The sequence below is a fragment of the Streptomyces sp. NPDC005774 genome, from assembly GCF_042871645.1.
GTDB classification, from domain to species: Bacteria; Actinomycetota; Actinomycetes; order Streptomycetales; family Streptomycetaceae; genus Streptomyces; species Streptomyces pratens.
The window spans coordinates 1-56344 of sequence record NZ_JBIAIV010000048.1 but is presented as its reverse complement, the minus strand read 5'-3'; the positions used below and the strand labels follow the sequence as shown (position 1 = coordinate 56344).

Sequence of the window (56344 nt, the reverse complement as noted above, 5' to 3'; positions counted from 1 at the left end):
TCTCTCCGGGGCTGCGCGAAGGCAGCGTTTCGTTCACGATTCCTTCCTTCGGGAACCCAGACAGAGCAGAACACCTCTTACGGAAGTTGCGTAAGTGACACGAGAGCAACGATCTGTGAAACCGTAGCCGCGGCCGACGTCCGGGTAAACCCGAACCCGCGGACGGGTGACCCTCGCGATCGTGTGCGGTGGCGGTGCGGGAGGTCCCGTGCCCGCCGACGACGCGGGCGCCCACTTTCGGCCATTCCCGCCGGGTCGACACCGAGTGCACGCTTGCCCGGACATCGCCGATCTATGCTTCTACATGCCTGTAGAAGGCCTGTGCCGTGCGTCCGCGGGGATGTACGGCACTGCTCTTACGGAACACTCGCACGTGAAGGAGTGGACGCCGCGATGGTGTTCAAACGACTGCTCGGCTCGCTCGGCGTGGGCGGCCCCACGGTCGACACGGTCCTCGACCCCGGTGCGGCCCGGCCCGGAGCCGTACTGACCGGGCAGGTCCATCTCAAGGGCGGTGACACCGACTTCGACATCGAGCACATCACGCTGGAGCTGGTGGCCCGGGCCGAGGCCGAGCACGAGGAGGGGGAGAGCGAGGGCGTCGTCGCCTTCGAACGGTTCACCGTGGGCGGCGGCTTCCGGCTCGGCGCCGGCGAACCGCTGAGCGTTCCGTTCACCGTGGTGCTGCCCTGGGAGACCCCCGTCACCGAGCTCCACGGCCAGGAGCTGGGCATCGTCCTGGGCGTGCGGACCGAGCTCGCCGTGGCGGGCGCCAAGGACAAGGGCGACCTGGACCGGCTGAGCGTCGGGCCGCTGCCGGCACAGGAAGCGATCCTCGAGGCGTTCGGCGGGCTCGGGTTCGCCTTCCGGTCCGCCGATCTCGAGTACGGCCGTATCGGCGGCACCGGCCAGCAGCTGCCCTTCTACCAGGAGATCGAGCTGACCCCGGGGGCGCAGTACGCCCACCGGATCACCGAGATCGAGGTGACGTTCCTCGCGGGTCCCGGCGGCATGGAGGTCGTGCTGGAGGCGGACAAGCGCGGTGGGCTCCTCTCCTCCGGTCACGACGCGGTGAACCGGTTCACGGTCTCCCACGACGGTGTCGAGCACCAGGACTGGAACGCGATCGTCGACGAGTGGCTGCGCCGGCTCGTGGAGCACCGGGCTTCGTACCGCTCGTACGGCGATCACGGGTACGTCGGTCACCACGGGCACGACGAGCACCACCATGACGGGCAGCGCTCCGGCCCCGGCATGGGGACCGTCGTCGCGGCGGGCGCGGCAGGCCTGGCCGTGGGGGTCGTCGGCGGTATGGTCGCGGCCGAAGTCGTCGACGAGGTCGGGGACTTCTTCGAGGGCGAGGAGGAAGAGGCGGAGGACGAGGGCTGACCGCACGGGGGCGGGCCGGGCACGCCATGTGCTCGGCCCGCCCCGCCTCGTCCCGCCGTGACCATGGGCACCGGCAGGTGCCTGCCGGGACTTCTCGTCGTACGGCACCCCCACCCCGCAGCTTCTACAGAATTGTAGAGGTTAGGCTTGCCCCTGCACGGACGCCCGCTGTGCCGCACCGTCGGCACGGCAGGCGCGGCACGGCGACACGACTGGGAGGGGCGTCATGGGCGTCATCGCATGGCTGGTGCTGGGACTGCTCGCAGGAGTGGTGGCCAAGGCCATCCTGCCCGGGCGCGACCCGGGCGGGCTCATCGGTACGACGGTCATCGGCGTCGCGGGGGCCTTCCTGGGCGGCTGGCTGTCGTCGCAGTTCCTGGACCGGCCGGTGCAGCGGGAGCTCTTCGACGCCGCCACCTGGGGCTCGGCGATCGTGGGCGCGCTCGTCCTGCTCATCGCCTACCGCGTCCTCTTCGGCAACTCACGCAACTGAGCACCCGGCCCGGAACGTCCTGAGCATCGCAAACGTTCAACAACCACCGAGAACGACCGAGAAGGAGTACGCAGTGGGAGTTTCCCTTTCCAAGGGCGGCAACGTCTCTCTCAGTAAGGAGGCCCCGGGCCTGACCGCGGTCGTGATCGGCCTCGGCTGGGACGTACGCACCACCACCGGCACCGACTACGACCTCGACGCCTCCGCTCTGCTGCTCAACACCTCCGGCAGGGTGCCGTCCGACCAGCACTTCGTCTTCTACAACAACCTGAAGAGCCCGGACGGTTCGGTGGAGCACACCGGGGACAACCTCACCGGTGAGGGCGAGGGCGACGACGAGTCCGTCAAGGTGAACCTCGCCGGTGTGCCCGCCGACGTCGACAAGATCGTCTTCCCGGTCTCGATCCATGACGCGGAGAACCGCGGCCAGAGCTTCGGCCAGGTCCGCAACGCCTTCATCCGGGTCGTCAACCAGGCGAACAACCAGGAGATCGCCCGCTACGACCTCTCCGAGGACGCCTCCACCGAGACGGCGATGGTCTTCGGCGAGCTCTACCGCAACGGCGCCGAGTGGAAGTTCCGCGCCGTCGGCCAGGGGTACGCCTCCGGGCTCGCCGGAATCGCCGCCGACTTCGGCGTCGGGGTCTGAACACCGGCCGGACCAGTTGCCGGGCCGGCTCCTCCGTGGCCGGACCGGCGCCGGTCCGGCCGCTCACATCCTCAGGCGTCGAGACCGCCGCGCTTGACGAGCTGGCCCGCGAACACGTTGCGCTGGATCTCATTGGCGCCCTCCCCCACGATCATCGGGGGCGTCGCGGAAGTGGCGTTCGACGTCGGACTCGGCCGAGCGCGCGGGACTATCTCCCGGACTCGGTCGAGGGCACAGCCGGGTGAGCGGGCGCGGGCGGCATGCGGTAGACCGAGACGTGGGAACCCGACTCGGCCGTGAAGGGGGCGCCGGTCCAGTCCGCGTGCCTGGTCTCCAGGTCGAAGCCGGCCAGCTGAGCCATGAGGTCGAGTTCGGCCGGCCAGATGTAGCGGTGCGGGGTGCGGTCCAGCCGCGCCGTCCGGGTCCCGTCGAACCGGAAGTGGTGCGACACCACCTGCTGGTGCAGCACGTCGTACGTGTCCAGGAGGAGGTAGCCGGGTTCGGACCGCATGACCGTGGCCGCCTGGCCCGGTGGGAGCCTGCGCAGCTCCGGCACCCAGAGTTCGATCACGAACCGGCCGCCGGGGACGAGGTGGCGGGCCGCGTTGCGGAAGCACTCGACCTGCTCGGCCTGGGTGAGCAGGTTGGCGATCGTGTTGTAGACGAGGTAGACGAGGCGGTACTCCCCCGGCGCGACGGTGGTCGCCATGTCACCGATGACCACCGGGACCGTCGCCTCGTCCACCTTGGTGCGCAGCCGCTCCAGCATCGGACGCGACAACTCGATGCCGGTGACGGGAACACCTCGCTCGGCGAGGGGCACCGCCACCCGGCCGGTCCCGATGGCGAACTCGAGCGCCGCTCCGCCCCCGGCGAGCCGGGCGAGCCGGTCCACGGCCGGCCCCAGGATCTCGGGCGCGAACATGCCGGTCCCGGGCGTGTCGTAGCGTTGTGCGGCGTCGGCGTCCCAGATGTCCTGCTGCTGCATGCTGTCAACGCTCTATCGGATGCCGGTGGGTTGTCCAACGGATTTCAGGGGGTGGCGGGTCCGCCGTGCGGTGCGGGGATCGCGGGTGGGGCAGTCGCGGCGGCGGTTGTGTATCGGCGGCCCAAGTGGGCGAAGGCCGCCTTGAGTTCGGGCGGGCCGACGACCTCGATGTCGGCGTCGAAGAGGCCGACGGTGGCGGCGAGGCCCTGCCATGACCACGCGCCCAGGGTGAGTCGGCAACGGTCCGGTCCCAGTTCCTCGACGACTCCGTCCCGGGCGTAACGGGACACCTCGGCGGCGGGCAGATCGAGGATCACCTCGCCGCGGCAGGGCCACTCCCCCGAGCCGTCGGAGCCCCGGAACCTGGCGGCGACGAAGCGGGACACCTCGCCTCCGGGCAGTTCGCGCGGGGTGAAGCGGGGGCCCGTCGGGGGCCGTGGGGTGATCCGGTCCGCCCGGAAGGTGCGCCAGTCCTTGCGGTCCAGGTCCCAGGCGACGAGGTACCAGCGTCCGCCCCGGGTCACGAGGTGGTGCGGCTCCGTCCGGCGGGGCGGGGGCCCCGCCGGGTCCTGTGCCACGGTTTCGGGCGGGAAGGCGGGGGTGTAGTCGAAGCGCAGTACCTCGCGGGCGTGGACCGCGTCGCTGAGCGTCATGAGCACACCACTGTCGGCCTGAGGACCCGGGCGGACTCCCGGCCGTTCGACGGCGGTGACCTGGAGGGTGTCGACGCGGTGGCGCAGCCGGGCCGGCATCACCTGGCGGACGGTGTTCAGCGCGCGTACCGCGGCCTCCTCGATACCGGCGCCGGTGGTGGCGGCGATCCGGAGCGCGACCGCGAGGGCGACGGCCTGCTCGTCGTCGAACAGCAGCGGCGGGAGGTCCGTACCGGCGCCGAGCCGGTAGCCGCCGTCAGGACCCTTGACGGCCACGATGGGGTAGCCGAGCTCGCGCAACCGGTCGACGTCACGGCGCACGGTGCGCGGGCTGACGCTCAGCCGCTCGGCCAGCAGTGCCCCTGGCCAGTCCCGGCGCGCCTGGAGGAGGGAGAGCAGTGCCAGCAGTCGCGCTGATGTCTTCGGCATGACGTCCATGGTGCCTCGAGTGGAGGACACATCCTGACCTCTACGGCTGTCACGGTGGTCCCGTACCGCACGACGACAAGCACGACCCGGAAGGCTTCCTCATCATGAGCACCACCACGACGGACACCACCACCGCGACCGACGCCGGCACCGCCGCCACGACCACGAGCGCTCCCCGGTCCGCCGTCGACGAGGAGCGGGCCGATCTGCTCGCCTCGCTCGCGTCCGCCCGCTCCGCCCTGACCACCACGACGCGCGGGCTGAGCGACGAGCAGGCGGGTGAGCGGCCCACGGTCGGCGTGCTGTGCCTGGGCGGGCTGGTCAAGCACGTCGCGTCCATCGAGGAGGGTTGGATGCGTTTCGTTCTCGAGGGGCCCTCGGCGATGCGCCACGACCTGCCCGAGGGTGTCACCTGGGCCGATCTCGCAGCCGGTACCGCCCGCGAGATCCCGCAGTGGGCGATCGACCACCACAACGCCTTCCGGATGCTGCCCGGCGAGACCCTGGCCGGGATCGTCGCGCGCTACGAGCGGGTCGCCGCCCGGAGTGAGGAGATCATCGCCTCCGTGCCCGATCTGTCGGCGGCGCACCCGCTGCCCGAGGCGCCGTGGAACAAGCCGGGAGCGGTGCGCAGCGTGCGCCGGGTGCTGACGCACCTCATCGCGGAGACGTCGCAGCACGCCGGGCACGCGGACATCCTGCGCGAGGCGCTGGACGGGCAGACGTCGAGCTGACGGGCGGGCCGGCCTCTCCTCGGGGCCGGCCCCGCCCTTTGCACGGCCTGCCTCCCGTACGGAATCGAAGGAAGTCGAAAGGAGCGGTGTCATCGTGACTCATCAGATGCCGGCGTGCTGCGGGGTCGTCCAGTGACCGTGCTGGACGTCCGGGCGCTCAACCGTGCGACGCTCGCCCGGCAGTTGTTGCTCGACCGCGCCGTGGTGCCGGCGCTCGACGCCGTGGCACACCTCGGGGGTCTGCAGGCGCAGGAACCGCAGGAGCCGTTCGTCGGGCTCTGGTCTCGGCTGCGGGGGTTCGAGGCGTCGGAGCTGTCGGGTCTGCTGACGGGGCGGTGGGTGGTGCGGGCCCATCTGATGCGCCGGACGGTGCATCTCGTCACGGCCGACGACCTGCTGGCCTGGCGGTCCCGGCACGACGCCATGCTGCGCCAGCGGGTCCTCGGTGTCTACCGCCACGAGCTGGCCGGGATCGATCTCGGTGAACTCAAGTCAGCAGGTGAGGAGTTGATGTCCGACGGGGAGCCTCGTTCGATGGGTGCCCTGGCACGGGAGCTCGCCGGGCGCCTGCCGGAGCCGGGGCCGCGCGCGCTGGGAGAGATGCTGCTCGCCGCTCTGATCCCGGTGGTGCAATTGCCGCCGCGCGGGCTGTGGCGGACGAAGGGCGGGGCGCGCAACGCCTTGGTCACCTCGTGGCTGGGCCGTGACGTCGACCCGCTCCCCGCGGACGGCTCGGACCCGGTGGGCCGGGCGCTGGTACGGCGCTATCTGACGGCGTACGGCCCCGCGGCCACGGCCGATCTGCGCGCATGGTCCGGCCTGGCCGGGTTGCCGGCCGCGGTCGCCGCGATGCGCGGGGAGCTGGTGTCGTTCCGCGATGAACGGGGGCGGGAGCTGCTGGACCTGCCCGGCCTGCCGCGCCCCGACGCCACGACACCGGCCCCGGTGCGGTTCCTGCCCGCGTTCGACAACGCGGTCCTCGGCTACCACGACCGCGGGCGCGTCATCGACGACGCGCACCGCGGTCTGTCGGTCACCGGCGCCCGGGTGGTGCTGGTCGACGGGCGGGTCGCCGCGACCTGGGGGTTCGAGGACGGTGCCGTGGTGGTCGCCCCATTGCGCCGCTTTTCCCGGGCCGACCGGGCCGCCGTGGCCGAGGAGGGGAGTACTCTTGCGTCGTTCCTCTCCGACCGGGACAGTGACCGCGTACGGTTCGACGCGTCCTGATCGCCACACCCCTGACGGCCCGTCGGCGGGGTGGAACTGCGGTCGAACCGGGTTGGTATCATCCCGGCTCGGCCCGGAGTTCCTTCAAGGTTCCGGCCGGGTTCCCCGCTGGTTTCGGACCGGTTTCCTCCGGGTCCGGCAGTGCGCGTTCCGTGCCGGTGACATGCGGAAGGCACGCGTGTGAGGGTCTGGTGAGGGTCGCCGAGTGACGCATGAGGCATACGTTTTGCGCATATGTAACTGATAAGATCATCGGACTTTCAGCAGACTGACGGCGCGTCATGAACGCGTACGGGGGACAGTCTCTAAGGCCCCATTGCCAGGGAGTGAGGTGTGGTCCACCCGTGGGCCCGAGCCGTTCGACGGCCGGGTCGCCCTTTACGGATCGGTGGACCCTCCGCACTCCCGGCGCGATGCGACTTGAAGAGAGTCTCATGACGTCATTGATCCGGGATCCACTGTTGTGGATCTTGCTGGTAGTGCTCATCGCTGCGGTGTTCGCAGTGATGAGGGCGCGGAGAACCAATCTGGCTCTCCGCAGAACGAGGAAGGATCTGGAAGCAAGCCTGGGGCAGACCCAGGGGCAACTCGCCCAGCAGCAGGGGCAGACAGCCGCGCTCAACGCGCGGCACCAGGGCGACCTCGCCGACGTCCGCGCGGATGCCGAGTCGTCGACCAAGGCCGTACTGAAGTCGGCGATGGGAACGCTGCAGTCCCTCGCCGAGGAGCAGCAGCTGCTGCTCGACGAGCTGCTGAAGAAGTACGGCAACGACACCGAGGTCCTCGCCGACCTGATGGCGGTGGACCACACCGGCAGCCAGTTCAGCCGCCGGGCCAAGGGCATCTCGGTCCTGTGCGGCGGATGGCTGGGCCGGCGTGACGGCGCGGCGACCGTGTACGACGTGGCGCGCAGCGCCCAGGGACGGATCAAGGACTTCAACCGGGTCGGCATCCACGCCCAGGTCAGCGTCTCCGTCTCCACCAAGGCCGTCGAACCGGTGGCCGTCGTACTGGCCGAACTGCTGGACAACGCGACCACCTACAGTGCTCCGGGCACGCCGGTCGAGGTCAACATCCAGGCCGTTCCGACGGGTGTGTGCTTCATCGTCGACGATGCCGGGCTGGGCATGGACCAGGAGACCAAGGACCGGGCGGTGACGCTGTTGTCCCCCGAAGGCGCGGTCGACATCACGAGTCTGGGCGATCCGCCCCGGTTCGGATTCGCGGTGTGCGGCATGCTCGCGGCGCGGTACGGCTTCGCCGTCTCCGTAGGCTCGGTGTCCCCCTACGGCGGAGTGCGTGCAGTGATTCGTGTGCCGGAAAGCCTCCTTGCCGCCGAGGCGCCCGCACCTGCCGAGCCCGTCCGGGAAACCTCCGGGGAGGAGGCCGCCCCGCAGCGGCTCGCTCCCGTCCCGGTGGGCCCCTCCCATGTGGTGGGCAGGACCAACGGCGGGCTTCCCAAGCGGCGCCGGCGGCAGGGCCCCATCTCGGTGGTGCCCTCGCCGGACGCCACGGCCACCGCCGACGAGCCCACGCCCGAGCAGGCCAGCGAGGTGACCGCGTCGCGCCTCGGCGCGTTCGCCCGCGGCACCCAGCTCGGCCGGATCACGAACACCATGGAAGGACCTGATCAGCGGTGAACACCGACCTGTCGTGGGTGCTGAACGACGTGCTCGAGGTGCGCGGTGCCCGTCACGCCGTCCTCGTCTCGGGCGACGGCCTGCTGCTGCAGCGTTCGGACGACATCTCGCGCGACGACGCGGAGACGAACGCCGCGGCCATGAGTTCCATGCAGTCCCTCAGCCGCGCGGTCTCCAGTTTCGTCGGTTCGGGCAACGGCGTCTGGAAGCAGACGCTGCTGGAGTACGACGGCGGCTGGATCTTCCTGAGCGCCGCCGGTCAGGGCGCCTACCTGGCCGTCTCGGCGGCTCCCGACGTCGACATGGAAGCCGTGTCGTTCCGTATGCAGAAGACGGTGGTGGCGCTCAGCAAGGCGATGAGCGTCGCACCACGCTCGGCCCACGGTGGCGGCTCATGACGGCTCCCGGCGAGAAGGAATCCGTCTCCAGCGACTTCGTCCGCTCCTACGTCATCACCGGTGGCCGGAGCCTGCCGTCCTCGGACGATCTTGCACTGCACACCCTCGTCACCCTGGCTCCCGGGCGGACTCCTCCGCTCGGGGCCGGGCCCGAAGTGACGGCGATCTGGGACCTGTGCGCGGGGGGCTACCTGTCGGTGGCCGAGGTGGCCGGCCACCTCGGGCTGCCGGTCGGGGTGGCCCGCCTGCTGCTGACCGACCTGTCCGAACAGGGGCACCTGCTCCACCGCGCCGAGCCGCCCCGGGCCCAGAACGTTGACAGAGCGACCCTCGAGAAGGTTCTGCATGGACTCCAATCCCTCATCAGCTGAGACGGCCCAGGGCTCCATCTACGTCTCCAGCGCGGTGACCAACGCCGCCAAGATCCTCGTCGTCGGGCATTTCGCCGTGGGCAAGACGACGCTCATCGGTTCGCTGTCGGAGATCACTCCGCTGCGCACCGAGGAGAAGATGACCCAGGCCTCCGTGCACGTCGACGACCTGCGGGGCGTGACGGGCAAGACCACCACCACGGTCGCCCTGGACTTCGGCCGTCTCACGCTGAGCGAAGACCTGGTGCTGTACCTCTTCGGCACGCCGGGGCAGCAGCGCTTCATGCAACTGTGGGAGGACATGGCCCGCGGTGCGCTGGGAGCACTGCTGCTGGTCGACCCCGCGCGGCTGGAGGAGACGTTCCCCGTCATCGACCTCGTCGAGGGGTACGGCCTGGAGTACGCCATCGCCGTCAACACCTTCGACCCGTCCGCCGCCTACGGCGAGGCGGAGGTACGTGAGGCGCTCGACCTGCTCCCGGACACCCCCGTCGTCTACTGCGACGCCCGAGACCAGCAGTCCTCCGCGAAGGCGCTGATCGCGCTGGTCCGGCATCTGCTCGAGCGCGCGGCCTGACCGTCCCGCGCCCACTCCACCTGGGAACAGCGGTTCCCAGATCACCAAGGAAGACTTCGTGACTCCGCTCCCCCTCCCGAAGGAAGGGGGCTTCCAACCCGAGGGTTGCGGTCCAGCCCGAACCGATCCCTTGCGGGACACCGGAAACGTACACCAGGGATTCGATTCCCCCACCGGTTGAAGCCGGTGGTTCCCTCGAAAGAGGTCCGATGGACTCTCAGCCGACAGCTGCGCCCGCGGGCAGCAGATGCCCCATGCACGACGCCTCGTTCGCCGCCGATCCGCAGGCGCTCTACGACCGGCTGCGGGCCCACGCTCCGGCCGGTCCGGTCGAACTCGCCCCGGGCGCGGACGCCACGCTGGTCGTGGGGCACGAGATGGCGCTGCGCGTCCTGCAGAACACCGAGCTCTTCGCCCGCGACGCCCGCCACTGGAAGGCCCTGAACGAGGGGCGGATCGGGATGGACAACCCGGTGCTGCCGATGATGGCGTACCGGCCGAACTGCCTGTTCACCGATGGTGCGGTGCACCTGCGGCTGCGCAAGGCGGTCACCGACAGCCTGGCCAGACTCAACATCACCCGGGTCCGCCGCGACGTGGAGCCGATCGCCGACTACCTGCTCGACCAGTTCAGCGAGCGGGGCCGGGCCGACCTGCTCAACGACTACGCCAAGCTGCTGCCGCTGCTGCTGTTCAACAAGCTGTTCGGCTGCCCCGCGGACATCGGTGACACCCTCACCACCGCGATGTCGGCGATCTTCGACGGCAAGGACGCCCTGCGCGCCAACGAGGACCTCACCGCCTGCCTCATGGAGCTGATCGCCCTCAAGCGGCGCCGGCCGGGCGACGACGTCACCTCATGGCTGATCCAGCACCCGGCCGGGCTGACCGACGAGGAGCTCAAGGACCAGTTGGTGATGCTGATGGGCGCCGGGGTGGAACCCGAGCGCAACCTCATCGGCAACGCCCTGCTGCTGATGCTGTCCGGGGCGGGCGGCCGGCAGAGCGGCATGATGATCGAGGAGGCCCTCGACCACGTCCTGTGGAACGAGACGCCGATCGCCAACTACGCGACCCACTACCCGGTCCAGGACGTCGACCTGGGCGGCCATGTGGTGGAGGCGAACACCCCGGTCGTCATCTCCTTCGCGGGCGCCAACGGCGACCCCGCGCTCGCCGAGGCCCGCCGCGCCCACAGCAAGGGCGCGCACTTGGCGTGGGGGGCGGGACCGCACGCCTGCCCCGCCAAGGACCCGGCGACGGTGATCGCGACCACCGCGATCGAGCGGCTGCTCAACGCGCTGCCCGACCTGGCGCTGGCCGTGCCGCGGGAGGAACTGCAGTGGCGGCCGGGGCCGTTCCACCGGGCCCTGGTGACGCTGCCCGCGACCTTCAGTCCGTCACCGGCCACACGCATGGCGGCGGCTCTGCAGAGCCGTGCCTCGGTTCCGGGTGCGGAGCAGCCCATGACCGTGGCACCGTCCGTCCCGATGCGACAGGAACCGGGACGGAGGCGGGGATTCTGGAGCAGTTTCCTCGATGTCTTCCGTGTCTGATGCACTGCATGTGACAGGAGCAACACCCTGAGGCGCATGACGGAGGAGGGTGGAGGGGTAGGTTCCGGCGGAACCCGGCAGCATCCAGCCAAAGGAGCCCCGCGTGACCGCCGTTGGCGACATAGGTGACATCAGCACTATTCCCGGCACCACGTCCACCGACCGCCGAGCCGTCATCGCCCTCCTCCGTCGCCTGCGTTCCGACGAGGGCCAGACCGACCCCCTTCCCGTCTGGGAGAAAATGCGCTCCATGGGGGACGTGGTACGTGCCCCCTGGGGCGGCTACTTCGTCACCGGATTCGAGGCGTGCAGCCAGGTCCTGCGCGGCAGGAACTGGCTCGTCCCCGACTTCGCCTGGCAGGAGCGCCAGCCCGACCCGAAGCGCTGGGAGGCCCCGGCCACCCGCGAAATGACCAGGACCCTGCCCCGGCTCAACGCCCCCGCCCACACCTGCCAGCGGCGGGCCCTGGGCAATCCCTTCGACCGCTCCGCGATCGAGGAGCTGCGTCCCGTGATCGCCGCCCTGGCCTCGGGCCTCCTCGACGAGCTCGCGGACCGGCTGAAAGCCGACGGTGAGGCCGACTTCGGGACTCTCGTCGGTGAACAACTGCCCATCCGCACCGTCGGCCGCTGGCTCGGCCTCGCCCCCGAGGACCACGCGCGCATCCTGAGTTTCACCCACCGGCAGGTGTACGCCCAGGAGTTGCTCCCCACCAAGAGCGAACTCGCGATATCGGCCCAGGCCACCCTGGAGATGCGGGCCTATTTCACCGAACTGATCCGGCATCGTCGTGCGAACCCCGGCCACGACGCCCTCACCGGCTGGATCCACTACTGGGACGCCCGGTATCCGGACGACCGGGCCGCCGCGGACCGGATCATCTACGACCTGACGATGTTCATCACCATCGCCTCCCTGGAGACCAGCGCGGTGCTGATGACCAACGCCGTCTGGCTGCTGACCCAGGAGCCGTCGCGCGCGGCCTGGCTGCGCCGGCATCCGGAGCACATCGACGACGCGATCGAGGAGACGCTGCGCTACGACCCTCCCGTCTTCGTCAACTCCCGTATCGCCGCCGACGACACCGTCCTCGCGGGGGTGCCCGTCGCGAAGGACACCACCGTCCACGTCCTGTACGGTTCCGCCGCCCATGATCCCCGCCGCAACCCGGACCCCGGTGTCTTCGACCTCCGGCGCAACGGGGGGCATCTCACCTTCGGCGGCGGCGCGCACTACTGCCCGGGAGCGGGCCTCGCCCGGCTCGAGGCACGTGAGCTCCTCACTCAGCTGCTGGAACGATTCCCCACCTTGCGGCCCTCCGCTCCCCCGTCGTACGACACCTCCCGTGTCGTCTTCCGCCGCATCACCTCCCTGAAAGTGACCGTATGAACACCCCGCTCCTGTCCGACGACGCCCACGATCCCGACGATCCCGACGACCGGATACTGAAGACCCTGCGCACCCGCAGGCAGGGTCCTGTCCTCACAGTGGAGTTGAACGTTCCCGAGCAGGGCAACGTCGTCGGCGAGGCCATGCTGGACGACCTGCTCTCCGTGCTCGACGACCAGGACCCCTCGGTCCGCGTTCTGGTGCTGACCGCCGCCGGGCAGGACTTCTGCCTCGGCGGGGACCGCGACGAGTTCGCCGGACACCTCGCCCAGGATCCCACCGGCAACGGTATCCGTGTCTCCGGCGTCAAGGCCCGGCGAGTGTGCGACGCACTGATGTCCCACCCCGCCGTCACCATCGCACGCGTCCAGGGAAGGGCCATCGGGGCCGGCTTCGCCCTCGCCCTCGCCTGCGACCTGCGGGTGGGTGCCGACACGGCGACCTTCCGGCTGCCCGAACTCGCCCTCGGTCTGCCCACGGCGTGGGGCGGTCTGCTGCCACGGCTGGTCAGTGAGGCCGGAGCCGCGTCCGTGCGCGAGATCATCCTCACCGGACGCCCCCTCGCCGCCCAGGAGGCCTTCGGCCTGTCGATCCTGCAGCGGGTCGTGCCCGAGGACTCGCTCGACGCTGCGGTCGACGAGTGGACCAGGCCACTCCTGCGGCGCTCGTTGCCTGCTGTGCGGGTCACCAAGACGCTGCTGAACTCCCTGACCGCCTCGACCCGTCTCGCCGACGCGTCGGTCCTGGATCCCGAACTGATGGCGGCGGTCGCCAGCGAAGTGCACCATATGCGCACGACCCGCTGATCACGCTCTTCACAGCGTCATCAGCCCACCGGCCCCTGGAACACGCCGACTTCCGGGGGCCGTTACTGTTCCCGCCGCCCTGGGCGGGCCTCGGCCGAGGTCCGCGCCGGCACCTCAGTCGAGCACCGCGACGGCCTCGATCTCGACCAGGTGGTCGGGGATGTCCAGTGCCTGTACGCCCACCAGCGTGGCCGGAGCCGCCGGGGCGGTTCCCAGCTTCTGAGCCGCGCGGGTGGCGCCCTCCATGAACTGCGCCATCTTGTCGGGGGTCCAGTCGACGACGTAGGCCGTCAGTTTCGCGGCGTCGGCGAAGGTGGCGCCCGCCGCGGCCAGGGCGGTGGCGACGTTGAGGTAGCACTGCTCGACCTGGGCGGCGAGGTCGCCCGCGCCGACCGTGACGCCGTCGGCGTCCCATGCGACCTGCCCGGCGGTGAAGACCATCCTGGAACCGGACGCGATCGCCACCTGCCGGTAGACGTCGATCTTGGGAAGTCCCTCGGGGTCGACCAGGGTGATGGCCATGCCGCCTGCCTCCTTGTGCTGTGAGCCCGTGGGCTCGCTGTCGCCCGGACCGGTGACGGCCCGGGTGGTCGTGGTCACCTGCGGTTACTCGGAAACCGTAAGAGAGTGGCCGCTGACGTGGAAGAACGCACTTTTTGGTAACGGGGGAACCTGAAAGTGACCCAGGCACGGAAACCGCGTCATGCAGGAACGCGTCCTGGGGAGAAGGATCATGTGGGCGGGGCCACGGGACAGCGGGGAGGAACGGGTGGGCGGCGGACGGTGGGGCGCGCGCGGTGGGTCGGTCCTGACTCGGGGGCGGGTGATCGTGGCGGCCTCGGCGCTGACGGCGGGGCTGTTGTTGTTCCACCGTGCGGTGCCCGACTCCGTGGGCCGGGCGGGCAGTCTGCTGGAGTCGTTCCTGCCCTGGCTGGGGCTGGTGGTCGTCGTGCTGTTCGCGGCGGCGCTGGTGCGGCGTTCGGCGATCGCGCTGCCGGCCCTGCTGCTGCCGGTGACCGCCTGGACGTACCTCTTCGGCGGGCTGTTCCTGCCCGAACCGCGGGCCGGGGCTCAGGATCTGGTGGTGGTGCAGCACAACGTCAGTGACGAGAACACCGACCCGGCGGGTACCGCCCGTACCCTGGCCGTCGCCGGCCCCGACCTCATCGCACTGGAGGAGCTGGTGCCGGCGGCGCTGCCGGTCTACCGGCGGACGCTCGCCCCGGGTTACCCGTACCACGAGGTCCGGGGCACCGTCGGTCTCTGGTCGAGGCATCCGCTCACCGATGCCCGGCTGCTGGACATCAAGCCCCGGGGGATCACGGAGCCGTGGAGCCGCGGGCTGCGGGCCGTGGTCGGCAGCCCGCACGGGGACATCGCGGTGTACGTCGCGCACCTGCCCTCGATCCGGGTCGGGCCGGGCGGCCTCGCCTCGGCCCACCGGGACGAGAGCGCCCGCCTGCTGGGACGGGCCCTCGCCGCCGAGGAGCTGGAGACGGTGATCCTGCTGGGCGACCTCAACGGCACCGTCGACGACCGTGGCCTGGCCCCACTGACCTCCCGGATGAACGTGGCGGAACGCGGCTTCGCCCTCAGTTTCCCCGCCGGGCTTCCCCTGACCCGCATCGACCAGGTGATGGCCCGCTCGGCCGCCGTCCGCCACATCCGCACCCTGTCCGGCACCGGCAGCGACCATCTGCCGGTCGCCGCGCGGATCACCCTCGACCGAAGCACCCGGCCAAACCCGCGGTCCTGACGGCGGGTCCGGAACAGGCAGAGGGCCTGCCTGTCCTCCCGACGGCCGGCCGGGTGACGCCCGGTCACCATCTCCCCGGTGCCCGCCCACACCGGCCGGCGTGGCCGGCGTGGCCGGCGGGCATCTGCGGGGCCCTGCCGACCGCGCCCGGTTCCGCGTCGCCGGTGGAGTACCGGTCCGACAGCGGGCCGGCCGGGTTCGTCGGCCGGACGACACGAGGCCGGGTCACCGGAGCCGTCGCCGTCGCGCGGCCGGTCGTGCAACCGGTCTCCGGCGATGCCCAGCGGGTTGGTGTCGTCGCCCTCCGGACCGGCGATGAAGCCGTCGAGAGACATCGACATGTCCAACACGAGCGAGCCGCGTCATGACGTCCTCCGGGGAGGGTCCCGGGTCCCGGGGCCCGTATGAGGAGGACCGCCGCGGACGTACGGACTCATCGGTCGTGTGCGGCGGACGGGTGAGTGTGCACGCGGCGGCGGGTGCCGTGGGGCAGACTGATCCCATGGGCGACCTCAATGCCCCCGGGGCGCCGTCGCGGCGGTTCCCTCCGGAGCCGGAGAGTGTGGCGGAGGCTCGGCGGTTCGTGCGGGCCACGCTCGACGAGGCCGCACCGGAGACGTTGGACACCGCGCAGCTCCTGGTCAGCGAGCTGGTGACGAATGCGGTGCTGCACGCGCGCACCGAGATCGAGGTGACGGCCCGGGCCGGGGACGGCGGGATTCTGGTGCGGGTGAGCGATCGGCGGCCGGAGCGCGGGCTCGTGCCGTACGGGGGTCCCGCGTACACCGGTACGGGGCAGGGGCTGGTCCTGGTCGAGCGGCTGGCGTCCCGGCACGGCGTCGACACGGGCGACGCGGTCAAGACGGTGTGGTTCGAGTTGTGGCCCGAGGGATCGCCGTCGCCCCCTGCGTCGGACGGGTGGGTGGCCGCCCCGCCCCGTTCCGGGCAGGGCGAGACCGTGACGCTCCTGGACGTACCGGCGGCGCTCTGCCTGACCTGCACGCAGCACCGGCACACGCTGCTGAACGAGCTCGTTCTGGCCCTGGCCTCCGGGGACGTCCCGGGCATGACGGCGGAGGACCTCGCGGTCGCCCTGGCCATGAACGACGTGATCAGTGCGGGTGTTACGGCCACGCTGCAGCGGCAGCATGCCGAGGCGGAGTTCGGGTCCCTGCCCCTGTGGGTGTCGTCGGGCTCCGGACCGCCGATGGAGACCTTGCGCTCGGTTCTCGACGTGGCCGAGGAGGCTGCCCGTGACGAGCGTCTTCTGACACTGCCGGCGCTTCCGCGCGGGCGCGGCTTCCAGGAGTGGCTGTTCGAGCAGATCAGCGACCAGCTCGCCGGGGAACGACCCACGGCGTGGACGGTGATGCCCCGGGAGCCGGGCGCCGGTACCTCGGAGCCGGTGCTGTGGGACGCCGGGCAGGTGCAGGCCAGCAGGGTCGCGACGATCGCCGCCGACGAGTCGAATCGGATCATCGCGGTCAACGGGCCGGCGGCGGACCTGCTCGGCTGGCCCGCGGACGATCTCGTCGGGCAGCCGCTCACCGCGCTCATCCCGGAGCATCTCCACAGGCGTCACACCATGGCGTTCACGTCCCTGCTGCTCAGCGGGCAGCCCCGGATCCTGGGCCGGTCGCTACCGCTGCCCGCGTTGCGCCGCGACGGTGAGCTGGTCCCCGTCCGGCTGTTCGTCGAGAGCCAGGAGACCGGCGACGGCCACACCGTGTTCGTGGCCCGGTTCTCCCCAAGAGGATCCGCGCCCCCGGCTCGTCCGCCCGCCCGGCTCCGGCCCGGGGCCCCGCAGGAGGCGGGCGGCGCCCCCTGGTCCGCCTCCCCCGGAGGGGACCGGAGAACGGGCGTGGGCCGGGCCGGCGGCACGTCCGAGCTGGAACGGCTTTCCCTGCTGGCCGAGACGGGGGCCACGCTGAGCACCCTTCCGGACCTGAACGAGGGCCTGCGACGGGTGGGCCGGGTCCTGACCCGCTGGCTGGCCGACTGGTGCCTCGTGGACCTGTTCACGGCGCAGGACGAGGTGGAGCGGGTCTGCGTCATGCACCGGGCGCCCCAGGGGCCGTGGCCCGAGGAGTACGAGGGCCGGCTTCTGCCGCTGTCCGAGACCTCCCAGGGGCCGCTGGCCCGCGCGCTGCGCGGGGCGGGCCCCCTGCTGTTCACCGAACTCCCGCCCCCGGGCCGGGCCGCGAGCCCGCTGGACGCCCACTACGCGGAGCTGTTCCGGAAACTGGGCGCGAACAGCGCGGTGGTCGCCCCGCTCCGGTCGCCCCGGAAGGTGATCGGCGCGCTCACCCTCGCCCGGAAGGGGCGGGGAAGGCCGTTCACGGAGGAGGATCTGCCGCTGGTCAACGAGCTGGGGCGCGCGATCGGCCTTCGGGTGGACAACGCCCGCCTCCACCAGGAGACGCGGAAGATCGCCGAACGCCTCCAGCGTTCGCTCCTGCCGGCGCTGCCCCAGATCCCGCGTCTCCATCTGGCCGCCCGCTACGCGGCCTCCTCCGCCACGGCCGAGGTCGGCGGCGACTGGTACGACTGCTTCGCCCTGCCCGACGGGGACACGGCGCTGGTCATCGGTGACGTCGCCGGGCACGACCTCGACGCGGCCATCGCCATGAGCCAGCTGCGCAACATGCTGCGCGGTATCGCCGTGGACCGTCAGGAGCCGCCGGGGGAGGTTCTGCGTCGCCTGGACATGGCGAACCACACCCTGCACCAAGAGGCCACCGCGACCTGCGTCTACGGCCTGCTCAAGGAAGTCGGGAACGGCCTCTGGGAGTTCGCGCACTCCTCCGCGGGCCATCTGCCGCCGCTGCTCGTCAGCCCCAACGGCCGCACCCGCTACCTGGAGGACGGGGCGGGGCTGCTGCTCGGCGTCGACCCCGATCTGGTCCGGCCCCAGGCCAATGACGCGATCCCGGCGGACTCGACCTTGCTGCTGTACACCGACGGCCTCATCGAACGCCGCACCGAGTCCCTGGACCACGCCCTGGACCGGCTCCGCGGACACGCCGCCGGGCTGGCCCACGAGCCCCTCGACGTGTTCTGCGACGAGTTGCTCATCGGACTGGCCGCCGGCAGCGACGACGACATCGCGGTACTCGCGGTCCGCCCCGGGTCTCCGCCCTGACGGCGCGTGCGGCGAGGCCGTTCAGCCCGCCAGGGCGGTCAGTACCTTGTCCGGCGTCAGCGGGAGGTCACGCAAGCGGATGCCGGTGGCGTGGTGCACGGCGTTGCCGATGGCCGCCGCGGTGCCGACGATGCCGATCTCGCCGATTCCCTTGCTTCCCATGGGGTTGAGGTGGGCGTCCTCCTCGTCGATCCAGTGCGCCTCGATGCGGGGCACGTCGGCGTGCACGGGCACGTGGTAGGCCGCCAGGTCCGACTCGGTGAAGTCGCCGAAGGCGGTGTCCATCGTGCTGCCCTCGGTCAGCGCCATACCCAGGCCCATGGTCATGCCGCCGATGAACTGGGACCGCGCGGTGCGGGCGTTGAGGATTCGTCCCGCGGCGTAGACACTCAGCAGCCGGCGCACCCGGACCTCTCCGGTGACGCGGTCCACGGAGGTCTCCGCGAAGTGCGCGCCGAAGGCGTGGCGCGCGTAGGGGCTGTCGGCGTCGGCCTGTCCCGTGGTGTCCGCGTGGGCGGTGATCCCCTCGTCGGGCAGCGGCCCCGTGCGAGCGGCGAGGGTCCCCGCCAGCCGGGTGCACGCCTCGTGGACGGACCAGCCCCAGGAGGCGGTTCCGGAGGAGCCGCCGGCCAGCGGCGCGGAGGGCAGGTCGCTGTTGCCCACCTCGGTCCGCACCCGGTCGAGGGGCGCGCCGAGGGCGTCCGCCGCCACCTGGGTGAGCACCGTGCGGGCTCCCGTGCCGATGTCGGTGGCGTTGATCCGTACGACGAACGTTCCGTCCGGCAGCGCGCGTGCCTCGGCGGTGGACGGTGCCACGAGAACGGGGTAGGTGGCTGCCGCGACGCCCGTGCCGACGAGCAGGGGGCCCTCGCCGCGCGAGCGGGGACGCGGATCGCGCGCGGCCCAGCCGAACCGCCGCGCGCCGTCCCGCAGGCACTCCGTGAGGTGCCTGCTGCTGAACGGCTTGCCGCTGTCCGGTTCGCGTTCCGGTTCGTTGACGAGGCGCAGCTGTATCGGGTCCATGCCCAGTTCGCCCGCCAGCTCGTCCATCGCGGACTCCAGGGCGTACATCCCCGGCGCCTCGCCGGGGGCGCGCATCCACGAGGGGGTGGGCACGTCGAGCCGCACCAGCCGGTGGAGCGTACGGGAGTTGGGTACCTCGTACATCGTGCGGGCGGGGACCGCCGCCTGCTCCACGAACTCCCTGATGCGGGAACTGTGCGTGACGACCTCATGGGTCAGGCAGCTCAGCCGGCCGTCGGTCCCGGCGCCCAGGCGGAGCCGGTGCAGGGTGGGCGCCCGGTGTCCGACGGAGGTGGGCAGGTGACGGCGTGGCAGGGCGACGGTCACGGGCCTGCCCGTCCGGCGGGCGGCCATGACGGCGAGTACGACGTCGGGACGTGGGGTGCCCTTGGAGCCGAAGCCGCCTCCGACGTGGTCGGCGGTGACGGTGATCCGGTCCTCGGGCATCTCGAAGAGTGCGGCGAGCGTGGCGCGTACCGTGGTGGTCCCCTGACTGGAGGTGTGGACGACGAGGCGGTCCCTCCGCCAGTGCGCGGTGCTCGTGTGGGGTTCCATGGGGTGGTTGTGCAGGGGCGGCACCCGGTAGGCGACGTCGACCCGGACGGGTGCGGAGGCGAAGGCGCCCTCGGGATCGCCGTGCTCCCTGCGGGCCGGGTAGCCGCCGTTGGCGGTGTCCGGCTCGTACGCGTCGGGGTGGTCCGCCCTCAGGGCCACGTCGTGCTCCTCCACCGCGTACTCGACACGGACCGCCTCCGCGGCCAGGCGGGCCTCCTCCGGGGAGCGCGCCACGACGAGTGCAACGCACCAGCCCCGGTGCGGCACCCGGGGGTTCTGGAGCACGGCCAGCATGGGGTCGTCGGGTTCGGCGATCGTGGGGGCGTCCTCGTGGGTGAGCACGGCCAGGACCCCGGGCAGGTCCAGGGCCGCGGCCGTGTCGACGGCCGTCACCCGGCCGCGGGCGATCGTGGCGGGCACGGGCCAGGCGTGGGCACGGCCCGGCAGCGGGTGTTCGGCGGCGTAGCGGGCGCTGCCGGTGACCTTCTGGTGTCCTTCGCGGCGCTCGGCCGGAGCTCCCAGGGTGGAACCGGTGCCGCTCATGGTGTCCTCCTCGACGTGCCGGTTCAGGTGCTGGTGGGCCCGGCGAGCCGGGTCAGGACGTCCAGGGCGAGACCGCGGGCGAGGCCCACCTTGTAGCCGTTGTCCCGCAGGGGCCGGGCCGCTCGGAGTTCCAGGTCGATGCCCTGGGCGAACGCGTCCGCGGCCGCCGGTCCGCCCCGCAGCGCCTCTTCGGCGTGGGTCGCCCGCCACGGCCGGTGGGCCAGCGCGCCGAAGGCGAGGCCCACCTGTGCGACGGTGCCGTCGTCCGACAGGCGCAGGACGGCGGCGACGGACGCCAGGGCGAAGGCGTACGAGGCCCGGTCGCGGGCCTTGCGGTAGGCCGAGGGCAGCGAGGCCGTGGCGGCGGGGAGCACCACACCGGTGATGAGTTCACCGGGGCGGATCTCGGTGTCCCGTTCCGGACGGTCGCCGGGCAGCCGGTGGAATTCGGCGGCCGGGATGCTCCGGGAGCCCTCGGTGCCGTACAGCTCCACACGGGCGTCCAGGGCGGCGAGCGCGACGGCCATGTCCGAGGGGTGGGTGGCGATGCAGTGCTCGGAGTGGCCGAGCACCGCGTGATCGCGGTGTGTGCCGTCGCGGGCGCCGCAGCCGCTGCCCGGGTCCCGCTTGTTGCAGGGTTTGGACACGTCCTGGAAGTAGGGGCAGCGGGTCCGCTGCAGCAGGTTGCCGCCGGTGGTGGCGGCGTTGCGCAGCTGGCCGGAGGCGCCCGCGAGGAGCGCCTGGGACAGCGCGGGGTACCGGTCGCGGACCAGGGGGTGGGCCACGAGGTCGCTGTTGCGGACGGTCGCGCCGACGCGCAGGGATCCGTCCGGCAGCTCCGCGACCGTGTCCAGCGGCAGGCGGCTCACCTCGACGAGGAAGTCGGGCCGCTCCACACCCAGTTTCATCAGGTCGACGAGGTTGGTGCCGCCGCCGAGACAGCGGGCGCCCGGGTGCGTGGCGAGCGCTTGGGCGGCTTCCTGGACGGTCGTGGCCCGCAGGTGTCCGAAGGGCTTCACGGGGCCACGTCCCGCACGGCCTCGACGATGTGCGGATAGGCGCCGCAGCGGCACAGATTGCCGCTGAGCCGCTCGCGGATCTCGGCGGCGTCCAGTGCCACCGGCCGCCCCGGCGGCGTGGCGGGGTCGGTGGCGTGGGAGGGATGACCGGCCGCGGCCTCGGCCAGGACTCCGACGGCCGAGCAGATCTGCCCCGGTGTGCAGTACCCGCACTGGAAGGCGTCCCGGTCGAGGAACGCCCGTTGCAGAGGGTGCAACTGGTCACCGTCGGCGAGTCCTTCCACCGTCAGCACGTCGCAGCCGTCCAGCGAGACGGCCAGTTGCAGGCAGCTGTTGACCCGGCGCCCGTCGACCAGGACCGTGCAGGCGCCGCACTGGCCGTGGTCGCAGCCCTTCTTGGCCCCGGTGAGGTCCAGGTCCTCCCGCAGAAGGTCCAGCAGGACGCGCCGGTGGTCGATCAGGAGGGTGTGCGGCTTTCCGTTGACGCTCAGTGTCACTTCGGAGCGGTACGCGGCCGGCGGGGCGCTGCCCGTGCCGTCGGCACCGTGGTCGTGCGGGGAACTGTCCATGGCGTCGGGGAACCTTCCGGGCGGCCGTGGTGCGTTAGTGGTGTCACCGGCCGGCGCTGTCGGCCGGTGACGCCATACCCACCGCGTATCCAGGTCGTGGCACCTGACACGTGCCGCCTTCCTTCCGGGGAGGAGGGAGGGAGTTCCCGGAGCGACCTTGCCCTGCGGTGCGGGCCTGGCGCACGCTGGTGCCATGAGCACGGGCCCCACGCTCATGGCACCAGCGTGCAGCGCGCCTTCCGCCTGCTGGAGGCGGTGAGCGCGCACGAGACCGGTGCGCCGGCGAAGCGGCCGGCGCGCGAGGCGGGGCTGCCGCCGGCCGCCGTCGGCCCGTTCCATGCGGCCGTGTCCACTACAGTGCCGCCGCCGCGGAGGCCCGGATCGGCGGCGCCACTCCTGGGCCGACAGCTCGTACGACCGGACGCGGTCCCGGTGGTCGTGCGTAATCGTGGTGATCAGCAGTTCGTCGGCGCCGGTGGCTGCTGAGGCACGACAGTGGGCGCGGTGGCGGCGGGCGATGCCGTCGACGTCGAGGTGGCCGCCGAAGACGGGGTGGCCGGCCAGCCGGCGGGCGTAGGCCCACAGGGGACCCCCCTTCCCTGCTTTCCCTACTGATTTACTAGGGAAGTATTGACGGGGCTCAACCCGGGCGCACAGGATGAGGAGCGGAATCCAGGTCCCGCACCGCGTGCCCGTGCCGCGCCGAGCGGCCGACCTCGAGGAGACCACCGTCATGGGCGTTGCCCCCGCGCCTGCCGGCCCGGTCCAGGACCCCGATCGGCGCTTCTCCGGCCGGCAGGACTCCGACCGGACCGGGCAGGACCGTGCGTACTGGCTGCGCGTCGCCCGTGAGACGGCGGACGACCTGGCCACCGACGCGGCGGCCAGGGAACAGGCGGGCAAGGCCCCCGTCGACGAGGTGTCCCGGCTGCGTGAGGCGGGGCTGCTGGCCCTGCTGGTGCCGGCCCGGTCCGGCGGCGGAGGCGCGGACTGGCGTACGGCCTACGCCGTCGTCCGGGAGATAGCCGCGGCCGACGGCGCGATCGGCCAACTGCTCGGTTCGCACTACTTCCTGTCGGGGAGCGCCCGGTTCTTCAGCGATCCGGCCCGTGCCGCGCGGATCGAGCGGCGGTCGGCGGCGGAGCAGTGGTGCTGGGGAGGCGGTTTCGCCCACCAGGAGCCCCCGCTGACACTGACCGGGAAGGCCGGCGGGCACGTGCTGGACGGCCGGCAGAGCTTCGCCGCCGGGGTCCTGGTCGCCGACCGGCTCGCCGTGCGCGCCGTCCGGGCCGACACCGGTGAACCACTGGCCGTCGCGGTCGATCCGGCACTGCCCGGGGTGGGTGCCGACGGGGACGCGGACACCTTCGGCCAGCGGCTGGCGGCCGGCGGGTCCATGGAGTTCGACGCCGTGCCGGTCACCGCCGACGACGTCCTCGGTTCGCTGTCCGCGGACGAGGACGTCCTGTCGCCCCTGACGGCGTTGGCGTCCCCGGTCAGCCGCCTCCTCTCCGTGCAGCTCCGGCTCGGTCTGGCCGAGGGCGTGCTCGCCGAGGCCCGTGAGTACAGCAGGTCGGGGCAGTGGCCCTGGCACCCCGTCTGGCCCGCCGAACCGCCCCGGGATCCGCAGACGCTCACCGTGTTCGGGGAACTCACCGTCCTCACCCGTTCCGCGGCCGCGCTCGCGGACCAGGCGGTGGACGCCGTACTGGCGGGGCTGGAGCGCGGGGAAGGGCTCTCCTACGACGAGTACGCGGAGATCTCGGTCCTTGTGGCGATGGCGGAGGCCGCCGCGTCCGGGGCCGCGCAGGAGTCCACGTCCCGCGCCCTCGACGTCATCGGCGCCCGCTCCATGTCCGCACGGCTGGGCTTCAACCGGTTCTGGCGCAACGCCAGGGCCCACACCCTGCACGAGCCGGTCTCCCACCGGCTGCGCGACGTCGGCGACTACTTCCTCAACGGCGCGTACCCGCCGTTCGTCCTGCCGGCCTGATCATCCGGGGACCCGCGCCGGACACCGGCCGTGGCGTGCGGGATACTACGGATATGCGGATCTCAGCCAGGGCGGACTACGCGGTACGGGCCGCGTTGCAGCTCGCCGCACCACGGGACGACGCTCCCCTGAAGACCGAGGCCATCGCCGACGCCCAGGACATTCCACACAAGTTCCTCGAAGGCATCCTGAACGACATGCGTCGGGGCGGGCTCGTCCTCAGCCGGCGCGGCGGCAACGGCGGGTACCGGCTCGCCAGGCCGGCCGAGTCCATCAGCATCGCCGATGTCATACGTGTCGTGGACGGGCCGCTGGTCTCGGTGCGCGGGGTCCGCCCACCGGACCTGTCCTACTCCGGGCCGGCCCAGTCGCTGCTGCCCCTGTGGATCGCGCTGCGGTCCAATGTGCGCGAGATCCTCGAAGGCGTGTCGCTGGCCGATGTCGCCGCTGCCGAACTGCCCGCCGATGTCGCGGCGTTGACCGAGAATCCGGACGCCTGGGTGAACCCCTGACACACCGACCGATCAGCCGATTATCAGATCATGAGATGACTTTATCCAGCATATGAACACCCCCTTGGGGCGGGCGCCGCCTTCTGCCACGATCCCTATCAACCAGGTAGGAAAACTAGGGATCAGGGGACGGTCATGACCATGCGTACGCCCGACCGTACGGTTCGCCCCCTGCCCCACCTGACCTCGCGCCGCCACATCGACTTCGGCCGCACGTCGAGCGCCATCTGTCGTCACTCCGCGCCCCAGCAGTCCCCCTCCGGGCAGCCCGACCGCGGGCCGTCGGATTCCGGACGGTCCGTCAGCGGACCGTCCGCCTCCCGGCACGCCTGAAGCGGCCCGCTCACGGGGCGCACGGGCTTTGGGCAGCTCACCGCCGCGCTCCTGCCCACCCCGGTCCCGCCCGGCGGTCCTCCCGTCCGTCCGCGCCCTCCGTCCCGCCCGGCAGTGAGCCAGGGCCGGCGCCCGGCGCACCCGTCGATGCGCTCCGGCCGGCCCGCCGCCGCACCCCGCCGTTTTTGTCTCCTCACCATTCCCGAAAGGACACCTCCGTGTCTGCCGCCAGACCGCTCACTCTCCTGCGCGCCATTGCCGTCACCGCGACGCTGCCCCTTCTGCTCACCGCGTGCGGCTACGGCTCCGAGTCCACCGACGACGGCAAGCGGTCCGAGGTCGCGGCGGACGCCGAGAAGCTGTCCGTCGACGAGGTGAAGCTCGGCTACTTCCCCAACCTCACCCACGCCAACGCGCTGGTGGGCGTCGAGGAGGGCCTGCTGCAGAAGGAGCTCGGCGCCACCAGGATCAAGTCGGCGACCTTCAACGCCGGACCGTCCGAGATCGAGGCGCTGAACGCCGGTTCCATCGACATCGGCTGGATCGGCCCCTCCCCCTCCATCAACGGATTCACCAAGTCCCAGGGCAGGAACCTGCGCATCATCAGCGGTTCCGCCTCCGGCGGCGTGAAGCTGGTGGTGAACCCGGACAGGATCAAGTCCGAGGACGACCTCGAGGGCAAGAAGATCGCGACCCCGCAGCTCGGCAACACCCAGGACGTCGCGTTCCTCAACTGGATCGCGGAGAAGGGCTGGAAGGTCAACGCGCAGAGCGGCAAGGGTGATGTCTCCGTCGTCCGCACCGACAACAAGGTGGCGCCCGACGCCTACAGGTCCGGCTCGATCGACGGTGCCTGGGTGCCGGAGCCGACGGCGTCCAGGCTGGTCGCGGAGGGCGCCGAGGTGCTGCTCGACGAGGCCGACCTGTGGCCCGACAAGAAGTTCGTGATCACGAACATCATCGTGTCGCAGAAGTTCCTCAAGGAGCACCCGGACGTCGTCGAGGCCGTGCTGCGCGGCTCGGTGAGGACCAACGACTGGATCAAGGCCAACCCCGACGACGCCAAGGCGTCCGCGAACAAGGCCATCGAGGAACTGTCCGGCAAGGCCCTGCCCAAGGACGTCCTCGACCCGGCCTGGGAGTCCATCACCTTCCTCGACGACCCGCTGGCCTCCACACTCGACTCGCAGGCGCAGCACGCGGTGAAGGCCGGCCTGCTGGAGCAGCCCACCCTGGACGGCATCTACGACCTGGCACCTCTGAACAAGGTGCTCAAGGCCGAGGCCAAGGAAGAGGTGGACGACGCGGGTCTCGGCGTGAAGTAGAAACCGCCCCCCGGTCCTGGTGAGTTCGCGGGAGCGGCGGCCGTCACCACGGCCGCCGCTCCCGCGTGCGTCGTACGACGCACGCGGGAGCCGGTCGTGCGTCTCGAGCCCCCGGCAGCGTGCCCTTCCCAGGCACTTGGGACACTGCTGCGATGCCGCCGCCCCCTGGGTTCCCGGAACCCATAACCGCCGATCCGCCCAAGGCGATCGCACGTCCACTGCTCACCCAGTCGTGGCTCGACCTGACCTTCCTCCACTGGGCCGTGGACCCGGCCGACGTGGCTCCTCTACTGCCGCCCGGCACCGTGCCCGACACCCTGGACGGCGTCACCTACGTCGGGCTGGTCGCCTTCCGGATGCACCGGGTCGGATGGCTGCGCCTCCCCGGCATCCCCTACCTCGGCACCTTCCCCGAGACCAACGTCCGCCTCTACTCGGTGGACGAACACGGGCGCCGGGGCGTGGTGTTCCTCTCCCTGGACGCCTCCCGCCTGCTGCCCGTGACGGTCGCCCGGGTCGGCTTCCGGATGCCCTACCTCTGGTCCCGGATGGCCATCCGGCACAGCGGCGACACCGTCACGTACACCAGTTCCCGACGCTGGCCCGGCCCTCGCGGCGCCCACAGCCGCATCACCGTGCGGGTCGGCGAACGGATCGGGGAACCCACCGAGCTGGAGCACTTCCTGACCGCTCGCTGGGGCCTGCACGGCGCCTTCTTCGGCCGGTCGATGTACCTGCCCAACACCCATCCTCGCTGGTCCCTGCACCGTGCCGAGGTGGTCGAGTGCGAGGAGGACCTGGTGACGGCGGCGGGCCTGCCGAAGCCGGTGGGCGGCCCCGTGAGCGTCCTCTACTCGCCGGGCGTGCCCGCCCGCTTCGGACGTCCCGCCCGCCCGGCGGGCATCCGGACCCCTTGACGTGTCAATAGGCCGAAGCCCGGCGTACTGCGACGAGTTCCGGTGGTGCGGGGCCCTGGGAGCGGGGCCCCGCCCCCAGGGTCAGCCCTGCGGCTCCTGGGGCTTGGCGTCCGTCTCGTGCAGGTTCCGGTCCGTGAGTTCGGTGCGTGTCTCCGTACGGTGGCCGCGGGCGATGTAGTCCCGCACCACGACCTCGACGGCGTCCTGGGGCGACCCGACTCCGGCCAGGACCATGACTTCCACGACGAGTTCGGCGTCGAGGGTGACGGTGACCTTGGCCATGGCGCTCTCCTGACGGCGTCGGGCTCTGCGTGGCCCGGATCGCCGAACTCTACAAGGCGGGTTCGTCGCCGCACACGCGGACGCATGACTCCCTGTACGACTTCCCCGCTCTTCAGGGCATGCACGCGTCACTTCTCCCGGTGTTCATTTGCTCTTCCCCGAGGGCTTCCCTCCTGCGTACTGCGGGAGTTGAACTGTAGGCACGTGATCCGCAGTGGTCTCGGAAACCACACGGACAACGTTGTCACATCCACCGAGAGCAGAGGCAACCCCCGCCATGTGGAAGTCCGACAGGCCGAATCCACCGACGCCCCCGCCGGGGCGCCGCAGACTCCTGGCCACCCTTGTGGCCCTCGGCACGCTCGTGACCGGGCTGGTTCCCGCGTCCGGTGCCGCCGCCCAGGGCCGTGAGGTCGCCGCTTTCGACGCCGTCGACCTGTTCATCGGCACCGAGCTGGACCCCACGCAGAACAAGGGGAACAGCGCGTACGGGAACACCTGGCCGGGTGCCACGGTGCCGTTCGGCATGGTGCAGTCCTCCCCCACCACGTACCGCTCCTCGGACGGCGACCAGAAGGGGGGCTACGAGTACACCGCTGACAAGATCCGCGGCTTCGGCATGACCCGGCTCTCCGGAACGGGCTGCGAAGGACGGTACAGCGGCTTCGACTTCCCGGTGCTGCCCTACACCGGCGAACTCCCCGACGGCTCCCTGCCGTCCAGCCCGGCCGGGTCGATCACCGACTACTACGTGGGCTTCGACCACGACGGTGAGAAGGCAGACCCCGGCTCCTACTCGGTGGACCTCGCCAACGGTGTGGAGACCGAGCTGACCGCCACCACGCGCACCGCGGTGAGCCGGTACGACTTCCCCTCCGACGGTTCCTCGACGCTGCTGTTCGACGTGGCCGGTTCCAACAACCGGGTCTTCGGCAGCGAGGTGAACGTCGAGGGCAGGACCGTCAGCGGCTGGGTGGAGACCGCCTCGGTGTGCGACGAGGGCGGACGCTACCGGGCGTACTTCTCGACCACGTTCGACCGGCCCGTGAAGGACCACGGCACCTGGCAGGGCTCCGAGACGCGGCCGGGCGCGGACAGTGCCTCCGGTGGCGACACCAAGCACGGGGCGGGCGCCTACCTGGTCTTCGACCGCGGGGCGAAGGTCACCGCGAAGACCGGTCTCTCCTACGTCAGTGTCGCGAACGCGGCGCGGAACGCGGCCACCGAGACCCGCGGCAAGAGTTTCGACCAGGTGCGCGCGCAGTCCGCGCGGGTGTGGCGGGACGCGCTGGGCACGGTCGACGCCGCCGGGGGCAGCCGTGAGGAACGGGTGAAGTTCTACACCGCGCTCTACCACGCGCTGCTGCACCCGAACGTTTTCGACGATGTGAACGGCCAGTACCAGGGCTACGACGGAAAGGTGCACCGCGTCGCCAAGGGCCGTCACCACTACGTCACTTACGCGGGCTGGGACATCTACCGCAGCCAGGCCCAGCTGATCGCGCTGCTGTTCCCGAAGGTCGGCAGCGACATCAACCAGTCGATCACCGACATGGTGCGTCAGACCGGCAGCTGGCCCAACTGGCCGCACCTCAACCAGGCGCAGCAGAAGATGAGCGGCGACTCGCTGCAGTCCGTCGTCGCCTCCATCGACGCCTTCGGATCCACCGACTACGACCGGCGGGCCGCGCTCGGCCTGATGAAGTCCACGCAGGACCTGCCCGCCGACTCCACGCTGCGGCGGCACGCCTACCAGTACGCGACGGCCGGTTTCATCGAGAACCGCAAGGGCGACTCCGCAACGTCGAAGACGCTCGAGTACGCCGTCGACGACTTCGGTATCGCCCAGCTCGCCGGGCGTCTCGGCGACCGGGCGACGTACGACCGGTACATGGTGCGGGCGCAGAACTGGCAGAACGTGTTCGACGACGCCAGTGACCACATCCGACCCCGGGAGCGGACGGGATTCGACCGCGGCTTCGACCTGGGTGAGCGGGGCAACCAGTTCGAGCAGGCCACCGGCTACCAGTACGGCTGGATGGTGCCGCACAACGTGGGCGGGCTCATCGACAAGCGCGGCGGCATCGAGGCCACCACCAAGGCCCTGGACGACCACACCCGCGTTCTCGACGCGGGCGTGTACAACACCTCCGGCGCCTATCTGAGCAACCAGCCCAGCTTCACGATGCCGTTCGTCTACAACTGGCTGCGGCAGCCGCACCGTACTGCGGACGTGCTGCGGCGGGCCGTGGACGAGATGTACGGCACGAGTCCGCGGGGTCTGCCGGGCAACGACGACCTCGGCTCGCTGAGCAGTTGGTACGTCTGGGCCGGCATCGGTCTCTTCCCCGCCGTGCCGGGCACCTCCGAACTGGTCGTCAGCGGGCCCATGTTCGACCGGGTCACCATCGACAGTGCCGACAGCAGGCGGAGGATCACGCTGAAGTCGCCCGGAGGCGACGAGGCGCACTACGTGAGCTCGCTGAAGGTGAACGGCCGGGCCACCACCCGGTCCTGGCTCGACGAGCGCTTCACCCGCGAGGGCGGCACGCTCGACTTCCGCATGGCGCGGACGCCCGGCGCCTGGGGCACCGGCGCCGCCGACGTCCCCCCGTCGTACGCGGACGGCTCCGACGCCCGCAACAACATCGGCATCACCCCGGACGGCCGGGGCAATCTCGGTTCGCTGGACCTGAGCGACAACTCGCTGTCGCGGAAGCGGCTGAACGAGGCCGGGGCCGCGCCGGGCGCCACGCTGCCGCTCGGTGACACGGGCGTCGAGTTCACCTGGCCCGACACCGAACCCGGACAGCCCGACAACTGGATTCCGCACGGCCAGCGCATCGAGCTGGGCGCTGTCCGGGCCACCGGTGTCTCCTTCCTCGGTCTCGCCACCAACGGGCCGGCGCAGGGCACCGCGGTCGTCGAGTACACCGACGGCTCCACACAGTCGGTGCCGGTGCAGTTCACCGACTGGACGCCGGGGACGGACTACCGGTTCGGCAACGAGCCCCTGGTGACCACCACGGGACGCAACCGGGCCTCGGGAGGTGCCGACACCGTGGAGACCAAGGTCTTCGCCACGCGGCCCCGGCTGCTGGATCCCGCGAAGCGGGTCGCCGCCGTCGTACTCCCGCGGGGCAGCGACCGCGGTGTCATGCACGTGTTCGACGTCGCGTTCACCGACAAGCCGGACCTGGAGGTTCCCGGTTCGGCTCCGGAGCGCATCGTCCTGACGCCGACCGAGAAGCCGGAGAGCTCACAGGCCGTCACCTGGAGCACGGCCGCCGCCCTGCCCTTCGGCGAGGTGCGGATCCGCGAGGCCGGCGGCGAACAGTGGCGGACCGTCCGGGCCCGTGCCAACGAGGAACCGACCGCCGACGGTGAGCAGGTGCGAACGCACTCCGCGGTCCTCGACGGCCTGTCCCCCGGCACCGAGTACGAGTACCGGGTGGGCACGGGCGACCGGTTCAGCCCCGCCCACCGGTTCACCACGGCGCGCCCCGCGGGCGAGGAGTTCACCTTCCTCTACTTCGGCGACGCGCAGAACGAGCTGTCGTCGAAGTGGGCGCCGGTGGTGAAGCAGGCCTACGAGCGCTATCCGGATGCCGTGGGCAGCGTCAACGCCGGTGACCTGGTCAACACCTCGGGCAACGACAGCGAGTGGCGCGACTGGTTCGGCGCGATGGACGGATACAGCCAAACGACAAACGTCATCGCCGCGCCCGGCAACCACGAGTACGCGGGCGACACCTTTCTGAAGAAGTGGAAGTCGACGTTCGAGTACCCGGGCAACGGTCCGGGCGGCACCCCGGCCCGTGACGACAGCCCCGCCGAACGGCAGCGGGCGGCGTACCAGGCGCACATGGCCGAGGCCCTCGCCGAGACCGCGTACTTCACCGACTACCAGGGGGTGCGGTTCCTCTCCCTCAATGCCAGCACGGGTGACGCACGCCGGCTGATGACCCCGGACAACCTGCCGGCATGCACTGAGAACTGCCCCGATCCCGAGGAACTCTGGCTGGACATGCAGGGCCGCTGGCTGGACGCGGCCGTCGAGGACAACCCGGGAAAGTGGGCGGTGGCGGTCTTCCACCAGCCGGTCTTCTCCGGTGCCGAGGGCCGCGACGAGAAGGCGGTGCGCGACGCCTGGCTCCCCGTGTTCCAGAGGAGTGGCATCGACCTGGTGCTGATGGGCCACGACCACGTGTACGCCCGCGGGTTCGCCGACGAGGACGCCACCAGCACGCCCGGCGTGACGACCGGGCCCGTCTACACGGTGGCCGTCTCGGGGCCGAAGTACTACGAACTCGCTCCCGAGAACGACAACGTGTGGACCCGCAACGGCGCGACGCAGGTGGTCCGCGCCGGTCACACCTCCACGTTCCAGGGGATCAGGGTCACCAAGGACCGGCTCCACTACGAGGCCGTCGTCGCGGCCAAGTGGGACGACCGGTCGACCACCGACAAGGAGGTCGGCGAGGTGCTGGACTCGTTCACCGTCACCAAGTACGACGACGGCACGAAGTACGTGACCGAGGAGGGGATACCGGTACCGCCCGTGCCGACGGCCGGGCGCTGAGCGCGGGCGCCACCGCGTCCCGCGACGGCCGACGAGGCAGCCGGCCCGTGCTCCGGGGCTCAGCCCCGGGGCACGGGCCGGCCACGCGGCACGAGCCCGGCGGCCCCGCCGGGCTCGTGCGCCCGCCGTCCGTCAACCCGGCCGGTGTCCGGTATCGGAGTCGTCGGGGTCGACCCCGGTGAAGGCGTCCTCGTCCTTCGTGCCGCTGGGGCGCCCGGAGCGGCCCCGGCGCCCGGTGTCCCGCATGCCCTTCTCCTCCTCCGCGCCGTGCTCCTCACCGCGTCGGGTGTCACTTCTCACGACGTCGCCGGGGACCTGGGTGCGCTCCTCCTTGGCCTGCTTGCGGCCCGGTCCGCGCGAGGGGGCGTGTTCCTCCGTGTGGAAGGATCGGCGAGCGCTCGGGTTCTCCTGCTGCTGTGTCTCGTCGACGTCCGGGGACCAGCCGTGGTGCTCGGTCCCCTTGTGACGGCTCGGCCCGCCACCGGAGGGTTTCGGCGATTTACGCTCCTTGGCCATGTCTCGGCCCACCTGTCCGCTGTCGTAGTCGTAGGCGGCACGTCTCCTGAGTGCCCAGGACAGTAAAAGTCTCCCACTCGCTCCCATCACCGGCATATCGGGTGGTCCACGGTAGGTGGTCCCGGCGTGAGCGCGCGCGAGCCCGACGGCCGTCTGCCATGTGGCGGGAGCGGTCACTCTGTCGAGTGAGGAGCGGGATTCATGTCGACGCTCGCGCCCCGCCATGGCCGACGATCGCAGGCAGCCGGTCGCCTCACCCAGGGCGGCCGCAGCGCCCCGGAAGGCCCGCCATGCATGTCCTGCTCATCGCCAGCGCCTACAACAGCCTCACCCAGCGTGCGCACGCCGAGCTGCACGACCGCGGGCATACCGTCGCCGTGGAGGTGACACCCCGGGGCCCGGACGTGGTCGCCGCCGTCGGCCGGCACGAACCCGACCTGATCGTGGCACCCATGCTGAAGACGGTCGTACCGCGAGAGGTGTGGACGGCCCAGACCTGTCTGATCGTCCATCCCGGGCCCGTCGGGGACCGCGGACCGTCGTCCCTGGACTGGGCGATCCACGAGGACGCCCAGGAATGGGGGGTCACGGTCCTCCAGGCCGAGGAGGAGATGGACGCGGGGCCCGTCTGGGCCACGGTGACCTTCCCCGTGCCCCGGGTGGGCAAGAGCGACCTGTACCGCAACGAGCTGTCCGACGCGGCTCTCGACGCGGTGCTCACGGCGGTCGAGCGGTTCGCATCCGGCAGCTGGCAACCCCTCGACCAGCGCACTTCGCCGAGCGTGCCGGGTGCCCGGACCCGCCCCCCGATGCGCCAGGAGACGCGCCGCATCGTGTGGGCCGACGATGCGACCGGGACGGTCCTGCGCAAACTGCGCGCCGCCGACTCCCAGCCCGGCGTCCTGGACGAGCTGCTCGGCGGGGAGTGGTTCCTGCACGGCGGCCATGCCGAGTACGGCCTGCGCGGGCGTCCGGGGGAGCTGCTGGCGACCCGGGCGGGTGCGATCTGCCGGGCCACGACGGACGGCGCCGTCTGGATTCCCGAACTGCGGGCCCGTACCGGTGCCGGCGCACCGAGGGCCTGCAAGCTGCCCGCCGTCCACGCCCTGGCCGGACGGCTGCCGCGGCTGCCGGACCTGCCCGCTCCCGTACTGCCCTGCGCGGACGACGCCGGCTGGTCGGACATCCGCTACCGGGAGGAGGGACCGGTGGGAGTGCTGTCCTTCTCGTTCCCCGGCGGCGCGATGTCCACCGACCACTGCCGACGCCTGCTGGACGCCTACCGGGCGGCCTGCGACCGGCCCACCGCCGTGCTGGTGCTCGGCGGCGCCCGCGACTTCTTCTCCAACGGCATCCACCTCGGCGTCATCGAGGCGGCTTCGGACCCCGCCGCGGAGTCCTGGGCCAACATCAACGCCATGGACGACCTCGTCGAGGCCGTCCTGCACACCACCGACCGTCTCGTCGTCGCCGCGATCGGCGGCAACGCCGCGGCCGGCGGCGTCATGCTGGCGCTGGCCGCCGACGAGGTGTGGTGCCGCTCCGGCTCCGTGCTCAACCCGCACTACCGGCGCATGGGCCTGTACGGCTCCGAGTACTGGACGTACAGCCTGCCGCGCCGGGTCGGCGCCGCGACGGCCGAGCGGCTGACCCGGGAGGCGCTGCCGGTCAGCGGCGCCTCGGCCCGGGACATCGGCCTGGCCGACCGGCTGATCGAGTGCCCTCCCGCCCGTTTCACCGCCGAGGTCACCCGGCTGGCCGAACGCTGGGCGGGCTCTCCCGGGGCGCAGTCACGCCTCGCCGCGAAGAAGGCGGAGCACGAGCACCGGGCGGCTGTCACCCCTCTGGCGGCGGTGCGCGAGCGGGAACTCGCCCTCATGCGCAAGACTTTCCTCGACCCCGACGCTCCGTACCACGCACTGCGCCGGGCATTCGTGCGCAAGGAATCGGTTCCTGCCGGCCCGGCCGCCACGCGTGCGGTGGCGGGCGAGCGGGCCGACGCTTAGCAAGGAACCGGGCCGACCAACCGGCTCTGCCGTATTCCTCCCCAGGAGGCGTTGATGAACGCAGCAACCCCGACCACCAGCGAGGAGCCCGGGACGTCCGGCGCAGTCGGCACGGACGAGAAGCCGATCCACATCCTCTGGATCAACGCCGGGCTGAGTTGCGACGGCGACTCGGTCGCCCTGACGGCGGCCATGCAGCCCAGCATCGAGGAGATCGCTCTGGGCGCCCTGCCCGGACTGCCGAAGATCGCCGTGCACTGGCCGCTCATCGACTTCGAGTGCGGGCCGGTCGGTGGCGCGGACACGTTCATCGAATGGTTCTTCAAGGGGGAGCGCGGCGAGATCGACCCGTTCGTCCTCGTGATCGAGGGATCCATCCCGAACGAGAAGATCAAGAAGGAGGGTTACTGGTGCGGCTTCGGGGACAACCCCGAGACGGGCCAGCCCATCACCACCAGCGAATGGATCGACCGGCTCGCTCCGAAGGCGCTGGCGGTCGTGGCCATCGGCACCTGTGCGACCTACGGCGGCATCCACGCCATGGCGGGGAACCCGACCGGCGCGATGGGCGTGCCCGACTACCTGGGCTGGGACTGGAAGTCCCAGGCCGGCATTCCGATCGTCTGCGTGCCGGGCTGTCCCATCCAGCCCGACAACTTCGCCGAGACCCTCACGTACCTGCTCTACCAGGCCGCCGGATCCGCACCGATGATCCCGTTGGACGACAAGCTCCGCCCGACCTGGCTGTTCGGGGCCACCGTGCACGAGGGATGCGACCGCGCCGGCTACTACGAACAGGGCGATTTCGCCACCTCCTACGACTCCCCCAAGTGCTCGGTGAAGCTCGGCTGCTGGGGGCCCGTCGTGAAGTGCAACGTGCCCAAGCGCGGCTGGATGAACGGCATCGGCGGCTGCCCGAACGTGGGCGGCATCTGCATCGCCTGCACCATGCCGGGCTTCCCCGACAAGTTCATGCCGTTCATGGACGAGCCTCCCGGCGCCAAGCTCTCCAGCACCGCCAGCGGCGCCTACGGGGCGGTCGTCCGCAAGCTGCGCAGCATCACCGCGAAGACCGTGGACAAGGAGCCCAAGTGGCGGCACACGGGCCGGAAGATCACCACCGGCTACCGGCCGCCGTGGTGAGCGCCCCTCCCCCGCTCCCCTGCCCCGCCTGACACGAAGACCCGCTCACCGACCCGACCGACCGAAGGGCAGTACCGACACAATGGCGACCTCGACGACGACCGGTGACGGCACCGGCCTGGTGGAGATGGCATGGGACCCGATCACCCGGATCGTGGGCAGTCTCGGCATCCACACGAAGATCGACTTCAAGCAGAAGCGGGTCGCCGAGTGCTACAGCACCTCGTCGGTCTTCCGCGGCTACAGCGTCTTCATGCGCGGCAAGGATCCGCGTGACGCCCACTTCATCACCAGCCGTATCTGCGGCATCTGCGGTGACAACCACGCCACCTGCTCGGTGTACGCGCAGAACATGGCGTACGGGGTGAAGCCGCCGCACCTCGGCGAGTGGATCATCAACCTCGGCGAGTCCGCGGAGTACATGTTCGACCACAACATCTTCCAGGAGAACCTGGTGGGGGTCGACTACTGCGAGAAGATGGTCCGCGAGACCAATCCGGGGGTGCTCGAACTCGCCGAGCGCACCGAGGCGCCGCACGCGGGCGAGCACGGCTACCGCACCATCGCCGACATCATGCGCTCGCTCAACCCGCTGGAGGGCGAGTTCTACCGGGAGGCGCTGCAGGTCAGCCGGTACACACGGGAGATGTTCTGTCTCATGGAGGGCCGCCATGTGCACCCCTCCACGCTGTACCCGGGCGGCGTCGGCACCATCGGTTCGGTCCAGCTGTTCACGGACTACATGAGCCGCCTGATGCGCTACGTCGAGTTCATGAAGCGGGTCGTCCCGCTCCACGACGACCTGTTCGACTTCTTCTACGAGGCGCTGCCCGGCTACGAGGAGGTCGGCCGCCGGCGCGTGCTGCTCGGCTGCTGGGGCGCGCTCAACGACCCCGAGTACTGCGACTTCACCTACGCCAACATGACGGACTGGGGACGCCGCATGTTCGTCACCCCCGGCGTGATCGTGGACGGCAAGCTGGTCACCAACGACCTCACCGAGATCAACCTCGGCATCCGCATCCTGCTGGGCAGCTCGTACTACGAGGACTGGGCGGGCCAGGAGCAGTTCGTCACCCACGACCCGCTCGGCAACCCGGTCGACCCGCGCCACCCGTGGAACCAGCACACCATCCCCGCACCGCAGAAGCGGAACTTCGACGACAAGTACAGCTGGGTGATGTCACCCCGCTGGTTCGACGGCAAGGACCACCTGCCGCTCGACACGGGCGGCGGCCCCCTCGCCCGCCTGTGGTCCACGGCCCTGTCGGGGCTGGTCGACATCGGGTACGTCAAGGCGACCGGACACAGCGTCGTCATCAACCTGCCCCGCACGCTCACCAAGCCGGAGACCACCTTCGAGTGGAAGATCCCGAAGTGGAGCAACGCGCTGGAGCGTAACCGTGCCCGCACCTACTTCCAGGCCTACGCCGCCGCCGTCGCCCTGCACTGCGCGGAGAAGGGCCTCGCGGAGGTGCGCGCCGGACGCACCCAGACCTGGGAGAAGTTCGAGGTACCGGACGAGTCCATCGGCGTCGGCTTCACCGAGGCGGTGCGCGGTGTCCTCTCTCACCACATGGTCATCCGGGACGGGAAGATCGCCAACTACCACCCGTACCCGCCGACGCCGTGGAACGCCTCCACCCGCGACACCTACGGCACCCCCGGCCCGTACGAGGACGCGGTGCAGAACACGCCGATCTTCGAGGAGAACACCCCCGAGAACTTCAAGGGCATCGACATCATGCGCACCGTGCGCAGCTTCGACCCGTGTCTGCCGTGCGGCGTCCACATGTACGTCGGCGACGGCAGGACCGTGAAGTCCATGCACGTACCCACCGGCCTGAGTGGTCTGGCCGGATGAGCGGGGTGCGAGGCGGGACGGACGCGGAGACGGCCGGACGGATGGTCGAGGAGACCCTCGACCGGCTCGCCGCCTCCGGCGACCGCGCGGCGTGCGAGGCCGCCGAGGAACTCGTGCGGGTCCTCATGGATTTCTACGGTGCCGGATTCACCCGCGCCCTGGACCTGCTCGGACGTGATCCGGACAGAGCGGCCCGGGAGGCACGGGACGCCCTCCTCGGTGACGAACTCGTCGCGAGCCTTCTGGTCCTGCACGGGCTGCACCCGGACGACGTTCCCACCCGCATCACGCGGGCGCTGAACGCGGTCCCGCATCCCGTGGAGAGTGCCGGATTCGACCCGGCCACGGGTGAGTTGCGGCTGCGGCTCACCGGATCGGGCGGCTGCGGCAGCACCCGTGAGGCCGTCGAGCAGGTGGCGCGGGACGTCCTCGTCTGTTTCGCACCGGAGGTGACCGCGGTGGTGCTGGAGGCGGACACGGAACGCGAACCGGTCCTCCTCCAGATCGGTGCGGGCCCGCCGGCCGCGTCCGGTACGAACGGCCGGCCGCCGGCCGCCGCCGCGCCGTGAGCGCGCTGCCGGCCGGACCGGAACGAACCCGGCAACCTCCCGCGTCCCGGGGTCTGTTCCGTTTCACCGGGCCCCGCCCGCCCCGCGAGGAACGCTGTGAGCTGTGCGCGGTGTCTCTGCCCGACGAGCGTCACCGGCACCTCGTCGACCTCGAGAACCGTGCGCTGGCCTGCGCCTGCGTCCCCTGCGCCCAGCTCCTGGACCGTACGGGTGCGCCGACGGGCCGCTTCCGCACGGTTCCCGGCCGCTGCCTCAGCGACCCGGAGCACCGCTTCGACGAGCAGACCTGGGAACGGCTGCGCGTCCCCGTCGGCGTCGTCTTCTTCTTCCGCAACTCCGCACTCGACCGACTGGTCGCGCTCTATCCGAGCCCGGCCGGAGCGACCGAGAGCGAACTGGAGCCGGAGTCCTGGCAGTCCGTCCTGGACGGCTCGCCGCTTGCCGGGGTCCTCGAACCCGACGTGGAGGCACTGCTGCTGCGCCGCCATCAGGGGCGAGTGGAGTGCTACCTGGTACCGATCGACATCTGCTACGAACTGGTGGGCCGGATGCGACTGACGTGGCAGGGCTTCGACGGGGGCGCGGAGGCGCGAGCCGACCTGGATGCCTTCTTCGCCCAGGTGCGGGACCGGGCCCGTGCGTTCGGGGGTGGCCGGTCGTGACCGGGTTCACCTTCGCGTGCACCGGTGTGCGCGCCGACGCCTACGCCGCGGGCCCCACCCTCGTGTTCCGGCTGCGCATCACCGCCTCGCCGGACACCCGCGTCCACGCGCTGGCGCTGCGCTGCCAGATCCGTATCGAGCCCGCGCGCCGGGGCTACGGCGACGCCGAGGCCGAGGCGCTGGCCGACCTGTTCGGGGAGCGGTCCCGCTGGGGCAGCAGCCTCCACCCCGTGCAGTTCGCCCAGGTACCCGTGATGGTCCAGGGGTTCACCGGGGAGACGGAGACCGACCTGGTGGTGCCCTGCACCTACGACATGGACATCGCCTCCTCCCGCTACTTCCACGCACTGGAGGAGGGGGAGGTCCCGCTGCTGATGCTGTTCTCCGGTACGGCCTTCACCGGCGCCGGCGGCTTTCACGTCGAACCCGTCCCCTGGGACCGGGAGGCCACGTTCCGGATGCCGGTGAAGACCTGGCAGGAGATGGTCGAGCAGCACTTCCCGGGCTCGGGCTGGCTCCGTCTGCCCAGCGACGCCATGGACGCGCTGCTCGCCTACCGATCGCGGCAGGCCCTGCCCTCGTGGCAGGCGACCGTCGAGCACCTGCTGCACAGCGCCGGGGAGAGGACACCGTGACCACGACGACATTCACTTCCCTGGCCGAGGCCCGGCTGGCGGTGGCACGCCACGTCGCCGACGCCGTGCTGTTCGAGGGGTACGTGCTCTACCCGTACCGTGCCTCGGCGGCCAAGAACCGGCTGCGCTGGCAGTTCGGCGTGCTCGTGCCGCCGTCCTGGACGGCGGCCGCCGCGGAGCACGCCGTCCAGCACACCGAACTGCTGATGGAACCCCGTCGGGGCGCGGCCCTCGCCGTCGAGGTGCGCTTCCTGCACGCCCAGCGGCGCACGGTCCAGCGCGCCCTGCCGGACGGCGGTTTCGAGACCGTACGCGAACTGCCCCTGGACGACCGGGTTCTGGTGCCGTGGGACGAGGGCCGCGAGGAGCGGGTCCGCCTGGCCGTCGACGTGGACGAGCTGACAGGGACCGGTGCCATCGTGCCCTTCACCCGTCCGGCGGCAGAGGAGACCGAGCCCGTCACGGACGCCACGGGGGCGGTCGTGGGACGGCTGGTGCGGCGCCGTGAGGAGATCAACGGAGTCCTGCGCCTGTCGGCGAGCCCGCTGGACGGACCGTACGCCACGCAACGACTGCGTGTGGTGGTGGAGAACACCAGCGACTGGCTGCCCGAGGACGGTGCCGGCCGCGATGCGGCGCTGCCCCGTTCCCTGATCGCCACCCACACACTGCTGTACCTGGACTCCGGGCAGTTCCTGTCGCTGACGGACCCGCCTCAGTGGGCCACAGGCGCCGTAGCGGCCTGCCGCAATCTGCACACCTGGCCCGTGCAGGCCGGTGAGCCCGGCTCCCGTGACCTGGTGCTCTCCTCTCCGATCATCCTGGAGGACCACCCGGCCATCGCCCCGGAGAGTCCTGGCGCCCTGTACGACGCCACGGAGATCGACGAGATCCTCGCGCTGCGCACCGCCGTCCTCACCGACGAGGAGAAACGCGAGGCCCGGGGCACGGACGACCGGGCGGCCGCGGTGATCGAACTGACCGAAGCCATGCCGGTGGAGATGCTGGAGCGTCTGCACGGCGCGGTACGGAGTCTGCGCGAGGTCACCACGCCCGGGGTGTCCGCGCCGCGGTCACCGGCGCCGGACGTGCCGGGGTTCGGCGGCGGTGCCGGGGCGTCCGGCGTCTTCCGGGAGGACGGCTTCGTCCAGCAGGACACCCCCTGGTGGGATCCGGGCGCGGACGCCTCCGTGGACCCGGCCAGTGACCATGTCCTGGTCGGCGGACGGGAGGTGCGGGCGGGCAGCCGCGTCGTGCTGCGGCCCGGGCTGCGCCATTCCGACGCCCAGGACCTGTTCGTCGCCGGCCGGCGCGCCCTGGTCGAGGCGGTCCTGCACGATGTCGACGGCGGCGTGCACATCGCGGTCACCCTCGAGGACGACCCCGGCGCCGACATCCGCCGCGAACAGGGCAGGTATCTCTACTTCCAGCCCGACGAGGTCGACGTCGCGGACCGCGAGGAGACCTCATGACCAGCGGCCCGGCACCCCGTCCGCGCACCCTGGTCGCCGGGGTGGGCAACATCTTCCTCGGCGACGACGGCTTCGGGGTGGAGGTTGCCCGCCGGCTGACCGAACAGGGGTGCCCCGCGGGCGTCGAAGTCGCCGACATCGGCATCCGCGGCGTCCATCTGGCGTACCAGCTCCTCGACGGCTACGACACGCTCGTCCTGCTCGACGCGACGGCACGCGGAGGGGAGCCCGGAACCCTGTACCTGATCGACGCCACGAAGCCCGCGGGCCGGCAGCCACCGGACGGTGTCGCCCTGGACGGCCACCGGATGTCGCCCGATGCCGTACTGGCCCTGCTGGACACCCTGTGCGCGGGCACCGGAGCGGCGCCACCGCGGCGCACCCTGGTGATCGGCTGCGAACCCGCGACCGTCGAGGAGGGCATCGGCCTCAGCCCGCGGGTGGCCGACGCCGTGCCCGGGGCGGTGCGCATGGTCGGCGAACTGATCCGGGACGAAGCCGTCGTCTGAAACGCACTCCACGTCGTACGACCGAGCCCCGTCGGTCGGCGAGAACACCCTCCGCCTCTCAGGAGAGCCACCATGAAGAAACGCCTCATCAGCGGTGCCGCAGCCACCGTCACCGCCGCGGCACTGGCAGCGCTCGTCGCGAACGTCTGGCCGGACGTCCGGCGTTATCTGCGCATCCGCAGGATGTGACACACCGGACGTCCGCTCGACGGCCCAACCGGCGTGCCCCGAAAGAGCTATGTGTCCGCCTCGTCCCGGCGTGCCGGTCGGACGGGCGGCGTGGGCCCCCTCTACTGGGCGGTGCGACACAACCCCGGCCCAGGACGGAGAGGCGATGCACGAGATGTCCGTCGCCCTGTCGGTCGTGGACCAGGTCGAGCAGGCGGCACGGTCCCGCGCCGGGCACCACGTGCACCGGGTCCGTCTCGACATCGGCGAACTCGCCGGAGTCGTCCCCGACGCACTCGCCTTCTGCTTCGAACTCGCCTGCTCGGGGACGGTTCTCCAGGGCGCCGAACTCGTCACCGGGTTCGTTCCCGGCCGGGCGTCGTGCGCGCCGTGCGGGCGGGCCTGGGACACCGGAATGCCCCCGGACATGATCTGCGCCTCCTGTCGCGGGGGTGCCACCGAGCTGCTGTCGGGCCGGGAACTGAGGATCACCGAAGTGCACTGGGCCGCGGAACCCACCGCGCCCGCCCCTGCCCCCACCCCGGAAACCCTTCACGAGGAGAGCTGACGATGTGCCGCACAGTCGACCTCCGGCAGGCCGTGCTCGCCAAGAACACCATGGCGGCACGCATCCTGCGCACCGAACTGTCGGCCCGGGGGACGACGGTGGTCAACCTCCTGTCGAGCCCGGGCAGCGGGAAGACGGCCCTGCTGGAGCGTGAACTGCTGCTGGCGCGGGAGCGCGGCATCACGACCGCGGCCCTCACGGCCGATCTCGCCACCGAGAACGACGCCATCCGTCTGGCCCGTTCGGGCGTCCCGGTGAAACAGGTGCTCACCGACGGGCTCTGCCATCTGGAGGCGGACATGCTCGCCGGGCATCTGCACGACTGGCTGCCCGAGAACACCCGTCTGCTGTTCGTGGAGAACGTGGGCAATCTCGTCTGCCCGGCCTCCTACGACCTGGGCGAGTCACTGCGGGTCGTCCTCGCCTCCGTCACAGAGGGGGAGGACAAGCCGCTCAAGTACCCCACCTCGTTCGGCCTCGCCCAGCTGGTGCTGGTCACCAAGTCCGACCTCGCCGGGCCCGCCGAGTTCGACGAGGCCGCTTTCCGCGCCCACGTGGAGCGGGTGAATCCCGGCGTGGACGTGGTGCTCACCTCCGTACGCACCGGTGAGGGCGCCGGTGTCCTGGTGGACCGGGCGCTCTCGGCGGCCGAGGGAGACGCCGTGCACGCTCCGGTGATGGCCCGGGCGCAGGCGTGAACACCCTCCCGACCGCCGACGAGGCGACCGCCGTGCGCCGCGCCCGTGTCGTCGTACGGGGTGTGGTGCAGGGGGTGGGTTTCCGCCCCTTCGTGTACGGGCTGGCCACCGGTCTGCGGCTCACCGGGCATGTCACCAACACCGGTGACGGCGTGGTCGTGGAGGTCGAGGGCCCACCCGCGGCCGTCGATCTGTTCTGTTCCCGCCTCCTGCCCGACGCTCCCCCGCTCGCGGTGGTGGAGTCGGTGGAGACGACCGGGATCACCGCCGTCGCGGACAGCGGGTTCCGCATCGTCCCGTCCCGTGCCGGCGGCCCCGTCCGCACGCTCGTCGCGCCCGACACGGCGACCTGCGACGACTGCCTCGCCGAGCTGGGCGACCCCGCTGACCGGCGCCACCGGCACCCGTTCGTCACCTGTACGCACTGCGGGCCGCGTTTCACCATCGTCACCGGCCTGCCGTACGACCGTGAGCACACGACGATGGCCCGCTTCCCTCTGTGCCCCGACTGCGCCCGCGAGTACCACGACCCCGCCGACCGGCGGTTCCACGCCCAGCCCGTCGCCTGCCCGTCCTGCGGTCCGCGCCTGCGGCTCGTCACGGGCCCCGGTATCGCCCCGCCTCCCGGCGACGACCCCGTCGCCGGGGCGCGCTCCCTGCTCGCCGCGGGAGCAGTCCTCGCCGTCAAGGGCCTCGGCGGCTACCACCTGGCTTGTGACGCCACCCGGCCGGAGGCGGTCACCCTGCTCCGCCGCCGCAAGGCCCGCGGGGACAAGCCGTTCGCGCTGATGGCCGCATGCGTGCGGGACATCGAGCACCTGGTGCACATGGGTGCCGCGGAACGGGAGTTGCTCACCGGGCGGGTACGGCCCGTCGTCCTGATGCGACGGCGCACCGTCGTCCGGGACGCACCCCGCACGCTCGTTCCCGCCGACGCCGTCGCGCCGGGCAGTCCCGATCTCGGCATCATGCTGCCGTACACCCCGGTGCATCACCTGCTGCTGGGGACCGCGGATGCGGCGGCGCCCGCGGGGGCACCGCGTCTGCTGGTGATGACGAGCGGCAATGTGTCGGGGGAACCCATCGTCACGGACGACGAGGACGCCCTGGAACGGCTGGCCACTCTGGCCGACGCCTGGCTCACGCACGACCGTCCCGTCCATGTGCCGTGCGACGACTCCGTGGTCCGCGTCTGTGACGGCGAGCCGCTGGTGCTGCGCCGCTCACGCGGTTATGCGCCGCTGCCGGTCACCCTGCCCGTGCCGGTGGTCCCCGCGCTCGCCGTCGGCGGCGATCTGAAGAACGCCTTCTGCCTCGCGCAGGGCGACAAGGCCTGGCTGTCCGCCCATGTCGGGGACATGGACGACCTGGCCACGCAGCGGGCTTTCGACCGTGCCGAGCGGCAGTTGGAGTCGGTGACCGGTGTGCGTCCCACGGTGCTGGTCACCGACGGCCATCCGGGATACCGGTCGGGTGCGTGGGCGCGGCGGCACGCCGAGGGCCGCCCGGTGGTCCGGGTCCAGCACCATCACGCGCACATCGCCGCCGTACTGGCCGAGCACGGTGCGGCGGCCGGCGAGCGGGTGATCGGGGCGGCCTTCGACGGCACCGGCTACGGGGACGACGGTGCCGTGTGGGGCGGCGAGTTCCTGGTCGCGGACTACGACGGATTCCAGCGGTTCGCGCATCTGGCCTACGTGCCGCTGCCCGGTGGCGACGCGGCGGTGCGGCGGCCGTACCGCATGGCACTGGCGCATCTGCACGCGGCGGGCATCGCCGCCGGCCCCGATCTGCCGTGCACGGGCGCCTGCCCATCCGCTGAACTCACTGTCCTGAATGCTCAGTTGGCTCAAGGACTGAACTGTGTGCCGACGTCCAGCATGGGCCGGCTCTTCGACGCCGTCGCGTCACTGGCGGGGGTCTGCCAGCAGGTGGGATACGAGGCGCAGGCGGCGATCGAACTGGAGGGGGCGGCGGTGACCGCCGGTGACGTGGCCGACGACCCGCGCTACGTCTTCCGCCTGGAGGGGACTTCGGAGCCGGGCGCCGCGCCGCTCACCGCCGCCCCGGGGCCCCTGCTGGCCGCGGTCGTCGAGGACGTACGGCGGGGCGTGCCCGTGGACGTGATCGCCGCTCGCTTCCATCTCGCCGTCGCCCGCCTGGTGCGGACGGTGTGCGCCGCCGCCAGGAGGGCCACCGGCCTACGGACGGTTGCGCTGACCGGCGGCGTGTTCTCCAACACGCTGCTCTCCTCGGCCTGTGCCCGGGACCTGCGCACGGACGGTTTCACCGTGCTGCGCCACCGCGAAGTCCCGCCGAACGACGGCGGACTGGCCCTCGGCCAGATGGTGGTGGGCGCCCGGGCGCGCGCCGGGACCGGATGACGGGCGCGGACCCCGAACCACGAGCCATGAGCCATGAGCCATGAGCCACGACGAGTGAGGAGATACGTATGTGCCTGGCGGTACCCGGCAGAGTGCTGAGCGTCGAGGAACGGGACGGCACCCGGATGGCCAGCGTCGACTTCGGCGGAGTGGTCAAGGAGGTGTGCCTGGAGTACCTGCCCGACCTGCGGGTCGGTGAGTACGCCATCGTCCATGTCGGCTTCGCCCTGCAGCGGCTGGACGAGGAATCGGCCCACCGGACCCTGGAGCTGTTCGAGAACCTCGGCATGCTGCAGGAGGAGTTCGGCGATCCATGGGAGCAGGCCGCGCAGGCCGGCGGCAGTGACGGCCTCGGCCGGGAGGTGCAGCGGTGAAGTACATCGACGAGTTCCAGGACCCCGCTCTGGCGGCGCGGCTGCTCGACGACATCAGGGCGACGGTGACCAGGCCGTGGGCGCTGATGGAGGTGTGCGGCGGCCAGACCCACAGCATCATTCGGCACGGCATCGACCAACTGCTTCCCGATGAAGTGGAGTTGATCCACGGGCCGGGCTGCCCGGTGTGTGTGACGCCGCTGGAGATGATCGACAAGGCGCTGGAGATCGCCTCGCGGCCGGAGGTGATCTTCTGCTCCTTCGGCGACATGCTCCGGGTCCCGGGTACGGGCCGTGACCTGTTCCAGGTCCGGGCCGAAGGCGGTGATGTGCGCGTCGTGTACTCCCCGCTCGACGCGCTCCGGCTCGCGGAGGAGAACCCGGACCGGGAGGTCGTGTTCTTCGGCATCGGCTTCGAGACCACGGCACCGCCCAACGCGATGACGGTGCATCAGGCCCGTAAGCGCGGCATCCGCAACTTCAGCCTGCTCGTCTCGCACGTCCGGGTCCCGCCCGCGATCGAGGCGATCATGCAGTCGCCGGACTGCCGGGTGCAGGCGTTCCTGGCGGCCGGACATGTGTGCAGCGTCATGGGAACGGCCGAGTATCCGGCGCTCGCCGAGCGGTTCCGGGTGCCCATCGTGGTGACCGGGTTCGAACCGCTGGACGTCCTGGAAGGCGTACGGCGGACCGTGCGGCAGCTGGAACGCGGGGAGCACACGGTCGACAACGCCTACCCCCGGGCGGTCCCGCCCGAGGGCAACCCCGCCGCACGAGCCATGCTGGACGACGTCTTCGAGGTCGCCGATCGCGCCTGGCGCGGCATCGGAGTCATCCCGGACAGCGGCTGGCGCCTGTCGGCACGTTACCGGGACTACGACGCCGAGCACCGCTTCCAGGTCGGGGACATCGCCACGCTCGAACCGGCCGAGTGCCGCAGCGGAGAGGTGCTCCAGGGGTTGCTGAAGCCGCACGAGTGCGAGGCGTTCGGAACGACGTGCACCCCGCGCACACCGCTCGGCGCCACCATGGTCTCCAGTGAGGGTGCCTGCGCCGCGTACTACCTGTACCGGCGGCTGGACCTGCCGGCCCGTCCCGGTTCCCGCCCGACGCCGGCCGCCGCGCCGACGTCTGCAGGCATGGCGGCCGTGACGGTCCCGAGCCGGGAGGACAGCTCCGTTGTCTGACACCACCGCACGCCCGGACCTGCTCTCCTGGACCTGCCCGGCGCCGGTGCGCGACCGGCCCCGCGTGGTGATGGGCCACGGCGGGGGCGGCGCCATGTCCGCCGAGTTGATCGAGCAGATCGTCCTGCCGGGGCTCGGCGAGCCCGTGCAGGCCGCGCTGACCGACTCCGCCGTGGTCGAACTCGGCGGTGCGCGGCTCGCGTTCTCCACCGACTCCTTTGTCGTCCGGCCCCTGTTCTTCCCCGGCGGGAGCATCGGTGACCTCGCCGTCAACGGCACGGTCAACGACCTGGCCATGAGCGGGGCACGTGCGGCCTACCTGTCATGCGGCCTGATCCTGGAGGAGGGGGTCGAACTCGACACCGTCTCCCGCGTGGCCGAGGCGCTCGGTGCCGCCGCCCGAGCGGCCGGAGTGCGCGTGGTCACGGGCGACACCAAGGTCGTGGAGGCCGGGCACGGCGACGGGGTCTACATCAACACCTCGGGCATCGGCCTGATCCCGGCGGGGGTCGACCTGCGACCGGAGCGGGTGACTCCCGGCGATGTCGTCATGGTCAGCGGCGCCATCGGCGTCCATGGCGTCGCCATCATGAGCGAGCGCGAGAACCTGCGGTTCGAGGTAGAGATCGAGAGTGACTGCGCGGCGCTCGGCGGGCTGGTCGACGCGATGCTGTCCGTCACCTCCGATCTGCATGTGCTGCGCGACCCGACCCGCGGCGGTCTGGCCGCCTCACTCAACGAGATCGCCGCGGCCTCGGGTTGCGGGGTCGTCGTCCAGGAACGCGCCGTCCCCGTACCGCAGCCCGTGGCCGGTGCCTGCGCCATGCTGGGGCTCGACCCGATGTACGTGGCCAACGAGGGCAAGCTCGTCGCCTTCGTGCCCCGGGAGCACGCCGACGCGGTCCTGGCCGCGATGAAGGCGCACCCCCTCGGTTGCGAGGCCGCGGTCATCGGTGAAACGGTCACGGACCATCCGGGCATGGTCGTCGCGCGGACCGGGCTCGGCGGCACCCGCGTGGTGGACATGCCGATGGGGGAACAGCTCCCGCGGATCTGCTGACCGCATCGATCGGCACCCGCTCCTCATGCCTCATGACGGGCGGGTGCCGGACCGGTGTCCGGGGCCCCTTCCCGCCGGCGGTACTGCCGTCGCGGGCCTCCGTCATTTCTCCGCTCACGCGTCCCGACCGACAATGATGTTGGTGACGGCCGCAGGCGCACATGGGTCGTCCCTACATCGGTCCTGCGCCGGCAGCAGAGAGGAACCACCAGGATGAGCCACCAGAAGGTGCGCGACGTGATGAGCGGTGCGGTCGTCCGGATCCAGGGCGCGACGCCGTTCAAGGAGATCGCGCACCTGCTGCTCGAGTACGACATCACAGCCGTTCCCGTCGTGGACGCCGACGACCGCCCGGTGGGCGTGGTGTCCGAGGCGGATCTGCTGCACAAGATGTGGGGCCGGCAGGAGGGCGATGCCGGTGGGCCGGGCGTGGTGCCCCAGCCGGAGAAGGCGTGGGCCACCGACGCCGCCGGGCTGATGACGTCGCCCGCGCTGTGCGCCGCCGAGGACTGGAGCGTGGTGGACGCCGCCCGGGTGATGGCGCAGCACGGGATCAAGCGGCTGCTGGTGGTCGATTCGGCGGGACGGCTGAAGGGTGTGGTGAGCAGGAGCGACCTGCTGCGCGTCTTCGTGCGCGAGGACCGGGCGATCCGTACGGAGATCGTCGAGGACGTACTGGTGCGGGCGCTCGGCGAGGCGCCCTCGGCGGTCGAGGTGAACGTGACGCACGGTCATGTCAGCCTCATCGGGCAGCTGTCGTCCCGGGCGACGGCGGAGGAACTCGAGGAGATGTGCCGCGACGTCGACGGAGTCGTCGACGTCGAGTTCCGTACGGTGCCCGAGGCCGGCGCCGACGGTGATCCGGCGCGGGCGGGCTGACCGCGGCGGGCCGCCGGTGCCGGGCAGGGTTCGCCGCGGTCGGCTTCGGTGCCGGGAGCCGAAAGGGGCCGTCGCATGACGGGACGGCCCCGGTGCAGTCGTTCGTCGTCCGTGGTCCGTCAGGGGCGCTGTGCGGCGATCATCCTCCGGTACCAGTGGTAGCTGTCCTTCGGGATGCGCCGCTGGGTGTCGTAGTCGACGCGGACGATGCCGAAGCGCTTGCCGTAGCCGTAGGCCCACTCGAAGTTGTCGAGCAGGGACCAGACGTAGTAGCCGCGTACGTGGACGCCCCGGTCCAGGGCGGCGCGCAGGGCGGTGAGGTGGTCGCGCAGGTAGACCACGCGGTCGGGGTCGTGGACGGCGCCGTCGGTGACCCGGTCGTCCTCGGCGGAGCCGTTCTCGGTGATGTGGAGGGGCGGCAGCGCGGCCCCGTACTGCTCCTTGAGGTCCACCAGCAGGTCGGTGAGGGTGTGGGGCACCACCGGCCAGCCCATCGCGGTGTGGCGGACGCCGGGTGTCGGGGCCTCCTCGTACCGGTTGTCGGTGGCCACGCGCCGGGCGGGGTCGCTCTCGCGGTACGGGGCGTCGGCGACGGTGATGGGGCGGTAGTAGTTGATGCCGAGGAAGTCCAGTGGCTGCGAGATCAGTTCCAGGTCACCGTCGCGGCGGAAGTCCTGGCTGGTGATCAGTTCGCCCCAGGTGTCCTGTTCGGTGTCCGGGTAGTGGCCGGACAGGATGGGGTCGGTCCACATCAGGTTGTGCAGGGTGTCGGCGCGGACGACGGCGGCCCGGTCGGCGGCGGAGTCGGTGGCGGGCAGGTGGTGGTCGAGGTTGAGGGTGATGCCGGCCTCACGGACCCCGGCCGCCCTCAGCGCCTGTACGGTGAGGCCGTGGCCGACGAGCAGGTGGTGGGCGGCGGCCAGGGCGCCCCGGCCCTCGCGGGCGCCGGGGGCGTGACGGCCGACGGAGTAGCCGAGGAAGGCGCTGCACCACGGCTCGTTGAGGGTGATCCAGCGCGGTACGCGGTCACCGAGCCGTTCGGCGACCGTGGCGGTGTACTCGGCGAACCGCTCGGCGGTGTCGCGTACGCGCCAGCCGCCCCGGTCCTCGAGGGCCTGCGGGAGGTCCCAGTGGTAGAGGGTGGCGGCGGGTTCGATGCCGGCGGCGAGGAGTTCGTCGACCAGGCGCTCGTAGAAGTCCAGGCCCTTGGGGTTCACCGGTCCGCTGCCGTCGGGCACGATGCGCGGCCAGGCGACGGAGAAACGGTAGGAGCCGACGCCCAGGTCGCGCAGCAGGGCGACGTCCTCGGGGTAGCGGTGGTAGTGGTCGCAGGCGACGTCTCCGGTGTCGCCGCCCTTCACCAGGCCGGGGGTGTGGCTGTAGGTGTCCCAGATCGACGGGCCTCGGCCGTCCTCCCGGACCGCCCCCTCGATCTGGTAGGACGCGGTCGCGGCGCCGAGGACGAATCCGGGCGGGAAGCTCGGGAAGTCGGACATGTACTGGGGGCCCTCCTCGGGGCGTGCGGTGGTCATTTGACGGAGCCTCCGGTGATACCGGCGGCGATGTACTTCTGGGCCAGGACGAGCAGGATCGCCGCGGGCACGGCGGAGAGCACGGACGCGGCCATCACCGCGCCCCAGTCGCCGACGTGGGCGCCGATGTACTGATAGATGCCCAGGGTGATCGGTTTGACGTCGTCGGTGGTGTTCAGGGTGAGGGCGAACATGAAGTCGCTCCACGAGAACAGGAAGGCGAACAGGCCCGAGGTGATCAGGGCGTTGCGGCTCATCGGCAGCACCACGCGGACGAAGGTGCGCACCGGGCCGGCGCCGTCGATCTGCGCGGCCTCGACGACTTCGCCCGGGATGGACACCATGAAGGCGCGCATCAGCACGATGGAGAAGGGGATGCCGAGCGAGGCGTCCGCGAGCATCAGGCCGAAGTGGGAGTTGACCAGGCCGAGGTCGACGTAGGAGTTGTAGAGCGCGTTGGCGATGACGATGCCGGGCACCATCTGGGTGATGAGAGTGCCGAACACGATGGTGCGGGTGCCGCGCAGTCCGAAGCGGGCCAGCCCGTAGGCGGCGGGGGCGGAGACGGCGAGGCAGATGGCGACGGCGCCGAGGGAGACGACCAGCGAGGTGAGCAGGTTTCCGCCCTGGTCGCTGATGGCCTTCGAGAATCCGGACAGGTCCAGGCTGCCGGGGACCGGGTCGACCTGGAGCAGTCCGGACTCGGGCTGGAGTGCCGTGTTGAGCATCCAGTAGAGCGGGAAGAGCATGACGCCCAGGACGAGCAGGCCCGCCACGGTGGAGCCCGGGCGGCGTCCCCGTGCGCGTGGTGCGGCGGGGGCGGGTGTGTGAGCGGCCATGTCGGTCACTTCCCGTCGGTGCGGTTGGCCCGCAGGTAGAACACGGCGAAGGCCGCGGAGATGAGGATGAGGACGTTGCCGACGACCGCGCCCGCTCCGAAGTCGAGCTGGACGAAGGAGTTCTGGTAGGTGAGCGTGCCCAGGGTCTGGGTGGCGTCGGCGGGGCCGCCGTCGGTGAGGGCGAGGATGAGGTCGAGGATCTTCACCGTCGACATGAAGCCGAGGACGAGGACGACCGTGATCACCGGTCTCAGCATGGGCAGGGTGACGGAGCAAAAGGCGCGCCAGGCCGAGGCGCCGTCCAGGGAGGCCGCCTCGTAGAGCTCTCTCGGGATCTCCTGGAGGCCGCCGTACAGGATGACCATGTTGAACGGGATGCCGATCCAGATGTTGACCAGGATCACCGACAGCAGGGCCATGTCGGGGCTGGTCAGCCACGGGATGTCGCCGCTGAGGCCGATGGCGCCCAGGAAGGTGTTGAGTACGCCGGTGTCCTGGTCGAGGATGCGGCGCCAGACGATGCCGGACACCACCATGGGCACCAGCCAGGGCAGCAGGATCAGGGAGCGCAGGACGCCGTTCAGGGGGAACCTGCGGCTGAAGAAGACGGCGAGCGCGAGCCCGATGCAGAACTGGCCGAGCAGGGAGCCCGCGGTGAAGACGAGGGTGTGCCACAGCGCCTTGCCGAAGAGTGCGTCCTGGAGGACTGCCGACCAGTTGTCAGTGCCGTTGAAGGGTGCCTGGCCGGTGAAGAACGTCTTCGGGGTGTAGTGCTGGAAGCTCATCACGACGTTGCGGACGAGCGGGTAGCCGAAGAACAGCAGCATGAAGACGACGGCGGGGGTGACGAAGCCCCACTGGGTGAGCCGGCGCCGGCGGCGCAGTCGGGCCGGGTCCGGGGCGGCGGCCTTCTCGAGTGCCTTCGTGGAGGCCGCGGCGGTGGCGGTGGGCGTGGTCATGGGCGCGTACCTCGGTTCCCGCTCGTGGCCCGCTGCTGGGCGCGCTTCAGGGCAGCCTCGCTGGACCGGCCGGTCAGGGCGGACTGGAAGGCGCTCTGCAGCGCGAGGGACACGGAGGGCCAGCCGGCGCCGAGTCTGCCGGTGCGGGAGCGGGCCTCGGCGACCTGGTCGGCCAGCGCGTCAAGTTCGGGCACGCGGTCGCGCCAGACGGCGGCGGCCTTCTCGTTGGCCGGGACCATCCAGCTGTTCAGGGCGTAGGTGAGCTGTTCCTTCTCGCCGGCGAGGCAGGCGACGATGCGGCCGGCCGTCCTCTGGCGGTCCTCGTCACCGGTTTTCGGCACGGTGAGGACCGCGCCGCCGAGCGGTCCCACCGAGGCGTCGCCGGCCTGCGGAACGGGGATCTGGGCGATGCCCCAGTGCAGGGACTCGTCGGTGTTGAGGGTCTCGACCTGCCACGGGCCGTTGATCATCATGGCGGCGTTGCCGGCCATGAACTGGTCGTTGACGTCGGCCTGGGTCCAGTTGACGGTGGACCTGGACAGCGAGCCGTCCTGGAGCAGCGCCTTCCAGTAGTCGAGCGCCTCGACGACCTGCGGGCTGTCCAGCTCGGTCTCGTCGCCGCCGTTGGACCACATGAAGGGCGTGAACTGGAAGACGCCGTCCTCCGCGCCGCCCGCGCTGAGCGCCAGGCCGTAGCGCTTGCCCTCGGTGAGTTGTTTCGCCGTGTCGCGCAGTTCGTCCCAGGTGGCGGGGATCTTGAGGCCGGCCCGGTCCAGGGTGTCCTTGTCGTAGAAGAGGGCGAGGGTGTTCACGGAGCGGGCCGCGCCGTAGTACGTGCCCCGGTAGGAGCCGAACTCCACGATGCCCCGGGGGATTTCGTCGGTTTCGAGGCCGAGGGTGCGCAGGTCGACGAGTCCGCCCGCCTCGGCGAAGGTCGGCATTTCGGAGGCGTCGAACTGCACGATGTCCGGCAGTGACTTCGACGAGGCCATGCGCAGTGCCTTCGTCATCACCTGCGCGGCGGGGACGCTCTGCTGCTCGATGCGGATGCCGAGCTGCGTGCCGCAGCGGGCCATCGCCTCGGCGTCCCAGCGGTGGTAGGACTCGTCGGTCGAGGAGTTCATCACGGTGTACACGTCACTGTCCCGTTGCTGTGCGCAGCCGGTGAGCGCCGCCCCGGCAACCAGGGCGGCGACGGCGGCGAAGGACGTGACGGCTCTGCGTGGACGGCGCCGACCACGCTGTGCGGCGACCGGAGGATGTGCTGTCACGGTGGGTGCCCTTGGGTGGGCCCGGCTCGGCGTTCCGCCGGGCCGGGCGGCTCGTGGGAGGGGTTTCGCCGAGGGTGGATCCGAGCTGGTGAAGCGCTTCGACGATGAGTCGACCCTGCTCGCGGGAAACTCGGCTCTGAGATCGGATGTAATTTGTTTGGCCTGATTACTAATACGTCAGCGGGCGCCTTTCGCGCTAGCCCCCCGACGGCGCGATCTCCCCGCACCAGGGCGTGACAGAAACCCTTGAACCTGTCATAGTTCCTGGTCAAATACCGCTTTTCTCTCGCCATCACCCCCTCCCCCATCGAGGAAGAACATGAAGTTCACCGACGGCTTCTGGCGCATCCGCGACGGTGTCCAGATCTCGTACGCCACCGAGGTGCGCGAGGTGCGCCCGGAATCGAAGCGCTTCACCACCTATGCCTCCGTACGGAAGGTGGCACGGAGGGGCGACACCCTCAACGCGCCGCTCGTCACGGTCGAGTGCTTCTCTCCCGCCGAGGGCGTGATCGGCGTCCGCGTCACCCATCACGCGGGCAAGCGGCGGCCGGGGCCCGACTTCGCCCTGGGCGGCGACGCCGACGGCGCCGGGACCGTACGCCAGGACGGCCCGGTCACCGAGCTGACCAGCGGTCCGCTGACTCTCCGCCTCGACGGGTCCGGCCCCTTCGCGCTCACCTTCCACGACGCCGACGGGTGCGAGCTGACCCGTTCGGACGCCAGGAACACCGCCTTCGCCACCACCGGCCACGGGGCGCAGCACCACATGCTGACCCGGCTGGCACTGGGTGTCGGGGAACAGGTCTACGGCCTCGGCGAGCGCTTCACCCCGTTCGTCAAGAACGGCCAGACGGTCGACGTCTGGCAGGCCGACGGCGGCACCAGCAGCGAGCAGTCCTACAAGAACATCCCGTTCTACCTGTCGTCCCGCGGTTACGGCGTCTTCGTCAACCACCCCGGTGCGGTGTCCTTCGAGGTCGGCTCGGAGTCGGTCGGCCAGGTGCAGTTCAGCGTCGAGGACCAGTCGCTGGAGTACTACGTCGTCGCCGGCCCCACCCCGAAGGACGTCCTCTCCCGTTACACGGCCCTCACCGGCCGTCCCGCCCTGCCGCCGGCCTGGTCGTTCGGCCTGTGGCTCAGCACCTCGTTCACCACGTCGTACGACGAGGAGACGGTGACGTCGTTCGTGGACGGCATGGCCGAACGCGGCATCCCTCTCACGGTGTTCCACTTCGACTGCTTCTGGATGCGCGAGTACCAGTGGTGCGACTTCCAGTGGGATCCCGACGTCTTCCCGGACCCGGACGGCATGCTGGCCCGGCTCAAGGAGAAGGGCCTGCGGATCAGTGCCTGGATCAACCCGTACATCGCCCAGAAGTCGCCGCTCTTCGACGAGGCCGCCGCTCTTGGACACCTGGTGCGCCGGGCCGACGGCGACGTGTGGCAGTGGGACCTGTGGCAGGCCGGCATGGGCCTGGTCGACTTCACCAGCCCCGAGGCGCGGGCCTGGTTCCAGTCGAAGCTGAAGCCCCTGCTCGACCAGGGCGTGGACTGTTTCAAGACGGACTTCGGCGAGCGCATCCCCACCGACGTGGTCTGGCACGACGGCTCGGACCCCGAGCGGATGCACAACTACTACACGCAGCTCTACAACCGGACGGTGTTCGAGCTGCTCGAGAAGGAACGCGGGCAGGGCGAGGCCGTCCTCTTCGCCCGGTCCGCGACCGCCGGCGGACAGCAGTACCCGGTGCACTGGGGCGGCGACTGCTGGTCGTCCTTCGAGGCGATGGCCGAGTCACTGCGGGGCGGTCTGTCGCTGTCGCTGAGCGGGTTCGGTTTCTGGAGCCACGACATCGGCGGTTTCGAGGGCACGCCGGACCCCTCGGTGTTCAAGCGCTGGCTCGCCTTCGGCCTGCTGTCCTCGCACAGCCGGCTGCACGGTTCCACGTCGTACCGGGTGCCGTGGGAGTTCGGCGACGAGGCGGTGGACGTCGCCCGGCGGTTCACCCTGCTCAAGCACCGGCTGATGCCCTACCTGTACGGGGCCGCCGTCGAGGCCCACGACACCGGGGTACCGATGATGCGGCCGATGGTGCTGGAGTTCCCGGACGACCCGTCGTGCCGGCAGCTGGACCGCCAGTACATGCTGGGCCCGGATCTGCTCGTCGCCCCCGTGTTCGACACCGGCGGCGAGGTGGAGGTCTACCTGCCGGAGGGCACCTGGACCCACCTGCTCAGCGGCGAGACGGTCACCGGCCCGCGCTGGCGCACCGAACGGCACGGCTACGAGAGCCTCCCGCTGTACGTCAGGGAGGGCGCCGTACTGCCACTGGCCGGCGACGACACGCGGCCGGACGGCGACTGGCTGGACGCGCCGGTCCTGCTCGTCCACCCGCCCGCCTCACCCCGCTACGAGGCCGAGGTCACCGTGCCCGACACGACGGGCGCGCGGGCCGCGTCCTTCCGGGTCGTGCGCGACGGCGACATCCTGCGGGTCACCGCGTCGGGCACCGAGCGGCCGTTCACGGTGCGGGTCGCGGGCGGGCCGGAGGTCCGGGGAGCGGGCGAGGCGACGGTGCCGCTGGGGTGACGGAGCCGGGGTCCCTGCCCTGCGGAAGGACCGTCGGCGTCCCGCCCGCCCGAAAGAGGTTCTCGGACGGGTGGGACGGGCACTGCGGGTCCGGCACGGGGCCGGGCCGAGCGGCCGGGTCAGGCGGCGGGGAAGCCGTCCGGGGTCCGAACACGGTCGCGGACCCAGACTCCGGCGGGGAAGCCGTCCGGGTCCGAACACGGTCGCGGACCCAGACTCCGGCGGGCTTCAGGGACGCCGTGCCGGCCCAGGGTCCGTTGCTGTCGCAGGTGCCGGTGGCGAAGACGGCACCGGAGCGGTGGTCGTCGGAGAAGTTCCAGTTGACCCAGCCGATCTTCTTCTCGGCCATCAGGTCGAGATACCGCTGCGCCATCGCGAAGTCGTCGGCGCCCTCCCCGGCGTAGTTCTGGGTGCCGAACTCGGTGACGAAGACGGGGATCCGGTCGGCCGCGCGGGAGAGGGCCGCCAGGTACTCGGCGCGGTGCGAGGCGGCGTAGAAGTGGAACGTGTACTTGACATCCTCCCCCTCCTGAAGGAGGGGGATTCCTACGGCTCGCGCCGTGGGGTTTTCTGCTTCGTCGCCGACTGCCCGCCCGGAGAACTCC

General features: G+C 71.2%; 51 protein-coding genes and 2 pseudogenes (1 of these 53 cut by a window edge). 38 read left to right on the top strand and 15 right to left on the bottom strand.

The features are described 5' to 3' along the window. On the bottom strand, nt 1-37 hold the 5' portion of the coding sequence (locus tag ACFYQA_RS31490) for an acyltransferase family protein (RefSeq protein ID WP_388925123.1). 1157 nt of this gene lie to the left of the window's left edge; the window shows 37 of its 1194 coding nt (coding positions 1-37); its start codon is at nt 35-37; its stop codon lies off the left edge, out of view. A gap of 356 nt (nt 38-393) precedes the next feature. On the opposite strand from ACFYQA_RS31490, the gene ACFYQA_RS31485 reads away from it, so the two are divergent. The 3 genes from ACFYQA_RS31485 to ACFYQA_RS31475 all read left to right on the top strand — a co-directional run bounded on the left by ACFYQA_RS31485 (nt 394) and on the right by ACFYQA_RS31475 (nt 2531). Beyond that, complete coding sequence (locus tag ACFYQA_RS31485; protein WP_388925120.1) at nt 394-1389, top strand: sporulation protein; 996 nt, start codon at nt 394-396, stop codon at nt 1387-1389. A 226-nt stretch (nt 1390-1615) separates the two neighbouring features. After that, the gene (locus tag ACFYQA_RS31480) at nt 1616-1882 is read left to right on the top strand and encodes a GlsB/YeaQ/YmgE family stress response membrane protein (protein WP_388925117.1); all 267 of its coding nucleotides are present in this window, start codon (nt 1616-1618) and stop codon (nt 1880-1882) included. A gap of 73 nt (nt 1883-1955) precedes the next feature. Then, nucleotides 1956-2531, top strand: coding sequence for a TerD family protein (locus tag ACFYQA_RS31475; protein WP_055596828.1), 576 nt, complete (start codon nt 1956-1958; stop codon nt 2529-2531). Between the two features lie 71 nt (nt 2532-2602). On the opposite strand, the pseudogene ACFYQA_RS31470 reads toward ACFYQA_RS31475, so the two are convergent. The 3 genes and pseudogenes from ACFYQA_RS31470 to ACFYQA_RS31460 form a co-directional block, all read right to left on the bottom strand. Continuing rightward, nucleotides 2603-2729 (bottom strand): annotated as a pseudogene (locus tag ACFYQA_RS31470) (acyl-CoA dehydrogenase family protein); the annotation flags it as partial. A 10-nt stretch (nt 2730-2739) separates the two neighbouring features. Next, entirely contained in the window at nt 2740-3519 is a 780-nt protein-coding gene (locus ACFYQA_RS31465) for a class I SAM-dependent DNA methyltransferase (RefSeq protein WP_388925114.1), read from the bottom strand. Between the two features lie 44 nt (nt 3520-3563). Beyond that, the gene (locus tag ACFYQA_RS31460) at nt 3564-4601 is read right to left on the bottom strand and encodes a helix-turn-helix transcriptional regulator (RefSeq protein ID WP_388925111.1); all 1038 of its coding nucleotides are present in this window, start codon (nt 4599-4601) and stop codon (nt 3564-3566) included. Nucleotides 4602-4705: 104 nt separating this feature from the next. Here ACFYQA_RS31460 and ACFYQA_RS31455 point away from each other — a divergent pair, with 104 nt between their 5' ends. The 9 genes from ACFYQA_RS31455 to ACFYQA_RS31415 all read left to right on the top strand — a co-directional run bounded on the left by ACFYQA_RS31455 (nt 4706) and on the right by ACFYQA_RS31415 (nt 13300). Next, nucleotides 4706-5335, top strand: coding sequence for a DinB family protein (locus ACFYQA_RS31455; RefSeq protein WP_388925108.1), 630 nt, complete (start codon nt 4706-4708; stop codon nt 5333-5335). A gap of 132 nt (nt 5336-5467) precedes the next feature. Further along, complete coding sequence (locus tag ACFYQA_RS31450) at nt 5468-6562, top strand: winged helix DNA-binding domain-containing protein (protein ID WP_388925105.1); 1095 nt, start codon at nt 5468-5470, stop codon at nt 6560-6562. A gap of 434 nt (nt 6563-6996) precedes the next feature. Then, a complete protein-coding gene (locus ACFYQA_RS31445) occupies nt 6997-8202 on the top strand; it encodes an ATP-binding protein (protein WP_388925102.1) in 1206 nt (401 codons plus the stop codon). Then, complete coding sequence (locus ACFYQA_RS31440; RefSeq protein WP_388925099.1) at nt 8199-8600, top strand: roadblock/LC7 domain-containing protein; 402 nt, start codon at nt 8199-8201, stop codon at nt 8598-8600. Before ACFYQA_RS31445 ends, ACFYQA_RS31440 begins: the two co-directional genes overlap by 4 nt. Beyond that, entirely contained in the window at nt 8597-8971 is a 375-nt protein-coding gene (locus ACFYQA_RS31435) for a DUF742 domain-containing protein (protein WP_388925096.1), read from the top strand. Before ACFYQA_RS31440 ends, ACFYQA_RS31435 begins: the two co-directional genes overlap by 4 nt. Next, complete coding sequence (locus tag ACFYQA_RS31430) at nt 8946-9548, top strand: ATP/GTP-binding protein (RefSeq protein ID WP_386394148.1); 603 nt, start codon at nt 8946-8948, stop codon at nt 9546-9548. Before ACFYQA_RS31435 ends, ACFYQA_RS31430 begins: the two co-directional genes overlap by 26 nt. Before the next feature lie 254 nt (nt 9549-9802). Then, nucleotides 9803-11104: a cytochrome P450 gene (locus ACFYQA_RS31425; RefSeq protein WP_388925093.1), complete on the top strand. Its 1302-nt coding sequence runs from the start codon at nt 9803-9805 to the stop codon at nt 11102-11104. A gap of 103 nt (nt 11105-11207) precedes the next feature. Next, nucleotides 11208-12494, top strand: a complete 1287-nt coding sequence (locus ACFYQA_RS31420; protein ID WP_388925090.1) for a cytochrome P450 — start codon at nt 11208-11210, stop codon at nt 12492-12494. After that, a complete protein-coding gene (locus tag ACFYQA_RS31415; RefSeq protein WP_388925087.1) occupies nt 12491-13300 on the top strand; it encodes an enoyl-CoA hydratase/isomerase family protein in 810 nt (269 codons plus the stop codon). Before ACFYQA_RS31420 ends, ACFYQA_RS31415 begins: the two co-directional genes overlap by 4 nt. A gap of 114 nt (nt 13301-13414) precedes the next feature. On the opposite strand, the gene ACFYQA_RS31410 is transcribed toward ACFYQA_RS31415, so the two are convergent. After that, nucleotides 13415-13822 (bottom strand): RidA family protein, encoded by a 408-nt coding sequence (locus ACFYQA_RS31410; RefSeq protein WP_388925151.1) that lies wholly within the window; start codon nt 13820-13822, stop codon nt 13415-13417. A gap of 211 nt (nt 13823-14033) precedes the next feature. On the opposite strand from ACFYQA_RS31410, the gene ACFYQA_RS31405 reads away from it, so the two are divergent. Next, nucleotides 14034-15056 carry an endonuclease/exonuclease/phosphatase family protein gene (locus ACFYQA_RS31405; RefSeq protein WP_388925148.1) on the top strand — a complete coding sequence of 341 codons (1023 nt, stop codon included), beginning with the start codon at nt 14034-14036 and terminating at the stop codon, nt 15054-15056. Between the two features lie 502 nt (nt 15057-15558). After that, nucleotides 15559-18198, top strand: a complete 2640-nt coding sequence (locus ACFYQA_RS31400) for a SpoIIE family protein phosphatase (protein ID WP_388925084.1) — start codon at nt 15559-15561, stop codon at nt 18196-18198. A gap of 21 nt (nt 18199-18219) precedes the next feature. Here the strand turns inward: ACFYQA_RS31400 and ACFYQA_RS31395 are convergent, their stop codons facing one another. Genes ACFYQA_RS31395 through ACFYQA_RS31385 form a run of 3 tightly spaced genes read right to left on the bottom strand, consistent with a single transcriptional unit; the run spans nt 18220 to nt 21907 of the window. Next, a complete protein-coding gene (locus tag ACFYQA_RS31395; RefSeq protein ID WP_388925081.1) occupies nt 18220-20319 on the bottom strand; it encodes a xanthine dehydrogenase family protein molybdopterin-binding subunit in 2100 nt (699 codons plus the stop codon). Nucleotides 20320-20342: 23 nt separating this feature from the next. Then, nucleotides 20343-21338 carry an FAD binding domain-containing protein gene (locus ACFYQA_RS31390; RefSeq protein ID WP_388925078.1) on the bottom strand — a complete coding sequence of 332 codons (996 nt, stop codon included), beginning with the start codon at nt 21336-21338 and terminating at the stop codon, nt 20343-20345. After that, complete coding sequence (locus ACFYQA_RS31385) at nt 21335-21907, bottom strand: 2Fe-2S iron-sulfur cluster-binding protein (protein ID WP_388925075.1); 573 nt, start codon at nt 21905-21907, stop codon at nt 21335-21337. The genes ACFYQA_RS31390 and ACFYQA_RS31385 overlap by 4 nt, the downstream gene beginning before the upstream one ends. Nucleotides 21908-22100: 193 nt before the next feature. On the opposite strand from ACFYQA_RS31385, the pseudogene ACFYQA_RS31380 reads away from it, so the two are divergent. The 6 genes and pseudogenes from ACFYQA_RS31380 to ACFYQA_RS31355 all read left to right on the top strand — a co-directional run. Then, a pseudogene (locus ACFYQA_RS31380) lies at nt 22101-22228 on the top strand (IclR family transcriptional regulator); the annotation flags it as partial. Between the two features lie 412 nt (nt 22229-22640). Beyond that, nucleotides 22641-23900: an acyl-CoA dehydrogenase family protein gene (locus ACFYQA_RS31375; protein ID WP_388925072.1), complete on the top strand. Its 1260-nt coding sequence runs from the start codon at nt 22641-22643 to the stop codon at nt 23898-23900. A gap of 53 nt (nt 23901-23953) precedes the next feature. Next, nucleotides 23954-24412, top strand: a complete 459-nt coding sequence (locus tag ACFYQA_RS31370; protein WP_388925069.1) for an RrF2 family transcriptional regulator — start codon at nt 23954-23956, stop codon at nt 24410-24412. A 135-nt stretch (nt 24413-24547) separates the two neighbouring features. Then, entirely contained in the window at nt 24548-24745 is a 198-nt protein-coding gene (locus tag ACFYQA_RS31365; protein WP_388925066.1) for a hypothetical protein, read from the top strand. A gap of 218 nt (nt 24746-24963) precedes the next feature. Continuing rightward, on the top strand, nt 24964-26070 hold the full coding sequence (locus tag ACFYQA_RS31360; RefSeq protein WP_388925063.1) for an ABC transporter substrate-binding protein: 1107 nt from the start codon (nt 24964-24966) through the stop codon (nt 26068-26070). A gap of 152 nt (nt 26071-26222) precedes the next feature. Further along, the gene (locus ACFYQA_RS31355; protein ID WP_388925060.1) at nt 26223-26987 is read left to right on the top strand and encodes a YqjF family protein; all 765 of its coding nucleotides are present in this window, start codon (nt 26223-26225) and stop codon (nt 26985-26987) included. An 81-nt stretch (nt 26988-27068) separates the two neighbouring features. On the opposite strand, the gene ACFYQA_RS31350 is transcribed toward ACFYQA_RS31355, so the two are convergent. Continuing rightward, nucleotides 27069-27269 (bottom strand): type II toxin-antitoxin system VapB family antitoxin, encoded by a 201-nt coding sequence (locus tag ACFYQA_RS31350; RefSeq protein WP_386394171.1) that lies wholly within the window; start codon nt 27267-27269, stop codon nt 27069-27071. 277 nt (nt 27270-27546) lie between these two features. Here ACFYQA_RS31350 and ACFYQA_RS31345 point away from each other — a divergent pair, with 277 nt between their 5' ends. Then, nucleotides 27547-31851, top strand: coding sequence for a GH92 family glycosyl hydrolase (locus tag ACFYQA_RS31345; RefSeq protein WP_388925057.1), 4305 nt, complete (start codon nt 27547-27549; stop codon nt 31849-31851). Nucleotides 31852-31983: 132 nt separating this feature from the next. Here ACFYQA_RS31345 and ACFYQA_RS31340 read toward each other — a convergent pair whose 3' ends face one another. Continuing rightward, the gene (locus tag ACFYQA_RS31340; RefSeq protein ID WP_388925054.1) at nt 31984-32367 is read right to left on the bottom strand and encodes a hypothetical protein; all 384 of its coding nucleotides are present in this window, start codon (nt 32365-32367) and stop codon (nt 31984-31986) included. Nucleotides 32368-32657: 290 nt separating this feature from the next. Here ACFYQA_RS31340 and ACFYQA_RS31335 point away from each other — a divergent pair, with 290 nt between their 5' ends. The 16 genes from ACFYQA_RS31335 to ACFYQA_RS31260 all read left to right on the top strand — a co-directional run bounded on the left by ACFYQA_RS31335 (nt 32658) and on the right by ACFYQA_RS31260 (nt 48545). Beyond that, nucleotides 32658-34373, top strand: coding sequence for an enoyl-CoA hydratase-related protein (locus ACFYQA_RS31335; RefSeq protein ID WP_388925051.1), 1716 nt, complete (start codon nt 32658-32660; stop codon nt 34371-34373). A 54-nt stretch (nt 34374-34427) separates the two neighbouring features. Continuing rightward, nucleotides 34428-35516, top strand: coding sequence for a hydrogenase expression protein HypE (locus tag ACFYQA_RS31330; protein WP_388925048.1), 1089 nt, complete (start codon nt 34428-34430; stop codon nt 35514-35516). A gap of 82 nt (nt 35517-35598) precedes the next feature. Beyond that, nucleotides 35599-37380: a nickel-dependent hydrogenase large subunit gene (locus ACFYQA_RS31325; protein WP_388925045.1), complete on the top strand. Its 1782-nt coding sequence runs from the start codon at nt 35599-35601 to the stop codon at nt 37378-37380. Beyond that, on the top strand, nt 37377-37949 hold the full coding sequence (locus tag ACFYQA_RS31320) for a hypothetical protein (RefSeq protein WP_388925042.1): 573 nt from the start codon (nt 37377-37379) through the stop codon (nt 37947-37949). Before ACFYQA_RS31325 ends, ACFYQA_RS31320 begins: the two co-directional genes overlap by 4 nt. Further along, on the top strand, nt 37946-38611 hold the full coding sequence (locus ACFYQA_RS31315) for a DUF5947 family protein (protein ID WP_388925039.1): 666 nt from the start codon (nt 37946-37948) through the stop codon (nt 38609-38611). The genes ACFYQA_RS31320 and ACFYQA_RS31315 overlap by 4 nt, the downstream gene beginning before the upstream one ends. Next, nucleotides 38608-39246: a DUF6084 family protein gene (locus tag ACFYQA_RS31310; RefSeq protein ID WP_388925036.1), complete on the top strand. Its 639-nt coding sequence runs from the start codon at nt 38608-38610 to the stop codon at nt 39244-39246. Before ACFYQA_RS31315 ends, ACFYQA_RS31310 begins: the two co-directional genes overlap by 4 nt. Further along, nucleotides 39243-40718 carry a hypothetical protein gene (locus ACFYQA_RS31305; RefSeq protein WP_388925033.1) on the top strand — a complete coding sequence of 492 codons (1476 nt, stop codon included), beginning with the start codon at nt 39243-39245 and terminating at the stop codon, nt 40716-40718. The genes ACFYQA_RS31310 and ACFYQA_RS31305 overlap by 4 nt, the downstream gene beginning before the upstream one ends. Then, complete coding sequence (locus ACFYQA_RS31300; protein ID WP_388925031.1) at nt 40715-41227, top strand: hydrogenase maturation protease; 513 nt, start codon at nt 40715-40717, stop codon at nt 41225-41227. Before ACFYQA_RS31305 ends, ACFYQA_RS31300 begins: the two co-directional genes overlap by 4 nt. Nucleotides 41228-41299: 72 nt before the next feature. Beyond that, a complete protein-coding gene (locus tag ACFYQA_RS31295) occupies nt 41300-41416 on the top strand; it encodes a DUF6893 family small protein (RefSeq protein ID WP_388925029.1) in 117 nt (38 codons plus the stop codon). 145 nt (nt 41417-41561) lie between these two features. After that, on the top strand, nt 41562-41963 hold the full coding sequence (locus ACFYQA_RS31290; RefSeq protein ID WP_388925027.1) for a hydrogenase maturation nickel metallochaperone HypA: 402 nt from the start codon (nt 41562-41564) through the stop codon (nt 41961-41963). A gap of 2 nt (nt 41964-41965) precedes the next feature. Further along, complete coding sequence (gene hypB / locus ACFYQA_RS31285) at nt 41966-42661, top strand: hydrogenase nickel incorporation protein HypB (RefSeq protein ID WP_386394197.1); 696 nt, start codon at nt 41966-41968, stop codon at nt 42659-42661. Then, entirely contained in the window at nt 42658-45045 is a 2388-nt protein-coding gene (gene hypF / locus ACFYQA_RS31280; RefSeq protein ID WP_388925024.1) for a carbamoyltransferase HypF, read from the top strand. The genes hypB and hypF overlap by 4 nt, the downstream gene beginning before the upstream one ends. Nucleotides 45046-45113: 68 nt before the next feature. Next, nucleotides 45114-45419 (top strand): HypC/HybG/HupF family hydrogenase formation chaperone, encoded by a 306-nt coding sequence (locus ACFYQA_RS31275; protein ID WP_332432523.1) that lies wholly within the window; start codon nt 45114-45116, stop codon nt 45417-45419. After that, the gene (hypD, locus tag ACFYQA_RS31270) at nt 45416-46606 is read left to right on the top strand and encodes a hydrogenase formation protein HypD (RefSeq protein ID WP_388925021.1); all 1191 of its coding nucleotides are present in this window, start codon (nt 45416-45418) and stop codon (nt 46604-46606) included. Before ACFYQA_RS31275 ends, hypD begins: the two co-directional genes overlap by 4 nt. Then, nucleotides 46599-47666 carry a hydrogenase expression/formation protein HypE gene (gene hypE, locus ACFYQA_RS31265; protein ID WP_388925018.1) on the top strand — a complete coding sequence of 356 codons (1068 nt, stop codon included), beginning with the start codon at nt 46599-46601 and terminating at the stop codon, nt 47664-47666. Before hypD ends, hypE begins: the two co-directional genes overlap by 8 nt. Before the next feature lie 213 nt (nt 47667-47879). After that, complete coding sequence (locus ACFYQA_RS31260) at nt 47880-48545, top strand: CBS domain-containing protein (RefSeq protein ID WP_388925015.1); 666 nt, start codon at nt 47880-47882, stop codon at nt 48543-48545. 119 nt (nt 48546-48664) lie between these two features. Here the strand turns inward: ACFYQA_RS31260 and ACFYQA_RS31255 are convergent, their stop codons facing one another. From ACFYQA_RS31255 to ACFYQA_RS31240, 4 genes are read right to left on the bottom strand one after another with little or no spacing between them, the layout of a single operon-like run. Next, a complete protein-coding gene (locus tag ACFYQA_RS31255; RefSeq protein ID WP_388925145.1) occupies nt 48665-50041 on the bottom strand; it encodes a GH1 family beta-glucosidase in 1377 nt (458 codons plus the stop codon). Nucleotides 50042-50073: 32 nt separating this feature from the next. Then, nucleotides 50074-50916, bottom strand: coding sequence for a carbohydrate ABC transporter permease (locus ACFYQA_RS31250; protein WP_388925012.1), 843 nt, complete (start codon nt 50914-50916; stop codon nt 50074-50076). A 5-nt stretch (nt 50917-50921) separates the two neighbouring features. Then, nucleotides 50922-51875 carry a carbohydrate ABC transporter permease gene (locus ACFYQA_RS31245; protein ID WP_388925010.1) on the bottom strand — a complete coding sequence of 318 codons (954 nt, stop codon included), beginning with the start codon at nt 51873-51875 and terminating at the stop codon, nt 50922-50924. Next, nucleotides 51872-53146 (bottom strand): ABC transporter substrate-binding protein, encoded by a 1275-nt coding sequence (locus ACFYQA_RS31240; RefSeq protein ID WP_388925007.1) that lies wholly within the window; start codon nt 53144-53146, stop codon nt 51872-51874. The genes ACFYQA_RS31245 and ACFYQA_RS31240 overlap by 4 nt, the downstream gene beginning before the upstream one ends. A 319-nt stretch (nt 53147-53465) precedes the next feature. On the opposite strand from ACFYQA_RS31240, the gene yicI reads away from it, so the two are divergent. Next, on the top strand, nt 53466-55739 hold the full coding sequence (gene yicI, locus ACFYQA_RS31235) for an alpha-xylosidase (RefSeq protein WP_388925003.1): 2274 nt from the start codon (nt 53466-53468) through the stop codon (nt 55737-55739). Here yicI and ACFYQA_RS31230 read toward each other — a convergent pair. Next, nucleotides 55672-56344 (bottom strand): cellulase family glycosylhydrolase (locus ACFYQA_RS31230; RefSeq protein ID WP_388925000.1); only part of this gene is annotated, 673 nt, incomplete at its 5' end. The genes yicI and ACFYQA_RS31230 overlap by 68 nt on opposite strands.

Excerpts from the sequence above, each read along its gene's own strand:
- ACFYQA_RS31465 (WP_388925114.1), bottom strand. The coding sequence starts at position 3,519 with ATGCAGCAGCAGGACATCTGGGACGCCGACGCCGCACAACGCTACGAC.
- ACFYQA_RS31350 (WP_386394171.1), bottom strand. The coding sequence starts at position 27,269 with ATGGCCAAGGTCACCGTCACCCTCGACGCCGAACTCGTCGTGGAAGTC.
- ACFYQA_RS31400 (WP_388925084.1), top strand. The coding sequence starts at position 15,559 with ATGGGCGACCTCAATGCCCCCGGGGCGCCGTCGCGGCGGTTCCCTCCG.
- ACFYQA_RS31430 (WP_386394148.1), top strand. The coding sequence starts at position 8,946 with ATGGACTCCAATCCCTCATCAGCTGAGACGGCCCAGGGCTCCATCTAC.
- ACFYQA_RS31435 (WP_388925096.1), top strand. The coding sequence starts at position 8,597 with ATGACGGCTCCCGGCGAGAAGGAATCCGTCTCCAGCGACTTCGTCCGC.
- ACFYQA_RS31385 (WP_388925075.1), bottom strand. The coding sequence starts at position 21,907 with ATGGACAGTTCCCCGCACGACCACGGTGCCGACGGCACGGGCAGCGCC.
- ACFYQA_RS31330 (WP_388925048.1), top strand. The coding sequence starts at position 34,428 with ATGAACGCAGCAACCCCGACCACCAGCGAGGAGCCCGGGACGTCCGGC.
- ACFYQA_RS31410 (WP_388925151.1), bottom strand. The coding sequence starts at position 13,822 with ATGGCCATCACCCTGGTCGACCCCGAGGGACTTCCCAAGATCGACGTC.
- ACFYQA_RS31445 (WP_388925102.1), top strand. The coding sequence starts at position 6,997 with ATGACGTCATTGATCCGGGATCCACTGTTGTGGATCTTGCTGGTAGTG.
- ACFYQA_RS31325 (WP_388925045.1), top strand. The coding sequence starts at position 35,599 with ATGGCGACCTCGACGACGACCGGTGACGGCACCGGCCTGGTGGAGATG.
- ACFYQA_RS31290 (WP_388925027.1), top strand. The coding sequence starts at position 41,562 with ATGCACGAGATGTCCGTCGCCCTGTCGGTCGTGGACCAGGTCGAGCAG.
- ACFYQA_RS31320 (WP_388925042.1), top strand. The coding sequence starts at position 37,377 with ATGAGCGGGGTGCGAGGCGGGACGGACGCGGAGACGGCCGGACGGATG.
- ACFYQA_RS31485 (WP_388925120.1), top strand. The coding sequence starts at position 394 with ATGGTGTTCAAACGACTGCTCGGCTCGCTCGGCGTGGGCGGCCCCACG.
- ACFYQA_RS31345 (WP_388925057.1), top strand. The coding sequence starts at position 27,547 with ATGTGGAAGTCCGACAGGCCGAATCCACCGACGCCCCCGCCGGGGCGC.
- ACFYQA_RS31335 (WP_388925051.1), top strand. The coding sequence starts at position 32,658 with ATGCATGTCCTGCTCATCGCCAGCGCCTACAACAGCCTCACCCAGCGT.
- ACFYQA_RS31425 (WP_388925093.1), top strand. The coding sequence starts at position 9,803 with ATGCACGACGCCTCGTTCGCCGCCGATCCGCAGGCGCTCTACGACCGG.
- ACFYQA_RS31260 (WP_388925015.1), top strand. The coding sequence starts at position 47,880 with ATGAGCCACCAGAAGGTGCGCGACGTGATGAGCGGTGCGGTCGTCCGG.
- ACFYQA_RS31355 (WP_388925060.1), top strand. The coding sequence starts at position 26,223 with ATGCCGCCGCCCCCTGGGTTCCCGGAACCCATAACCGCCGATCCGCCC.
- ACFYQA_RS31250 (WP_388925012.1), bottom strand. The coding sequence starts at position 50,916 with ATGGCCGCTCACACACCCGCCCCCGCCGCACCACGCGCACGGGGACGC.
- ACFYQA_RS31455 (WP_388925108.1), top strand. The coding sequence starts at position 4,706 with ATGAGCACCACCACGACGGACACCACCACCGCGACCGACGCCGGCACC.
- ACFYQA_RS31375 (WP_388925072.1), top strand. The coding sequence starts at position 22,641 with ATGGGCGTTGCCCCCGCGCCTGCCGGCCCGGTCCAGGACCCCGATCGG.
- ACFYQA_RS31275 (WP_332432523.1), top strand. The coding sequence starts at position 45,114 with ATGTGCCTGGCGGTACCCGGCAGAGTGCTGAGCGTCGAGGAACGGGAC.
- ACFYQA_RS31415 (WP_388925087.1), top strand. The coding sequence starts at position 12,491 with ATGAACACCCCGCTCCTGTCCGACGACGCCCACGATCCCGACGATCCC.
- ACFYQA_RS31395 (WP_388925081.1), bottom strand. The coding sequence starts at position 20,319 with ATGAGCGGCACCGGTTCCACCCTGGGAGCTCCGGCCGAGCGCCGCGAA.
- ACFYQA_RS31255 (WP_388925145.1), bottom strand. The coding sequence starts at position 50,041 with ATGTCCGACTTCCCGAGCTTCCCGCCCGGATTCGTCCTCGGCGCCGCG.
- ACFYQA_RS31245 (WP_388925010.1), bottom strand. The coding sequence starts at position 51,875 with ATGACCACGCCCACCGCCACCGCCGCGGCCTCCACGAAGGCACTCGAG.
- ACFYQA_RS31365 (WP_388925066.1), top strand. The coding sequence starts at position 24,548 with ATGACCATGCGTACGCCCGACCGTACGGTTCGCCCCCTGCCCCACCTG.
- ACFYQA_RS31480 (WP_388925117.1), top strand. The coding sequence starts at position 1,616 with ATGGGCGTCATCGCATGGCTGGTGCTGGGACTGCTCGCAGGAGTGGTG.
- yicI (WP_388925003.1), top strand. The coding sequence starts at position 53,466 with ATGAAGTTCACCGACGGCTTCTGGCGCATCCGCGACGGTGTCCAGATC.
- ACFYQA_RS31300 (WP_388925031.1), top strand. The coding sequence starts at position 40,715 with ATGACCAGCGGCCCGGCACCCCGTCCGCGCACCCTGGTCGCCGGGGTG.
- hypB (WP_386394197.1), top strand. The coding sequence starts at position 41,966 with ATGTGCCGCACAGTCGACCTCCGGCAGGCCGTGCTCGCCAAGAACACC.
- ACFYQA_RS31370 (WP_388925069.1), top strand. The coding sequence starts at position 23,954 with ATGCGGATCTCAGCCAGGGCGGACTACGCGGTACGGGCCGCGTTGCAG.
- ACFYQA_RS31295 (WP_388925029.1), top strand. The coding sequence starts at position 41,300 with ATGAAGAAACGCCTCATCAGCGGTGCCGCAGCCACCGTCACCGCCGCG.
- ACFYQA_RS31340 (WP_388925054.1), bottom strand. The coding sequence starts at position 32,367 with ATGGCCAAGGAGCGTAAATCGCCGAAACCCTCCGGTGGCGGGCCGAGC.
- ACFYQA_RS31460 (WP_388925111.1), bottom strand. The coding sequence starts at position 4,601 with ATGCCGAAGACATCAGCGCGACTGCTGGCACTGCTCTCCCTCCTCCAG.
- ACFYQA_RS31405 (WP_388925148.1), top strand. The coding sequence starts at position 14,034 with ATGTGGGCGGGGCCACGGGACAGCGGGGAGGAACGGGTGGGCGGCGGA.